The 55,316-nt window shown below is 66.7% G+C and carries 52 protein-coding genes (1 of these 52 running past the window's edge); 37 read left to right on the forward strand and 15 right to left on the reverse strand.

What is annotated here, in order from left to right; genetic code table 11:
* Positions 1-348 precede the first annotated feature (348 nt).
* Both ACFPU0_RS16660 and ACFPU0_RS16665 read left to right on the forward strand, forming a co-directional pair.
* Positions 349-1,122 (forward strand): SDR family NAD(P)-dependent oxidoreductase, encoded by a 774-nt coding sequence (locus tag ACFPU0_RS16660; RefSeq protein WP_377694331.1) that lies wholly within the window; start codon positions 349-351, stop codon positions 1,120-1,122.
* A 64-nt stretch (positions 1,123-1,186) separates the two neighbouring features.
* Positions 1,187-2,755 (forward strand): FadD3 family acyl-CoA ligase, encoded by a 1,569-nt coding sequence (locus ACFPU0_RS16665; RefSeq protein WP_377694332.1) that lies wholly within the window; start codon positions 1,187-1,189, stop codon positions 2,753-2,755.
* A 158-nt stretch (positions 2,756-2,913) separates the two neighbouring features.
* Here ACFPU0_RS16665 and ACFPU0_RS16670 read toward each other — a convergent pair whose 3' ends face one another.
* The 5 genes from ACFPU0_RS16670 to ACFPU0_RS16690 form a co-directional block, all read right to left on the reverse strand.
* Positions 2,914-4,068, reverse strand: a complete 1,155-nt coding sequence (locus ACFPU0_RS16670; protein WP_377694333.1) for a helix-turn-helix transcriptional regulator — start codon at positions 4,066-4,068, stop codon at positions 2,914-2,916.
* 199 nt (positions 4,069-4,267) lie between these two features.
* Positions 4,268-5,431, reverse strand: a complete 1,164-nt coding sequence (locus ACFPU0_RS16675) for a helix-turn-helix transcriptional regulator (RefSeq protein ID WP_377694334.1) — start codon at positions 5,429-5,431, stop codon at positions 4,268-4,270.
* A gap of 218 nt (positions 5,432-5,649) precedes the next feature.
* A complete protein-coding gene (gene cysN / locus ACFPU0_RS16680) occupies positions 5,650-7,527 on the reverse strand; it encodes a sulfate adenylyltransferase subunit CysN (RefSeq protein ID WP_377694336.1) in 1,878 nt (625 codons plus the stop codon).
* Entirely contained in the window at positions 7,527-8,480 is a 954-nt protein-coding gene (cysD, locus tag ACFPU0_RS16685; protein WP_377694337.1) for a sulfate adenylyltransferase subunit CysD, read from the reverse strand. The genes cysN and cysD overlap by 1 nt, the downstream gene beginning before the upstream one ends.
* A gap of 47 nt (positions 8,481-8,527) precedes the next feature.
* The gene (locus ACFPU0_RS16690) at positions 8,528-8,998 is read right to left on the reverse strand and encodes an SRPBCC domain-containing protein (protein WP_377694339.1); all 471 of its coding nucleotides are present in this window, start codon (positions 8,996-8,998) and stop codon (positions 8,528-8,530) included.
* A 260-nt stretch (positions 8,999-9,258) separates the two neighbouring features.
* Here ACFPU0_RS16690 and ACFPU0_RS16695 point away from each other — a divergent pair, with 260 nt between their 5' ends.
* From ACFPU0_RS16695 to ACFPU0_RS16745, 11 genes are all read left to right on the forward strand, one after another.
* Complete coding sequence (locus tag ACFPU0_RS16695) at positions 9,259-10,371, forward strand: DUF1214 domain-containing protein (RefSeq protein ID WP_377694340.1); 1,113 nt, start codon at positions 9,259-9,261, stop codon at positions 10,369-10,371.
* Entirely contained in the window at positions 10,368-11,549 is a 1,182-nt protein-coding gene (locus ACFPU0_RS16700; RefSeq protein ID WP_377694341.1) for a sulfotransferase family protein, read from the forward strand. The genes ACFPU0_RS16695 and ACFPU0_RS16700 overlap by 4 nt, the downstream gene beginning before the upstream one ends.
* Positions 11,550-11,649: 100 nt before the next feature.
* Positions 11,650-12,438 carry an SDR family oxidoreductase gene (locus ACFPU0_RS16705; RefSeq protein ID WP_377694342.1) on the forward strand — a complete coding sequence of 263 codons (789 nt, stop codon included), beginning with the start codon at positions 11,650-11,652 and terminating at the stop codon, positions 12,436-12,438.
* A gap of 16 nt (positions 12,439-12,454) precedes the next feature.
* Entirely contained in the window at positions 12,455-13,429 is a 975-nt protein-coding gene (locus ACFPU0_RS16710; RefSeq protein ID WP_377694343.1) for an acetyltransferase, read from the forward strand.
* Positions 13,430-13,785: 356 nt separating this feature from the next.
* On the forward strand, positions 13,786-14,862 hold the full coding sequence (locus tag ACFPU0_RS16715; RefSeq protein WP_377694345.1) for a Rieske 2Fe-2S domain-containing protein: 1,077 nt from the start codon (positions 13,786-13,788) through the stop codon (positions 14,860-14,862).
* A gap of 38 nt (positions 14,863-14,900) precedes the next feature.
* Positions 14,901-15,728, forward strand: a complete 828-nt coding sequence (locus ACFPU0_RS16720) for an SDR family NAD(P)-dependent oxidoreductase (protein ID WP_377694346.1) — start codon at positions 14,901-14,903, stop codon at positions 15,726-15,728.
* A 13-nt stretch (positions 15,729-15,741) separates the two neighbouring features.
* The gene (locus ACFPU0_RS16725; protein WP_377694347.1) at positions 15,742-16,563 is read left to right on the forward strand and encodes an SDR family NAD(P)-dependent oxidoreductase; all 822 of its coding nucleotides are present in this window, start codon (positions 15,742-15,744) and stop codon (positions 16,561-16,563) included.
* Between the two features lie 4 nt (positions 16,564-16,567).
* Positions 16,568-16,798 (forward strand): SDR family oxidoreductase, encoded by a 231-nt coding sequence (locus ACFPU0_RS16730; RefSeq protein ID WP_377694348.1) that lies wholly within the window; start codon positions 16,568-16,570, stop codon positions 16,796-16,798.
* 14 nt (positions 16,799-16,812) lie between these two features.
* Entirely contained in the window at positions 16,813-17,439 is a 627-nt protein-coding gene (locus ACFPU0_RS16735) for a nuclear transport factor 2 family protein (RefSeq protein WP_377694349.1), read from the forward strand.
* Positions 17,439-18,557: an alkene reductase gene (locus ACFPU0_RS16740; protein WP_377694351.1), complete on the forward strand. Its 1,119-nt coding sequence runs from the start codon at positions 17,439-17,441 to the stop codon at positions 18,555-18,557. Before ACFPU0_RS16735 ends, ACFPU0_RS16740 begins: the two co-directional genes overlap by 1 nt.
* Positions 18,554-20,146 carry a FadD3 family acyl-CoA ligase gene (locus tag ACFPU0_RS16745; RefSeq protein WP_377694352.1) on the forward strand — a complete coding sequence of 531 codons (1,593 nt, stop codon included), beginning with the start codon at positions 18,554-18,556 and terminating at the stop codon, positions 20,144-20,146. Before ACFPU0_RS16740 ends, ACFPU0_RS16745 begins: the two co-directional genes overlap by 4 nt.
* A gap of 98 nt (positions 20,147-20,244) precedes the next feature.
* Here ACFPU0_RS16745 and ACFPU0_RS16750 read toward each other — a convergent pair whose 3' ends face one another.
* Positions 20,245-20,586 (reverse strand): hypothetical protein, encoded by a 342-nt coding sequence (locus ACFPU0_RS16750; protein WP_377694353.1) that lies wholly within the window; start codon positions 20,584-20,586, stop codon positions 20,245-20,247.
* Positions 20,587-21,093: 507 nt separating this feature from the next.
* Between ACFPU0_RS16750 and ACFPU0_RS16755 the strand changes: the two genes are divergently transcribed.
* The 10 genes from ACFPU0_RS16755 to ACFPU0_RS16800 all read left to right on the forward strand — a co-directional run bounded on the left by ACFPU0_RS16755 (position 21,094) and on the right by ACFPU0_RS16800 (position 31,107).
* Positions 21,094-21,987: a VOC family protein gene (locus ACFPU0_RS16755; protein ID WP_377694354.1), complete on the forward strand. Its 894-nt coding sequence runs from the start codon at positions 21,094-21,096 to the stop codon at positions 21,985-21,987.
* 13 nt (positions 21,988-22,000) lie between these two features.
* Positions 22,001-22,882, forward strand: a complete 882-nt coding sequence (locus ACFPU0_RS16760) for a CoA transferase subunit A (RefSeq protein WP_377694355.1) — start codon at positions 22,001-22,003, stop codon at positions 22,880-22,882.
* Positions 22,883-22,902: 20 nt separating this feature from the next.
* Positions 22,903-23,706: a CoA-transferase subunit beta gene (locus tag ACFPU0_RS16765; protein WP_377694356.1), complete on the forward strand. Its 804-nt coding sequence runs from the start codon at positions 22,903-22,905 to the stop codon at positions 23,704-23,706.
* 45 nt (positions 23,707-23,751) lie between these two features.
* Positions 23,752-24,621 carry an enoyl-CoA hydratase gene (locus ACFPU0_RS16770; RefSeq protein WP_377694357.1) on the forward strand — a complete coding sequence of 290 codons (870 nt, stop codon included), beginning with the start codon at positions 23,752-23,754 and terminating at the stop codon, positions 24,619-24,621.
* Positions 24,621-25,694 (forward strand): NAD(P)H-dependent flavin oxidoreductase, encoded by a 1,074-nt coding sequence (locus ACFPU0_RS16775; RefSeq protein ID WP_377694359.1) that lies wholly within the window; start codon positions 24,621-24,623, stop codon positions 25,692-25,694. The genes ACFPU0_RS16770 and ACFPU0_RS16775 overlap by 1 nt, the downstream gene beginning before the upstream one ends.
* 53 nt (positions 25,695-25,747) lie before the next feature.
* Complete coding sequence (locus ACFPU0_RS16780; protein ID WP_377694361.1) at positions 25,748-26,506, forward strand: enoyl-CoA hydratase family protein; 759 nt, start codon at positions 25,748-25,750, stop codon at positions 26,504-26,506.
* Positions 26,507-26,512: 6 nt separating this feature from the next.
* Positions 26,513-27,679 (forward strand): acyl-CoA dehydrogenase, encoded by a 1,167-nt coding sequence (locus ACFPU0_RS16785; protein WP_377694362.1) that lies wholly within the window; start codon positions 26,513-26,515, stop codon positions 27,677-27,679.
* A 10-nt stretch (positions 27,680-27,689) separates the two neighbouring features.
* Positions 27,690-28,745: an acyl-CoA dehydrogenase family protein gene (locus ACFPU0_RS16790; RefSeq protein ID WP_377694364.1), complete on the forward strand. Its 1,056-nt coding sequence runs from the start codon at positions 27,690-27,692 to the stop codon at positions 28,743-28,745.
* Positions 28,746-28,907: 162 nt separating this feature from the next.
* Positions 28,908-30,056 carry an acetyl-CoA C-acetyltransferase gene (locus tag ACFPU0_RS16795; RefSeq protein WP_377694365.1) on the forward strand — a complete coding sequence of 383 codons (1,149 nt, stop codon included), beginning with the start codon at positions 28,908-28,910 and terminating at the stop codon, positions 30,054-30,056.
* A 175-nt stretch (positions 30,057-30,231) separates the two neighbouring features.
* A complete protein-coding gene (locus ACFPU0_RS16800; protein WP_377694367.1) occupies positions 30,232-31,107 on the forward strand; it encodes an SDR family oxidoreductase in 876 nt (291 codons plus the stop codon).
* Positions 31,108-31,357: 250 nt separating this feature from the next.
* On the opposite strand, the gene ACFPU0_RS16805 is transcribed toward ACFPU0_RS16800, so the two are convergent.
* The 5 genes from ACFPU0_RS16805 to ACFPU0_RS16825 all read right to left on the reverse strand — a co-directional run bounded on the left by ACFPU0_RS16805 (position 31,358) and on the right by ACFPU0_RS16825 (position 35,694).
* Positions 31,358-31,666 (reverse strand): hypothetical protein, encoded by a 309-nt coding sequence (locus ACFPU0_RS16805; RefSeq protein ID WP_377694369.1) that lies wholly within the window; start codon positions 31,664-31,666, stop codon positions 31,358-31,360.
* 649 nt (positions 31,667-32,315) lie between these two features.
* Positions 32,316-32,567 (reverse strand): hypothetical protein, encoded by a 252-nt coding sequence (locus tag ACFPU0_RS16810; protein WP_377694370.1) that lies wholly within the window; start codon positions 32,565-32,567, stop codon positions 32,316-32,318.
* Entirely contained in the window at positions 32,564-33,031 is a 468-nt protein-coding gene (locus ACFPU0_RS16815) for a Bro-N domain-containing protein (RefSeq protein ID WP_377694371.1), read from the reverse strand. Before ACFPU0_RS16815 ends, ACFPU0_RS16810 begins: the two co-directional genes overlap by 4 nt.
* Positions 33,032-33,739: 708 nt before the next feature.
* Complete coding sequence (locus ACFPU0_RS16820) at positions 33,740-34,774, reverse strand: aldo/keto reductase (protein WP_377694373.1); 1,035 nt, start codon at positions 34,772-34,774, stop codon at positions 33,740-33,742.
* Between the two features lie 47 nt (positions 34,775-34,821).
* Positions 34,822-35,694: an alpha/beta fold hydrolase gene (locus ACFPU0_RS16825; RefSeq protein WP_377694374.1), complete on the reverse strand. Its 873-nt coding sequence runs from the start codon at positions 35,692-35,694 to the stop codon at positions 34,822-34,824.
* Between the two features lie 206 nt (positions 35,695-35,900).
* Between ACFPU0_RS16825 and ACFPU0_RS16830 the strand changes: the two genes are divergently transcribed.
* Positions 35,901-36,779 (forward strand): LysR family transcriptional regulator, encoded by an 879-nt coding sequence (locus ACFPU0_RS16830; RefSeq protein ID WP_377694376.1) that lies wholly within the window; start codon positions 35,901-35,903, stop codon positions 36,777-36,779.
* Between the two features lie 645 nt (positions 36,780-37,424).
* Here the strand turns inward: ACFPU0_RS16830 and ACFPU0_RS16835 are convergent.
* On the reverse strand, positions 37,425-38,651 hold the full coding sequence (locus tag ACFPU0_RS16835; RefSeq protein WP_377694377.1) for a type II toxin-antitoxin system HipA family toxin: 1,227 nt from the start codon (positions 38,649-38,651) through the stop codon (positions 37,425-37,427).
* Positions 38,651-38,974, reverse strand: coding sequence for a helix-turn-helix domain-containing protein (locus ACFPU0_RS16840; RefSeq protein ID WP_377694378.1), 324 nt, complete (start codon positions 38,972-38,974; stop codon positions 38,651-38,653). Before ACFPU0_RS16840 ends, ACFPU0_RS16835 begins: the two co-directional genes overlap by 1 nt.
* Before the next feature lie 397 nt (positions 38,975-39,371).
* Between ACFPU0_RS16840 and ACFPU0_RS16845 the strand changes: the two genes are divergently transcribed.
* The 7 genes from ACFPU0_RS16845 to ACFPU0_RS16875 all read left to right on the forward strand — a co-directional run bounded on the left by ACFPU0_RS16845 (position 39,372) and on the right by ACFPU0_RS16875 (position 45,189).
* Positions 39,372-40,529 (forward strand): acyl-CoA dehydrogenase family protein, encoded by a 1,158-nt coding sequence (locus ACFPU0_RS16845; protein WP_377694380.1) that lies wholly within the window; start codon positions 39,372-39,374, stop codon positions 40,527-40,529.
* Complete coding sequence (locus ACFPU0_RS16850; RefSeq protein WP_377694382.1) at positions 40,526-41,713, forward strand: acyl-CoA dehydrogenase family protein; 1,188 nt, start codon at positions 40,526-40,528, stop codon at positions 41,711-41,713. The genes ACFPU0_RS16845 and ACFPU0_RS16850 overlap by 4 nt, the downstream gene beginning before the upstream one ends.
* A gap of 14 nt (positions 41,714-41,727) precedes the next feature.
* Positions 41,728-42,510: an SDR family oxidoreductase gene (locus ACFPU0_RS16855; protein ID WP_377694383.1), complete on the forward strand. Its 783-nt coding sequence runs from the start codon at positions 41,728-41,730 to the stop codon at positions 42,508-42,510.
* A gap of 2 nt (positions 42,511-42,512) precedes the next feature.
* Positions 42,513-42,971 (forward strand): MaoC family dehydratase, encoded by a 459-nt coding sequence (locus ACFPU0_RS16860; protein ID WP_377694384.1) that lies wholly within the window; start codon positions 42,513-42,515, stop codon positions 42,969-42,971.
* Positions 42,972-43,133: 162 nt separating this feature from the next.
* A complete protein-coding gene (locus ACFPU0_RS16865; protein ID WP_377694385.1) occupies positions 43,134-44,336 on the forward strand; it encodes an acetyl-CoA C-acyltransferase in 1,203 nt (400 codons plus the stop codon).
* Between the two features lie 11 nt (positions 44,337-44,347).
* Positions 44,348-44,734 carry a nuclear transport factor 2 family protein gene (locus ACFPU0_RS16870; RefSeq protein ID WP_377694387.1) on the forward strand — a complete coding sequence of 129 codons (387 nt, stop codon included), beginning with the start codon at positions 44,348-44,350 and terminating at the stop codon, positions 44,732-44,734.
* Positions 44,731-45,189, forward strand: a complete 459-nt coding sequence (locus tag ACFPU0_RS16875) for a nuclear transport factor 2 family protein (protein ID WP_377694388.1) — start codon at positions 44,731-44,733, stop codon at positions 45,187-45,189. The genes ACFPU0_RS16870 and ACFPU0_RS16875 overlap by 4 nt, the downstream gene beginning before the upstream one ends.
* Positions 45,190-45,333: 144 nt before the next feature.
* On the opposite strand, the gene ACFPU0_RS16880 is transcribed toward ACFPU0_RS16875, so the two are convergent.
* Positions 45,334-46,107, reverse strand: a complete 774-nt coding sequence (locus tag ACFPU0_RS16880) for an SDR family oxidoreductase (protein ID WP_377694389.1) — start codon at positions 46,105-46,107, stop codon at positions 45,334-45,336.
* A gap of 313 nt (positions 46,108-46,420) precedes the next feature.
* On the opposite strand from ACFPU0_RS16880, the gene ACFPU0_RS16885 reads away from it, so the two are divergent.
* The 4 genes from ACFPU0_RS16885 to dmpG are packed head-to-tail and all read left to right on the forward strand — an operon-like array spanning position 46,421 to position 50,009.
* Positions 46,421-47,248 carry an alpha/beta fold hydrolase gene (locus tag ACFPU0_RS16885; RefSeq protein WP_377694391.1) on the forward strand — a complete coding sequence of 276 codons (828 nt, stop codon included), beginning with the start codon at positions 46,421-46,423 and terminating at the stop codon, positions 47,246-47,248.
* Positions 47,245-48,036: a fumarylacetoacetate hydrolase family protein gene (locus ACFPU0_RS16890; protein WP_377694392.1), complete on the forward strand. Its 792-nt coding sequence runs from the start codon at positions 47,245-47,247 to the stop codon at positions 48,034-48,036. Before ACFPU0_RS16885 ends, ACFPU0_RS16890 begins: the two co-directional genes overlap by 4 nt.
* A gap of 16 nt (positions 48,037-48,052) precedes the next feature.
* Positions 48,053-48,961, forward strand: a complete 909-nt coding sequence (locus tag ACFPU0_RS16895) for an acetaldehyde dehydrogenase (acetylating) (protein WP_377694393.1) — start codon at positions 48,053-48,055, stop codon at positions 48,959-48,961.
* A gap of 13 nt (positions 48,962-48,974) precedes the next feature.
* On the forward strand, positions 48,975-50,009 hold the full coding sequence (gene dmpG, locus ACFPU0_RS16900) for a 4-hydroxy-2-oxovalerate aldolase (protein ID WP_377694394.1): 1,035 nt from the start codon (positions 48,975-48,977) through the stop codon (positions 50,007-50,009).
* Positions 50,010-50,235: 226 nt separating this feature from the next.
* Here the strand turns inward: dmpG and ACFPU0_RS16905 are convergent, their stop codons facing one another.
* On the reverse strand, positions 50,236-53,715 hold the full coding sequence (locus tag ACFPU0_RS16905) for a NahK/ErcS family hybrid sensor histidine kinase/response regulator (protein WP_377694395.1): 3,480 nt from the start codon (positions 53,713-53,715) through the stop codon (positions 50,236-50,238).
* Positions 53,716-53,962: 247 nt separating this feature from the next.
* Between ACFPU0_RS16905 and ACFPU0_RS16910 the strand changes: the two genes are divergently transcribed.
* Together ACFPU0_RS16910 and ACFPU0_RS16915 are read left to right on the forward strand one after the other, a co-directional pair.
* Positions 53,963-54,532, forward strand: coding sequence for a GNAT family N-acetyltransferase (locus ACFPU0_RS16910; RefSeq protein WP_377694396.1), 570 nt, complete (start codon positions 53,963-53,965; stop codon positions 54,530-54,532).
* 3 nt (positions 54,533-54,535) lie between these two features.
* A protein-coding gene (locus ACFPU0_RS16915; RefSeq protein ID WP_377694397.1) for an AraC family transcriptional regulator crosses the window boundary here: on the forward strand, positions 54,536-55,316 show its 5' portion. The gene runs 62 nt beyond the window's last position; the window shows 781 of its 843 coding nt (coding positions 1-781); it begins with the start codon at positions 54,536-54,538; its stop codon lies off the right edge, out of view.

Below are 55,316 nucleotides of genomic sequence, written 5' to 3' on the forward strand. Positions count from 1 at the left end.
ATACGATCAATCGGCTTAGCCGTATGACCTGAACCGCCGTATACGGAACCGTACGTACGGTGGTGTGAGAGGACGGTGGGGGCGACCCCACCTCCTACTCGATCACCCGGTGGCGCAGTGTGTAGGGTGGAAGTCGCTTTTCACTTCCACCGGGGGTGTTTCCGGTGGGCGTCGGTGGTGGATCGGTAAAGCGTGATCCACCCTACGGCCGCTATGCGGCTTTCGCGATTGAAATCGCTCCCACAATGCGCCAGGGCGTAGTCCCAACGGACGATCAACAGGCTGACCCACCGGGGTTAGACTGCGACGCAGGCTCCACTCCCATTAGAACAAGAGCGAGGAATCACCATGGCACGTCTTGCGAACAAGGTCGCCGTCATCACCGGCGGTGCATCGGGTATCGGTCTGGCTTGTGTACGCCGTTTCGCCGAGGAAGGCGCGCAGGTGGTCGGGCTGGATCTCGGCGAGCCGCGTGCCGATGCGGTCGCCAGCCTGGAAGGCCTGCAGCCCGCGCCGCTGTTCATGACCCTGGACGTGCGCGACGAGGCCAGGGTCCAGGAGGTGATGCAGGACGTGATCGCCCGCTTCGGCCGCATCGACGCCCTGGTCAACGCCGCCGGCATCGCCAGCCGTGGCAGCATCACCGAGACCAGCACCGAGGAGTGGCGCCGGGTGCTGGATAGCCACCTCACCGGCAGCATGCTGACCAGCAAGCATGTGGTGCCGCAGATGATCGCCCAGCGCAGCGGCTCGATCATCAACTTCGGCTCGATCTTCGGCCTCCAGGGTTGCGACGGCAACGCCGCCTACAACACTGCCAAGGGCGGTATCAGCCAGCTCACCCGCTCCATGGCCATCGACTACGGCTACGCCAACATCCGCGTCAACGGCCTGTGCCCGGGCCTGATCGATACCCCCATGACGCAGATGGTCAAGGAGCAGAAGGAGTTCCACGCCTATTTCGCTTCGCAGCACATGCTGTGCCGGGCCGGGCAGCCGGAGGAGGTGGCCGGCGTGGCGCTGTTCCTCGCCTCCGACGATTCCTCCTTCGTCAGCGGCCAGATGATCGCCGTGGACGGCGGCTTCTCCGCCGGCCGCCGCTTCGCGCCGCCGCAAGCCTGATTTCAGATTCCCACCACGGCCGGGTCTTCCCGGCCGTTGTCCCGTTGCGCCCCGAGAAAAGCCCATGACCGACCTGGAAAGCGCCCTGACCATTCCTGAACTGCTGGCCGCCGCCGCGACCCGTTACGGCGAGTCGATGGCCATCGAGGACGACAGCACCCGCATCAGCTACCAGCGCCTCGACCAGCTGCGCCGCCAGGCCGCCCGTGCCTTGCTGGCGCTGGAGCTGCAGGTCGGCGAGCGGGTCGCCATCTGGGCACCGAACATCCACGAGTGGATAGTCGCCGCTGTCGCCCTGCAAAGCGTCGGCGCCGTGCTGGTGCCGTTGAACACCCGGATGAAGGGTGCCGAGGCCGGCTTCATCCTGCGCGAGAGCGGTGCCCGGCTGCTGTTCGTCATCGGCGAATTCCTCGGCACCGACTACCCGGCGCTGTTGGCCGGCGAGGCGCTGCCGGACCTCCGCCATCGCGTCTGCCTGCGCGGCGAGGCCATCGGCTGTCTGGGCTGGGACGCCTTCCTGGCCCTCGGCGCCGAGGTCTCTCCTGCGGAACTCGCGGTGCGCGAGAGCGAGGTGCACGAGAACAGCCTGTCGGACCTGCTGTTCACCTCCGGCACCACCGGCAAGCCAAAGGGCGTGATGACCGCCCATGGCCAGAACCTGCGCATCGTCCGCGACTGGAGCGCCATGGTCGGCCTGCGCGCCGGGGACCGTTACCTGATCGTCAACCCCTTCTTCCACAGCTTCGGCTACAAGGCCGGCTGGCTGGCGGCGCTGATGCGCGGCTGCTGCATCCTGCCGCAGCAGGTGTTCGATGTGCCGGTGATGCTGGAGCGCGTCGCCCGCGAGCGCGTCACCGTGCTGCCCGGCCCGCCGACCCTGTACCAGTCGATCCTCAGCCACCCCGGTCGCCGGGACTACGACCTGTCCAGCCTGCGCGTGGCGGTGACGGGCGCCGCCTCGGTGCCGGTGGAAATGGTCCGGCGCATGGGCAGCGAGCTGGGCTTCGAGACCATAGTCACCGCCTACGGCCTCACCGAGGCCTGCGGCTTCGTCACCATCTGCCGACCGGGGGATGCCGCCGAGCGGGTGGCCACCACCTCGGGCCGTGCTTTCCCCGATGTGGAGGTCCGTTGCGTGGATGGTGCCGGCAACCCGGTGCCGCCCGGCGAGCCAGGGGAGTTGCTGGTACGCGGCTACAACCTGATGAAGGGCTACTTCAACAACCCCGAGGCCACGGCCGAGGCCATCGATGCCGAGGGCTGGCTGCACACCGGCGATGTCGGCGTGCTCGACGAGGATGGTTACCTGCGCATCACCGACCGGCTCAAGGACATGTTCATCACCGGCGGCTTCAACGTCTATCCGGCGGAGATCGAGCAGGTCATCCTGCGCTATCCGGGGGTGGCCCAGGCCGCGGTCATCGGCATTCCCGACGAGCGCCTGGGCGAAGTGGCCATGGCCTTCCTGCTACCCGCCGCGGGACAGTCGGTGGACACCCGGGCCTTCCTGGCCTGGTGCCGCGAACAGATGGCCAACTACAAGGTGCCCCGTCGCGCGCTGCTGGTCGACGCCATGCCGCTCAATGCGGCCGGCAAGGTGACCAAGGACGCCCTGCGCAACCTGGCGGGGTAGGGCGGTAGGCACGGCGTCAGGCTAGGCATCGAACGGTTTTTCTGTGGGGGCGAATTCATTCGCCAAGGGCTGCGCAGCAGCCCCAATCTGACGCTCAGGCCGAACCTGCGGTCCGGTTCGCGAATGAATTCGCCCCCACAACCGATCTACAGACCCCTCTAGCTTCCAGCGTCCGCCGCACTGCCGCCCAGCACCGCCACACTGTTGTGCAGGACGTAGGCCAGCTCGCTCTGGCGGGTGACGCCGGCCTTGGAAAAGATCGCCCGCAGGTGGGCCTTCACCGTGTTGCGCCGGATGTTCAGGCGGGCACCGGCTTCATCCAGTGTGTCGCCATGGGCCAGCTGGATGGCCAGGGCGGCCTCGGCGGGGGTGAAACCGAACAGTTGGCGCAGCGGCTGCTGTTGCACGGGGGCCCTGCGCTCCGGATCACGCAGGAACACCGCCACCGCCGGGTGCCTGCCTTCCAGGCTTTCCTCCCGCGGCAGGCTTTGCACCACCACGCCCAGGCTGCTGCGGCCGGAGGGCCGCTGCAGGGTGATGGCCTCGGCGATCTGCGGGCCTGCCTTCTGGCGCTCTTCCAGGGCCAGCCTGACCAGGCGCTGCAAGGCCTGGTTGTCGCGCCGGTAGGTCGCACCGAGGCGTCCGCTGGACAGGCTCAGGCCATCGTTCTCACCCAGCAGTTCGCAGGCGGCCTGGTTGGTCTCCAGCACCTGGAGATTGTTGTCGAGGATGATGGTACCGATCTGCATGCGCTCGACGGCCGAGGCGTAGAGCTGGCGTTGGACTTCGCTGCGCTTGAGCTGGCCGTGCAGGTTGACGGCCCGCTGCAGGTGCGACAGCAGGCGTGCACAGAAGGCCTTGTCCTGGGCATTGAACGGGCGCCCCTGGTGGGGCCGGCAGATACGCAGACGGCATTCGATGCCATCCGGCATGTGCAGGTCGGCGCCCATGATATGGAACACATCCAGTGGCGCATTGAAGTTCAGATAGAAGGCCGATTGGCGCCAGCGCTCCTCGCCGAGGAGTTCAGCCACGGTATGGACTTCGCCTTCCGGCAGGCCGACGAAGGGGTCCAGGGCATAGTAGGTGTCGCTGTAGGCGGATATCGCCCAGGTCTCGACAGGGCCCGCGTTGACCATGAAGCCCGGGTCTCCCGGTGCGCTGGGGCGCAGGATCAGGGTGACGTAGTTGGCCCGCAGTACCGTTCGCAGCGTCTCGAGACTGCGCTGCCAGGGCAGTTCTTCACGGGCCCCTTGGTAGATCTCCTCGATGAGCTGGCTGAGATCATCGAGGGAAAAGTCGGATGCATTCATAGTTGTTATTCACCCTTCACGCGTCGCATGAGTCGTGCGCCGTTGCGAGACATCGGCTGGTCCGGGCATACAGCCTTGCCCGGATGGTCGACCCGCTCATCGTTCGAACGGGCTAGGCGTTTTATCACGAGCCAGTCGGTGATCCAGAAAAAGCCGGATCAGTTGCTCCATTTGCATCGATTACCGCACGGAGACTCGTTCAGGCCAGCGAGGCGACGCTGTTGAGCAGGGTCTTCACCAGTTGCGCCTGGCGGGTCGCGCCGGTCTTGGCGAACACGCCGCGCAGGTGCGCGCGTACGGTATTGCGTGACACGCCGAGGCGTTCGGCGCTTTCGTCGAGGGTCAGGCCGTCCATCATCAGCATCGCCACTTCGGTTTCCGTGCGGGTCAGCTGGAACAGGCTGCGCAACAGGCGTCGCGAGGCCTGCGGCGAATCGCTCGGGTCGCGGATGAATACCGCCACCGCTGGCCTCCTGTCGGTGCCCTGGCCTTCGTAGTTCAGGGCGATGGGGCGCAGCAGCACATTGAGCGGCACTTCTCCCGTGGGGCGCGCCAGGGTCAGCACCTCGACGCAGTCGTCCTTGCCGTGCTGGTGGTGCTGCAGCACGGCGAGGATGGCCCGTTGCAGGTTGCGATTGTCCTGGCCGGCGAAGGCATGGAGCTTCTCCTGCCGGCATTCGACGCCATCACGGGCGGCGAACAGGCGTTGCGCCGCCTGGTTGCTGCGCATCACCTTGCCGGCTTCGTCGAGGATCACGGTGCCCACCAGCAGCCTGTCGATGGTGGCGGCATAGAGCAGGCGCTCCGAATCCAGTTCGTCCACCGTCGAATGCAGGTCCACTGCCTGTTGCAGGTGGGGTTGCAGCAGGCGGATCAGCGCCATCTCGCCGGCGTCGAAGTCCTGGCCGTTGTGTCCACGGCAGGCGAACAGCGCGCAGTGCATGCCGGCGGCGGTGCGCATGTTGGCCACCAGCACGTAGCGCAGGTCGAGGGGCTGCAGGTAGTTGCGGTAGAAGTCGTGGGCCTGCCAGGCGTCGCTGCCCATGACTTCGTCGGCGCTGGCCACTTGGTCGGCGGGCCAGTCGAGGAAGGGGCAGATCGAGTAGTAGTGCTCGCTGTAGGAGGGCTCGCCCGGCAGGTGCGGCCCATGGATCGAGGCGTTGACGATCAGCCCCGGCCGCTCGTGGGCGGGGTTGCGCAGCACCAGGGTGAGAAAACTCGCGTCCAGGCGCTGGCGCAGCGCTTCCAGCAGGCTCGCCCAGGGAGTGGGCTCCAATGGGCCGCGATAGGTCAGGGCCAGCAGTTCGCTGAGTTCGCGGGCGCCGATCCCCGCCAGTTCGTGGGCGTGTTCGAGGTTGTGCATCCGCGCCTCGCTTGTTGTGGTTGTCGGGCTGGATGGGCCGAGTATTGGCCGTCGGGGCTGTGGATAAATCGTCCGTTCGGCCTAGGTGCGAGCCTGCTTGCTCTCGGTTTCCCGGCGCTGAAACCTTGTGGGAGCGAGCTTTGCTCGCGAATGCTCGAGCGCGGAGCCTTCGCGAGCAGAGCTCGCTCCTACGGAGTGCCTCACCGTCGGTGATGTCGTCAGAGCCCCAGCAGGTACTCGACGATGCGCTCGGCGGCCGCTTGCGCCGACTCGCGGCTGGTGTCGATGTGGATATCCGGCGCCAGCGGCGGCTCGTAGGGCGAGTCGATGCCGGTGAAGTTCTTCAGTTCACCGCGGCGGGCCTTCTGGTACAGGCCCTTGGGGTCGCGCCGCTCGGCCAGTTCCAGCGGTGTGTCGATGAAGATCTCCAGGAAGGCGCCTTCGCCGGCCCGGCTGCGGGCCAGTTCCCGCTCGGCACGGAACGGCGAGATGAAGGACACCAGGGTGATCAGCCCGGCATCCAGCATCAGCCGCGCCACTTCGGCCACCCGGCGGATGTTCTCCACGCGGTCGGCCTCGCTGAAGCCCAGGTCGCGGTTCAGGCCGTGGCGCACGTTGTCGCCGTCGAGCAGGTAGGTGTGCCTGCCCAGGGCGTGCAGCTTGCGCTCCACCAGGTTGGCGATGGTCGACTTGCCCGCCCCGGAGAGTCCGGTGAACCAGAGCACGCGGGCGGTCTGCCCCTTCAGCGCGGCCCGGGCCTGGCCGTCGACGTCGATGGCCTGCCAGTGCACGTTCTGCGCCCGGCGCAGGGCGAAGTGCAGCATGCCGGCGCCCACGGTCTGGTTGGTCAGCCGGTCGATGACGATGAAGCCGCCGGTATCGCGGTTGTCCCCGTAGGGATCGAAGGCGATGGGCTGGTCCAGGCCGAGGTTGCACACGCCGATCTCGTTCAGCTCCAGGGTCCTGGCCGCCAGCTGCTCCAGGCTGTTGACCTCGACCTTGTGCTTGAGGGTGGCGCAGCTCATGCCCAGGGTCCGGCTGCCGATCTTCATCAGGTAGGGGCGGCCGGGCAGCATGGGCTCCTCGCCCATCCATACCAGGGTCGCCTCGAACTGGTCGGCCACCGCCGGCGGCGCATCGGCCAGGGCGATCAGGTCGCCGCGGCTGATGTCGATCTCGTCTTCCAGGGTCAGGGTCACCGCCTGGCCACAGAGCGCTTCCTGCTGTTCGCCGGCCAGGCCGAGGATGCCGCTCACGCGGCTCTGCTTGCCCGAAGGCAGCACGCGGATGGGGTCGCCAACGCGGATGCTGCCGGCGGCCACGTTGCCCGAGTAACCGCGAAAGTCGAGGTTGGGCCGGTTGACCCACTGCACCGGCAGGCGGAAGGGCGCGCGGCTCGCCCGGCTGTCGTCCAGGGGCACGCTTTCCAGGTGCTGCAGCAGGCTGGGGCCCTGGTACCAGGGCATCTCGGCGCTGCGCTCCAGCAGATTGTCGCCCTTGAGCGCGGAAAGGGGGATGCACTGAATGTCGGTCAGGCCGAGCCTGGCGGCGAAATCGCGGTACTCGGCCTCGATATCGCGGAACACCGTTTCCGAATAGTCCATCAGGTCCATCTTGTTCACCGCCACCAGCACCTGGCGGATGCCCAGCAGGGACACCAGGTAGCTGTGCCGGCGGGTCTGCGGCAGCAGGCCCTGGCGAGCGTCGATGAGGATCACCGCGAGGTCGGCGGTGGAGGCGCCGGTGACCATGTTGCGGGTGTACTGCTCGTGGCCGGGGGTGTCGGCGACGATGAACTTGCGCTTGTCGGTGGCGAAGAAGCGGTAGGCGACATCGATGGTGATGCCCTGTTCGCGCTCGGCGGCCAGGCCATCCACCAGCAGGGCGAAGTCCAACTCGCCGCCCTGGGTGCCGAGCTTCTTCGAGTCCGCTTCCAGCTGGCCGAGCTGGTCTTCGAAGAGCACCTTGGTTTCGTAGAGCAGGCGCCCGATCAGGGTGCTCTTGCCGTCGTCGACGCTGCCGCAGGTGATGAAGCGCAGCAGGTCCTTGCGCTGTTGCTGCTGCAGGTACTGGTCCAGGTTGGATATCGCGTTCATCAGAAGTACCCCTCTTGCTTCTTCTTCTCCATGGAGCCGGCCGAATCGCTGTCGATCAGGCGGCCCTGGCGTTCCGAGGTCCGGCTCACCAGCATTTCCTGGATGATCGCCGGCAGGCTGTCGGCCTCGCTGTCGATGGCGCCGGTGAGCGGGTAGCAGCCCAGGGTGCGGAAGCGCACCTTGCGCAGTTCCGGCGTCTCGCCGGGCAGCAGCGGCAGGCGTTCGTCGTCCACCATGATCAGGGTGCCGTCACGGCGCACCACCGGGCGTTCGCTGGCGAAATACAGCGGCACTATGGGGATCTGCTCCAGGTAGATGTATTGCCAGATGTCCAGCTCGGTCCAGTTCGACAGCGGGAACACCCGCAGGCTCTCGCCCTTGCGCTTGCGCGTGTTGTACAGGCGCCACAACTCCGGGCGCTGCTGCTTCGGGTCCCAGCGGTGCTGCTCGGAGCGGATCGAGAACACCCGTTCCTTGGCCCGCGATTTTTCCTCGTCGCGCCGCGCCCCGCCGAAGGCCGCATCGAAGCCGTGCAGGTCCAGGGCCTGCTTCAGGCCCTGGGTCTTCCAGATGTCGGTGTGCAGCGCCGAGCCATGGGTGAAGGGGTTGATCTCGCGCTCGACGCCCTCCGGGTTGACGTGCACCAGCAGCTCCAGGCCGAGGCGCTGGGCGGTCCGGTCGCGGAAGTCGATCATCTCGCGGAACTTCCAGGTGGTGTCCACGTGCAGCAGGGGGAAGGGCGGCTTGCCCGGTGCGAAAGCCTTCATCGCCAGGTGCAGCATCACCGCGCTGTCCTTGCCGATGGAGTAGAGCATCACCGGGTTTTCACACTCGGCGACCACTTCGCGGATGATCTGGACGCTTTCCGCTTCCAGCCGTTCTAGGTGTGTGAGCATCGCTTGCCTCCGTTGGTTGGGGCCGGCGCCGCATGGAGCGGGCCGGCTTTTTTCCACGGTAGGGAATGCGTTGCTCCGGGTTCTTCGTCCGACCGGACAAGGTTTCAGCGGCTGGCGGCGAACAGGGATTCGGCCCGCGCCTTCACCGCCAGGGCCACCGCATCGAAGCCCTGCTTGACCCAGGGGCCGTGCAGTTCCATCACCTGGTCGGCAGTCGGGCCGAGGAACTGGTCGGTGGTGTAGTAGCGGCAGCTCGCCGCGCCGGTGGCTTCGATCACCTGGTCGCGACGCGCGGCGTCGGGGTTGCTGGCGCTGGCGAACATTTCCCAGGACAGCAGGCGCGCCGGCTCGAAGGCCACCAGTTGCTCGACCACGTGCACCAGCTCGCCGGGGCTGGCGGGATTGGGCAGGTACAGGTTCACCGGCTCGCCCAGGCGCAAGCTCGACTCCACCTTGACGGTGAAGGGGTTCCATTCGGGATAGCGCGTGAGGTCGACCAGCACCGACCAGACCAGCTCGGCGGGGGCGGCGATGTCCACGGTCAGCGAGCGGACCAGGTTCTTTTCGTCATGCATCGGGGATTCCTCGGAAACGGGCGCCGCACCGCGCGGCGCCGATCCGGCCGATGCTCCGCGCACGCCGCGCCGGCTTCCTCGTCCGGGTGGACTAGAACCCCCGCGCGTCGCTTATCCGTAGGATGGGTATCGCGTTGCTCCACCCATCCTACGAAGTCGCCCATCCCCTGTTTAGTCCGCTCAGACGAAGAATCCGGGCCCTCCGCCTCCCTAAGGTGCCTCAAGCGGCGGGGCGTTCCGCCGGACCAGAGGAGACCGAAATGTCGACAGATGGAATCGAACAGCAGGTAGTGACCGGGCAGGTCTGGAGCGATTTCTGCGACCAGCTCAAGCGCTGCGGCGAGCAGATCCTGCGGGCGGAAGCACCCGCCGATGCGCAGACCCGGGCGGAGGGTTTCCGCTACCTCACCCGCTTGCTGCGCATCGCCCTGGAAATGCACCTGGAGTTCGCCGACCCGGACTTTCCCGGCTTCTTCTCGCCGTCCCACGAGACGGCCAAGATCGGCGCCGACAACCCGGACAACCTGTACCAGTACGCACGCCTCAACGGCCAGCATCAGTACCGTGTCAGCGGCCGTCGCGGCAGCGTGTCCTACCTCAGCTTCGGCACCCAGAAGGGCGGCTACGAAAGCGACGGCAAGATGATCCAGACCGGCTTTCTCGACGCCAGCCAGCTGCAGCTGGAGGCCGATGGCAGCTTCGAGATCATCCTCGGCCAGGAGCGCCCCGCCAGCGGCAACTGGGTGCGCCTGGAGCCCGAGAGCAATGCGCTGATCGTGCGCCAGACCTTCCTCGACCGCGCCAGCGAGCAGCCCGCGCAACTGCGCATCGAGCGCCTGGACAGCCAGCAGCAACCGGACCCCCTGAGCGCCGAGCGCTTGCACCAGAGCCTCGGGCGGGTCGCCAGCTTCGTCGAGAACACCGCCCGGCTGTTCGCCGATTGGGCCCAGGGCTACCAGGCCCATACCAATCAGCTGCCACCGGCGGACCAGGCCCTGTGCCAGGCCGTGGGCGGCGACCCGAACATCTTCTACTACCACGGTTACTGGTCCCTGGCGGACGACGAGGCGCTGTTGATCGAAGTCGACCAGGTGCCCGACTGCGACTTCTGGAACCTGCAGATCAACAACTACTGGATGGAATCCCTGGACTACCGCCATCACCGCATCTGCCTGAACAAGCACTCGGCGCGCCTGGACGACCGGGGTGGCGTGCGCCTGGTGCTGAGCCGCCGCGACCCGGGCCTGCCGAACTGGCTGGAGACCGCCGGCCATGCCGACGGTACCTACTGCCTGCGCTGGGTCGGTGCCGAGCGTCCGGTCCATCCCACCACCCGCGTGGTCAAGCTCGACCACCTGAAGGAGCTGCAATGAACCATCCCAACACCTCGGGCGGCGATTTCGCCCTCGACAGCCTGCTGGCCGAGGCCAGCGCCCGCGCCGGCGGCCTCGATGATTTCGGCCCAGGTGACTTCCGCGAGGCATTGCGGGTGCTGGAGCGGGCCCTGCACGAAGAAGCCCGGCTCTCCGAGCAGGGCCGCACCCTGCTGCGGGAAAAGCTGGTGGCGCAGCTGGCCAACCGCCTGGTGATCGAAGACCACTGCAAGCGTCATCCCGAGATCCTCCAGCAGCGCGTGGACGACCCGCTGGTGATAGTCGGCCTGCCGCGCACCGGCACCACCTTGCTGCAGCGCCTGCTGGCGGTGGACCCGCAGTTCAGCAAGGCGCAGTGGTGGGAAACCCGCTATCCGGCGCCGTTGCCCGGGGAACCACTGGAACAGCCAGGGGAGCGGATCGGCAGGGCGCGGGCCGAGGTCGCGGCGATGATCGAGTTCGTCCCGCAGATCCTCGCCATCCACCCGCTGGACGCCGAGCAGCCGGACGAGGAGTTCATGCTCATGGAACACTCCTTCCTCTGCGCCATGGACTCCTACGTCAACGTGCCGGCCTACACCGCCTGGCTGGATCGCCAGGACCAGACCCAGGTCTATGCCTACCTGAAGAAGATGCTGCAGTTCCTGCAATGGCAGCAGGCACGCCGCGGCATCGCCCCCGGACGCCGCTGGCTGCTGAAGAGCCCGCAGCACCTGCACACCCTGGAATTGCTTCTCAAGGTGTTCCCGCGCGCCCAGGTGATCCTCACCCACCGCGACCCGGGCAAGACCATTCCGTCGCTGGCCAGCTTCATCCATACCCTCTGGCAGATCTACAGCGACCAGGCTGACCCGGCCCAGGTCGGCGAACAGTGGAACAGCCGCATGGCCCGCGCCCTGCGCCACAGCATGGCGGTGCGCGATGACGCGCCCGGCGAGGCCTTCCTCGATGTGCATTTCGAAGACACGGTCAGCGATGCCCTCGGCGTGGTCCAGCGCATCTACCGCTTCGCCGGGCTCGAACTGACGCCCGCCGTGCGCGCCGCCATGGAGGCCTGGCTGAAGGAAAACGGCCGCGACAAGCGCGCCGCCCACCAGTACGACGCGGCCGCCTTCGGCCTCGACGAAGACCGCCTGCAACGCGATTACGGCGAATACCGCGCCCGCCACCTGGCATGAATAGTTGTGTAGGAGCGAGCTTGCTCGCGAAGGGGCCCCGTATTCGCGATCAGGCTCGCTCCTGTGAACAGCAGATCGATAACAACAAGAGGACAGGAACATGTTGCTGAAAGACAAGGTGGTGATGATCTCCGGCATCGGCCCGGGCATGGGCATCAAGCTGGCCCTGGAGGCGGCGCGCGAGGGCGCCCGCGCGGTGGCCATCTGCGCCCGCAACGAGGCGCGCCTGCGCGAGGCCGAACAGAAGATCCAGGCCCTGGGCAGCGACTGCCAGGTGCTGTGGAAATCCACCGACGTGAGTGACCCGGCGGCCTGTCGCGCCTTCGCCGAGGCCACGGTGGCGCGCTTCGGGCGCATCGATGCGCTGGTCAACAGCGCCTACGCCCACGGTGGATTCGACCCGCTGGAAGGCAGCACCGATGAGCTGATGCAGGAGGCGCTGGACGTCAACCTGTTCGGCTCGCTGCACCTGACCCGCGCCGTGCTGCCGCAGATGAAAGCCCAGCGTGCCGGCGCCATTGTCATGATCAGCACCCTCGGCGTGCACCAGCCCTACGCCGGCGGCGGCGCCTACGCGATCTCCAAGGGTGCCCTGACGGTGGCGGTGCGCTACCTGGCCAACGAGCTGGCCGAGCATGGCCTGCGGGTGAACGGCCTGGCCTGTGGCTGGATGTGGGGCGAGCCGGTGCAGGCCCATGTGCGCCAGGCAGCCGCCGCGCGAGGTGTCAGCGAGGAGCAGGTGCGCGCCGAGTTCAGCGCGGGGATTCCCGGCGGGCGCATGCCGGGCGACGAGGAATGCGCCCGCGCGGCGTTGTTCCTGGCGTCCGACTACGCCAGCGCGATCAACGGTGCGCAACTGGACGCCAATGGCGGCGAACTGATGCGCTGAGCGCGGGGAGGGAGAAATGCTCGATCACTGCGCCTTCAATGGCGATGCCGACGGCCTCTGCGCCCTGCAGCAGTTGCGCCTGGCCGGGGAACTGGACGGGGCGGTGCGCCTGGTCAGCGGGGTGAAGCGCGATGTCGCTCTGCTGCAGCGGGTGCAGGCCGGCCCCGGCGAACGGGTCACCGTGCTGGACGTCGCCCATGAGCAGAACCGCGCGGATGTCGCGCGGCTGCTCGGGGCGGGGGCCCGGGTGCGCTACTTCGACCATCACTTCACCGGCGACCTGCCGGAACATCCGGCTTTCGAGTCCTTCATCGACACGGCCGCGGACGTCTGCACCAGCCTGTTGGTGGATCGCTACCTGGGTGGGCGATTCCACCGCTGGGCCGTAGCCGCGGCCTTCGGCGATGGCATGGCGGGGCCGGCGCGGGCCCTGGCCGCGAGGCACGGGATAGGGGAGGAGGACGTCCGCGCACTCGAGGAGCTGGGCCTGCTGCTGAACTACAACGCCTACGGCGACAGCCTCGACGACCTGCACTTCGATCCGGTGATGCTGGCGGCGGAGTTGCTGCCTTATGAGAACCCGCTGGACTTCATCCGGCTCAGCCCCAGCTTCGCCCGCCTGCGCGCCGGCCACGCCGCCGACATGGCGGCTGCGGCCGGCCTGCAGCCCTGGTTCGCCGGGAATGGCGCGACGCTCTACCGCCTGCCGACCGAGGCCTGGGCGCGGCGGGTCAGCGGCGTGCTGGCCAACCAGCTCGCCGCGCGCGATCCAGGGCGCGCCCTCGGCCTGCTCAGCGCAAGGACCGATGGCGACTGGATGTTCAGCCTGCGCGTGCCGGCCAATGCCAGCCTGGAAGCGGATGCCTTCTGTCGGGGCTTCGAAACGGGAGGAGGGCGCAAGCGCGCCGCCGGCATCAATCGGCTGCCGTCCGCTGCGCTGGAGCGCTTCGCCGGCCAATTCCTCGACAGCTATCCGGAGGCCACTCCGTAGGGTGCGCCGCGCGCACCAGACAAGGGTGTCGGCAGACTCGGCGTCACGCCCGCGCATCGAATTCGGTGCGCATGGCGCACCCTACGGTCCTGGTTCTGCGCGGGTTTGGAGGGGGCGGTAGCCGGATGCAACCCGGGGACAACTCCCCCCGGCCCCGGATTTCATCCAGGCTACGGGGCCCGCTTTTCGTAGGGTGGACCACGCTTCACCGGTCCACCAGCGGAGCCGGGCCTGGCGAAGGGGCGGCGCTTTCCACCCCAGGCCTCACCCGTGTGGGCTAGTCCCTGGCAGGGATGTTGCGGATGCGGCGTTGGCCGATAGTTCGAGTCGACATCCATACCCTTCAGGAGAGCAGCATGGAACGGTCGACTCCCGCCCAAGGAACCGCAAGGCGCTTCGCCCGGGGCTGGCATTGCCTCGGCCTGGCCGCCGATTACGCCGATGGCAAACCCCACCCGCTGAACATTTTCGGCACCCGCCTCGTGGCCTTTCGCGGCGAGGACGGGGCGTTGCGCATCCTCGACGGCTACTGCCCGCACATGGGCGCCGACCTGGCCGGCGGGCACGTCGAGGGCGACGCCGTGGTCTGCCCCTTCCACCATTGGAAGTGGGGCAGCGACGGCAAGTGCGTATCCATCCCCTACTGCAAGCGCGTGCCGGCGCGGGCGCGGGTCAAGGCCTGGCCGACCCTGGAGAAGAACCGCCTGCTCTACGTCTGGCACGACGCCGAAGGCGGCGCCCCGGACCCGGCAGTGGAAGTTCCGCGCATCGAAGCCTGCTACTCGGAGGACTGGACCGAGTGGATGATGCGCAAGATGGTGATCCAGACCAACTGCCGCGAACTGGTGGACAACCTCGCCGACTTCGCGAATTTCGGCCCGGTGCACGGTTCCCCGGCCAGCTATTTCTGCAACACCTTCGACGGCCACCTCGGCTACCAGATGTTCCAGGGCGAGGACAGCGAGCTGCTCGGCAAGGGCTTGCGCGCCGACAGCGCCTATTTCGGGCCGGCCTACCACATCACCCGGATGACTGCCGAGGCCGGTGGCCAGACGGTCGACACCCTGCTGCTCAACTGCCACGTGCCGATCGACCACAACAGCTTCGAGCTGCGCTACGCCATCAAGGTGCGCAAGCAGCCGGGGCTGTCCGAGGCGCAGAACCAGGCCATCGCCGAGGGCTACGCCGAGCAGGCGCACAAGTCGTTCTTCCAGGACGTGGCCATCTGGCACAGCAAGACCCGCATCGACAAACCCGTGCTGTGCGACGGCGATGGCCCGGTTTACCAGCTGCGCGAGTGGTACGAGCAGTTCTACACCGATGTCGCCGAGCTGCCTGCGCCGACCCGGAAGGTATTCGAGTGCAAGGGCGGTGTCTGGCGCCAGCTCGACGAGGTGCCCGAGCAGGCCCGCAGCCAGCTGCACCTGATCTGAACACGGCATTGCACAACGACAAGAGAGAGGGGAGCGATATGAGGCTCAAGGGCAAGGTCGCGCTGGTCACCGGCGCGGGATCGGGAATGGGGCGCGCCACCGCGGCGCTGTTCGCCGCCGAAGGGGCGAGCGTGGTGGTGGTGGATATAGATGAAGCGGCGGCGCAGCGCACCCTGGCGGAACTTTCGACGCGCGAGCACGGCCTGGCCAGTGCCTGCGACATCGCCGACAGCGCGGCGGTGGCGCGGCTGTTCGCCGAGGTGGAACAGCGCTACGGCCGTCTCGACGTGCTGGTCAACAACGCCGGCCTCGGCCAGGTCCCGGGGGATGGCTTCGACCGGTACCAGCAGCGCCTGGCGAAACGCAATGAACAGCTGGCGGCAGGGGCGGAGCCCGACGTGTTCACCGACATGATCGTCGACCTCACCGACGCCGGCTGGCAGCGCATCGTCGATATCAACCTGGGCGGCACCTTCTACTGCAGCCGCGCGGCGGTGCGGCTGATGATCGCCAGCGGCAGCCGCGGCTCGATCATCAACATCGCCAGCCTGTCCGCCTTCAGCGGCGAAGGGCCGCTCGCCTACTGCGCGTCCAAGGCTGCCGTGGTCGGCCTGGGCAAATGCCTGGCCCGCGACCTCGGCCCGCGCGGCATCCGGGTCAACACCATCTGCCCGGGACCGACCCGCACGCCGCTGATGCAGTCGATCTCCCGCGAATGGCAGCAGGCCCTGGAGCGCGCCATCCCCCTGGGACGCCTGCTGGAGCCGGAGGAGATCGCCCGCACCTGCCTGTTCCTGGCCTGCGACGAATCCAGCGCCTTTACCGGACAAACCCTGGCCGCCAGCGGCGGCATGTCGATGCATTGAGAGGCAAATCCAGATGAGTGGACGACTGCAAGGCAAGGTGGCGCTGATCAGCGGTGCTGGTACGGGAATCGGCGCCGCGGCGGCGCGGATGTTCGCCGCCCAGGGGGCGAGCGTGATGCTCTGCGGCCGCCGCCAGGCGCCGCTGGAAGCGGTGGTGGCAGAGATCCGCGCAGCGGGTGGGGACGCCGACTGGGTGCAGACCGACGTCACCGACGAACAGGCCGTGGATCGCGCCGTGAGCAGGACCCTGGAGCGCTTCGGCCGCTTCGACATCATGGTCAACAACGCCGTGAACTACACCTGGGGCCCGTTGGTTGGGCTCTCCACCGCGGAGTGGCACAAGAGCCTGCGCGGCAGCCTGGACGTCGCCTTCTTCGGCACCCGCGCGGCCATGCGCGTGATGCAGGGCAAGGGCGGCTCCATCATCAACATGGGCTCGGTGGTGGGCCTGCTCGGCAGCCCCGGCCTCAGCGCCTACGGCGCGGCCAAGGCTGGCGTGGTCAACTTCAGCCGCGCGGCGGCCCTGGAGGGAGCGCCCGAGAATATCCGCGTCAATGTGGTGATTCCCGGGGTGGTCTGGAGCGAAGGCACCCGCGAGGCGATGCGCAGCGAGCAGATCATCGCCGGCACCGCGCGGGCCGTGCCGCTCAAGCGCATCGGCGAGCCCGAGGAAGTGGCCAACGCCATCCTCTTCCTGGCCTCGGACGAGGCGTCCTACATCACCGGCCAGACCCTGGTGGTCGACGGCGGCAAGACCTGCGAACTCAACGTCGGCGCCAGCGACTACACCTCGGCGACCTCCACCGAAATCCGCGCGACCCCGAGCGAGGCCTGACCCCATGGACATCAAGCTGAATTCTCCCGCCAGCCCGGGGCAGATCCTCACGCCGATGCTGGCGCCGATCGTGGCCGCGCGGCCGGGGCATTTCGAGCGGCGCATCCTCCTCGGCCGCCTGGGCCGCGCGCAGGAGATCGGCCGCGTGGTGCGCTTCCTGCTGTCCGAGGAGGCCAGCTACATCAACGCCGCGGAAATCGTCGTCGACGGCGGCAACATTTCCTCGCAGCGCTGAGAGGGGCGATCACCATGAATGAACAGACATTGCAGGCCCGGCTGGACCGCCTGGAGTCCCTGGAGGAAATCCGCATGCTGCCGGCCAAGTACGCCCTGGCCCTGGACATGCGCGACCTGGACGCCTGGGTCGGGCTGTTCCCCGAGGACATCAAGGTGGGCCAGGACAAGGTCGGCCGCGCTCACCTCAAGGCCTGGATCGACGACACCCTGCGCCTGCAGTTCAGCACCACCTCGCACCATATCGGCGGCCACATCATCGAGTTCAAGGACCCGGACAACGCCTGCGGCGTGGTCTATTCGAAGAACGAGCACGAGGCCGGACCCGAGTGGGTGATCATGCAGATGCTCTACTGGGACGACTACCAGCGCATCGACGGCCGCTGGTACTTCCGCCGCCGCCTGCCGTGCTACCTCTACGCCAGCGACCTGAACAAGCCGCCGATCGGCGAGAAGAAGATGCGCTGGCCGGGCCGCGAGCCCTATGACGGCTCCTGGCACGAGCTGTGGCCGAGCTGGAAGGCCTTCTGGAGCGACAAGCCCGGTGATGCCCTGCTGGAAGTGGCCGAGCCGGCGCCGCTGGAGGCTTTCCTCGAACGCATGCGGCGCGGATCGAGCGCGCCCCGGGTGAGGGTGCGCTGATGTCGAGCCTCGCCCCAGCCAGCCACGCCAGACTGTTCGAACCGGTGCAGCTGGGCGAGCTGCGCCTGGCCAACCGCATCGTCATGGCGCCCATGACCCGCAGCCGCGCCGACGCCCTCGACGCCCCGGACGCGTTGCACGAGCTCTACTACGGCCAGCGTGCCGATGCCGGCCTGATCATCGCCGAAGGCACCTATCCCGGCCCGGACGGCAAGGGTTACTGCCGCACGCCGGGGATCGCCACGCCGCAGCAGGTCGAGGCCTGGCGCCGGGTGACCGCCCGGGTGCGCCAGCAGGGCGTGGCGAGCACGGTGCTGCAACTGATGCACGTGGGCCGCGTGGCCAGCCGCCACAACAAGGCGGCGAATGCCGAGACCCTGGCGCCCTCGGCCATCGCCGCGCGGGGCAGCCTGTATAGCGACAGCCACGGCATGGTGCCGATGGAGCTGCCGCGAGCCCTGGAAACCGCGGAAGTCGTCAAGGTGGTAGAGGAATACCGGCAGGCGGCGCTGAATGCCCGCGAGGCGGGATTCGACGGCGTGGAACTGCATTGCAGCAGCGGTTACCTGCCGATGCAGTTCCTCCTGGCCTGCAGCAACCAGCGCCAGGACGGCTACGGCGGCTCGCTGCACAAGCGCATCCGCTTCGTGGTGGAAACCCTCGAGGCCATGGCCGAGGCCATAGGGGCAGCCCGCATCGGCCTGCGCATCTGCCCCGGCACCCCCTACAACGACATGCGGGACGACGACCCCGCCGCCACCTATGGCGCGCTGCTCGATGCCCTGGACCCGTTGGGCCTGGCCTATGTCCAGGTCAGCCGTTCGCCGCAGGCCGGGCTCGATGCCTTCGCCCTGGTGCGCCGGCATTTCCGCGGCCCGCTGATCCTCAATGATGGCTTCGACGGCGCCAGCGCCGCGCAGGCCATCGAGGCCGGCCTGGGAGAGGCGGTGTCCTTCGCCCGGCACTTCATCGGCAACCCCGACCTGGTGCAGCGCCTGCGGCAGCAGCGCGCGCTCGCCGGCTTCGACCGCGCCACCCTCTATACGCCCGGCGCCCGTGGTTACACCGACTACCCGGCCCTGGATGACAGCACCAACCCGCAGGACCGCCAGCCATGAGTCTGCCCGCCAAGCCACAGAGCATTCCCGCCGCCCTGGCGGCGTCCGCCCGCCGTCATGGGCAGCACCTCGCCATCGACGACGGTGCGGTCAGGATCAGCTACGCGGAGCTGGAACAGCTCGGCCGCGTCGCCGGGCGGGCCTTGCTGGCCCTCGGGCTCGATCCGGGGGAGCGCGTCGCCATCTGGGCGCCGAACGGCCATCAGTGGCTGGTCGCTGCGCTGGGCAGCCTGATGGCCGGCGCCGTGCTGGTGCCCCTGAGTACCCGTATGAAGGGCGCCGAAGCCGCGGATATCCTCAGGCGCAGCGGGGCGAGCGTGCTGTTCAGCATCGGCGAGTTCCTCGGCAGCTACTATCCCGACCTGCTGGCGCAGCAGCCGCTGGACGGCCTGAGACAGACCATAGTGGTGGAGTCCGCACGGGACGGCGACTGCACCTGGCAGGGCTTCCTCGCCCTGGCCGAACAGGTGCCGGACGCGTTGCTCGAGGCGCGGATCGCCGCCCTCGACGGCGACAGCCCGTCCGACTTGATGTTCACCTCCGGCACCACCGGCTTTCCCAAGGGGGTGCTTTGCGCCCATGACCAGAACCTGCGGCTGTTCGAGAGCTGGAGCGAGATCGTCGGCCTGGTGGCGGGCGACCGCTACCTGATCGTCAATCCGTTCTTCCACAGCTTCGGCTTCAAGGCCGGCTGGCTCGCCGCGCTGATCCGCGGCGCCACCATCCTGCCGGAGCGCACCTTCGACGCCGAAGCCGTGCTGCGCCGGGTGGAGCAGGACCGCGTGACGTTCCTGCCGGGGCCGCCGGCGCTCTATTCGGCCATGCTGGAGCATCCGCGCCGGCGGGACTTCGACCTGTCGTCCCTGCGTGTCGCGGTCACCGGGGCCGCCTCGGTACCGCCGGTGCTGGTCGAGCACATGGGCACGGAGCTGGGCTTTTCCAGCGTCGTCACCGCCTATGGCCTCACCGAGTGCTGCGGCCTGGCGACCGTCTGCCGGCCGGGCGACGACGCCGTCACCGTGGCCACCACCTGCGGCCGGCCGCTGGCAGGCATCGAGGTGCGCTGCGTGGATGCCGCGGGCAACCCGGTGGCGACCGGCCAGGCGGGGGAGGTGCTGATCCGTGGCTACAACCTGATGCAGGGCTACTTCGACGACCCGCAGGCCACCCGCGCGGCGGTGGATGCCGAGGGCTGGCTGCACACCGGTGACGTGGGCGTGCTCGACGAGCGCGGTTACCTGCGGATCACCGACCGGCTCAAGGACATGTTCATCGTCGGCGGCTTCAACTGCTATCCGGCGGAGATCGAAAGGCTGCTGATGGAGCACCCGGCGGTGGCCCAGGCCGCGGTGATCGGGGTGGCCGATGAACGCCTCGGGGAAGTGGGCAGGGCCTTTGTGGTGCTGCGCCCCGGGGCCGGCCTGGCGGTCGAGGAACTGATCGCCTGGAGCCGCGAGCGGATGGCCAACTACAAGGTGCCGCGCAGTGTCGAGTTCGTTGCGAGCCTGCCGCTCAATGCCTCCGGCAAGGTGCTCAAGGGCCAATTGCGTGATCGCGAGCTGGCGCGCGTTCCGGGCGAGGGGAGGTGAAGCCGCTGGTTGGGCGATAGCCCCGGCGCTGGGCCGGGGCTTTGCGGTGTCCCTCCGCAGCGCGGTGGTGCGCGTCCGGAGGGTTCACCTGTTGCAGATCAATACTGGTAATCCGTGCCTTGATCCTGAGTGTGTGATTCATCTCCGGCTGCGGGGTTGGCGACGGCGCCTGCCTCTTCCCCGGCGGTCCCGGAACCGGCTGCCGTCGGTTTCTCCTCGACCAGCGTGGCGAAGCGTTGGCTTTCGTCATCGGCCGTCTGCATGCGTTGCGCCTGCAGCTCCCGATAGTGGACAAGGCGATCACTGCCTCCTTCCGCCAGCATCAGAAGCGGCTGCTGGTCCGCCGGTTGAAGAGATGCACTGAATGCCTGTAACGAAGTGAGCGCGACAACAGAAAACAGCAGGCTGGAAAAGGCAGTGGTGGTTATTGCGGATTTCATTTTGTCTTCCTCTTAAAACCCCCTGATATCCCCCCGAGTGCGGATATTAAGGATGTTGAGGAAGTTCGCCAGTACTATCTAAAGTCGCCGGATAAATGGTTGACTTCAGGATGACTGGTAGTTTGTAAGGCTATGATTGGCATGCGTTATTCCTGTGTTCATGCCCATTTGAAGTGCATGTAACGAACTGTATTGGAGTTTGTAAGTGTGTGTGAGTCGGATGTTTCTGCCTGGTTTCAGGGAAACACTCAAGAAACAAATTAGAATAATCGTTAGTGCGCTCTGGTCCGACTATTGAATATTTCCGTACATGCGGATTGCCGCTTATCGCGAAATGCCCCGCCAGCATCCTCCAATCCCCCTCCTGCAAGCGCTAGAGCCCCCGTCCCAGGCGCCTTTCGCGCTAGTCCCATCGGACGATGCCACCCCGGGGGCCTGCCGATTTAATCCCTCCTCATAGAGCCCCGCGCCCGGCGTGCGGGGCGATGACGCGAATGAGGAGAACGCATGGATATCCGTGGCCTGGGCTACGTCACCGTAGCCTCGACTGACCTGGACCGCTGGCGCCAGTACGCCAGCGGGGTGCTCGGCATGATGGTCGATGCCGCTTCGGACGAGGCGCTCTACCTGAAGATGGACGAGCGCCATTACCGCATCCTGGTGGAGAAGGCCGAGCGCGACGGCTACGGCGCCTGCGGCTGGGAGGTGGCGGGCAAGGCCGCTTTCGAGCAGGCCATCGCCGAGCTGCAGCAGGCCGATGTCGAGGTCCAGCGCGGCACCGCTGCCGATGCCGGGCTGCGCAAGGTGCAGGAACTGGCGCGCTTCTGCGACCCGGACGGCAACCGCCACGAGCTGTTCTGGGGGCCGCGCCAGGACTTCGCACCCTTCGTTTCCCCGGTCGGCGTCAGCGGCTTCGTCACCAGCGACCTGGGCATGGGCCACGCGGTCATCCCGGCACCCAGCTTCGACCGCTGCCTGGAGTTCTACGAGAAGGTCATGGGCTTCGGCCTTTCCGACCTGATGAAGGTGCGCTTCACCCCCGACCCGGCCGAGCCGGAAAAGCGCATCCATTTCCTCCACTGCAACAACGGCCGTCATCACTCCCTGGCGCTGTTCGAGTGCCCGATTCCGTCCGGCTGCGTGCACCTGATGGTGGAAGTGGAGGAGCTGGACGACGTCGGCCGCGCCCTGGACCGCATGCACGCCAGCGGCGTGAAGCTCTCCGCCACCCTCGGCCGCCACACCAACGACGAGATGACCTCCTTCTACATGCAGACCCCGGGCGGCTTCGACATGGAATACGGCTGTGGCGGCAAGGTGATGGACTGGGACCGCCACACCCCCTTCGAAAGCACCGTGGTCAGCCACTGGGGCCACGATTTCAGCGTCGGCCGCCGTTAACGGAGATCGGAAGATGGACAAACGCATGACAGCGGCCGACGTGGTCGGCCAGCTCCACGATGGCATGACCATCGGTATCGGCGGCTGGGGCCCGCGCCGCAAACCCATGGCCCTGGTGCGGGAGATCCTGCGCTCGGACCTCAAGGACCTCACGCTGGTCGCCTACGGCGGCGCCGATGTCGGCATGCTCTGCGCCGCCGGCAAGGTGCGCAAGCTGGTCTACGCCTTCGTCTCGCTGGATTTCATCCCACTCGAGCCGTACTTCCGCAAGGCCCGCCAGGAGGGCGCGGTGGAGGTGATGGAAATCGACGAGGGCATGCTGCTGCTCGGCCTGCGCGCCGCCGCCATGGGCGCGCCCTTCATCCCCACCGCCGTGGGGCTGGGCACCGACGTGCTGCGTCTGAACCCCGGGCTGAAACTGGTGGCGTCCCCCTACGACGACCGCCGCGACTGGATCGCGATGCCGGCCCTGAAGCTGGACGCCGCGCTGGTCCACGTCGATCGCGCCGATGCCCGTGGCGTCTGCCAGATCGCCGGCCCCGACCACTACATGGACGATCTCTTCGTGCGCGCCGCCGACAAGGCCTATGTGAGCTGCGACGAACTGGTGGACAGCGCCTGGTTCCACGAGGACCAGGCCCGCGCCCGCCAGGTGTTCTGGGAGCGCAACCGCACCACCGCCGTGGTGCACCTGCCGGGCGGTGCCCATCCCTCGTCCTGCGCGCCGCTCTACGGCTTCGATGTCGCCCACTTCAAGGCCTACAACGCCTCGGCCGCCGAGCCGGACGGCTGGCAGGCCTATGTCGAGCGCTACGTGAACTGCGGCGAGGACGAATACCTCGCCCGGGTCGGCGGGCTCAAGGCCATCCGCCAACTGTCGCTGCCGGTTTTCTGAATAGAAGTGAGGAGTCCGAGATGACTGCCACCAAACAACCCTACAGCCTCGCGGAACTGATGATCTGCGCCGCTTCCGAGGCCTTCACCGGGGATGGCGAGGTGCTCGCCACCGGCATCGGCGTGCTGCAGCGCCTGGCCGCGTCCCTGGCCATGCTCAACAGCAATGCCGAACTGATGATGACCGACTCCGAGGCCTTCCTGGTCGCCGAGCCGGTACCGGTGGGACCGCGCGGCGGCTACCAGCCCAGGTTCGACAGCTGGATGGGCTTTTCGCGCATCTTCGACAACGTCTGGAGCGGACGCCGCCACGCCCTGGTCGGCCCGGTGCAGGTCGACCGTTACGGCCAGGCGAACATCTCCTGCATCGGCGACCACGCCAAACCGAAATCCCAGATGCTCGGGGTGCGCGGCTTCCCCGGCAACTCCATCAGCCACGCCAACTCCTTCATGGTGCCCGGCCACAACAAGCGGGTGTTCGTCGAGGGCGAAGTGGATGTGGTGTCCTCGGTCGGCTACAACCCCGAGCGCCTGGCCCGTGGCTGGTCCATGGACGAAATCGACATCCGCCTGATCGTCACCGACCTCTGCGTGCTGGACTTCCAGGGCCCGCAACGGCAGATGCGCATCCGCTCCCTGCATCCCGGGGTGACGGTCGAGGAAGTCCAGGCCGCCACCGGCTTCCCGCTGCACATCCCCGCGGACATCCCGACCACGCCGGCGCCGACCCTGGAGCAACTGATCCTCATCCAGCAGCTGGACCCGCACAACCTGCGCGCCGCCCAGCTCAAGGACAACCCGCCGGGCGTGCGCGCCCCGCAGTGAAACCCCGTACGAACACCTGAAGTCCCGCGAGGCGGAGCAGCGCAGATGAACGAACCTATCGATAACGCCGAACAGGTGGTGCTCTACGAGGTCCAGGGCCCGGTGGCCCTGGTCACCATGCACCGGCCCGAGTACCACAATGCGCAGAACTCGCGAATGACCTACGCGCTGGACGCCGCCTTCAAGCGCGCCTGCGACGATGACGCGGTCAAGGTCATCGTCCTGCGCGGGGCCGGCAAGCACTTCTCCGCCGGCCACGACATCGGCACCCCGGGCCGCGACGTCAACCAGAGCTTCGACCGCGCCAGCCTCTGGTACGACCATGTCGGCAAGCCGGGCGGCGAGTTCCTCTACGCCCGCGAGCAGGAGGTCTACCTCGGCATGTGCCGGCGCTGGCGCGACATGCCCAAGCCGACCATCGCCATGGTGCAGGGCGCCTGCATCGCCGGCGGGCTGATGCTGGCCTGGGTCTGCGACCTGATCATCGCCTCGGAGGATGCCTACTTCTCCGACCCGGTGGTGCGCATGGGGATTCCCGGAGTCGAGTACTTCGCCCACGTCCACGAGCTCAACCCGCGCATCGCCAAGGAGTTCCTCTTCCTCGGCGAGCGCATGGGCGCCGAGCGCGCCTGGCAGATGGGCATGGTCAACAAGGTGGTGCCCCGCGACGTGCTGGAGGACGTGACCCTGGACGTGGCCCGGCGCATCGCGCAGATGCCGCGCCTGGGCCTGCAACTGACCAAGCAGGCGGTGAACAACGCCGAGGACCTGATGGGCAAGCGCGCCACCATGGACATGGTGTTCGGCCTGCACCACTTCGCCCACGTGCACAACGAACTGGTCAGCGGCGACAAGCTGGGCGGCTACGACGCCCGCGCCATGGCCCAGTCACAGCGCAACCCGGCGGAGGCGTGATGGCGATTTCCCTCGACACCCGCCTGACCCGCCTGCTGGGCTGCCGCTACCCGATCATCCAGACCGCCATGGGCTGGGTGGCCGACCCCAGGCTGGTGGCGGCCACCGGCAATGCCGGCGGCTTCGGCTTCCTCGCCGGCGCCACCATCGAGCCGGAGCGCATGGAGCAGGCGATCGTCCAGACCCGGGCGCTCACCGACCGGCCCTTCGGCGTCAACTTCCACATGTACCAGGCCAACGCCGCCGAGATCGTCGAGCTGGTGGTCAGGCACAAGGTGCGCGCGGTCAGCTACAGCCGCTCGCCCGGCAAGGCGATGATCGCCAGGCTCAAGGATGCCGGCGTGGTCTGCATCCCCACGGTGGGTGCCCTCAAGCACGCGGTGAAGGCCGTGGAAATGGGCGCCGACGCGGTGACCGTGCAGGGCGGGGAGGGCGGTGGCCACACCGGTTCCGTGCCCACCTCCATCCTGCTCGGCCAGGTGGTGGACGCGCTGGAAGTGCCGGTGGTCGCCGCCGGCGGCTTCAAGGACGGCCGCGGCCTGGTCTCGGCCCTGGCCCTGGGCGCCGAGGGCATCGCCATGGGCACGCGTTTCCTGATGAGCGCCGACAGCCCGGTGCCGCCGGCCACCCTGGAGCGCTACCTGAAGGTGCGCGACCCGGCCGCGATCATCGTCAGCCGCGCCATCGACGGCCTGCCGCAACGGATGATCCGCAACGAGCTGCTCGACCGCCTGGAACGCTCGGGCGGCCTCAAGCGCCTGCTGCTGGCCCTGCGCAGCGCCCTGGCCTACCGCCGCCACAGCGGCGCCAGCATCGCCCAGCTGCTCGGCAGCGCGCTGAAGATGCGCGGTGGCGACGGCCTCACCGCGGCCCAGACGCTGATGGCGGCCAACGCGCCCATGGTGATCCAGAAGGCCATGGTCGACGGCCAGCCGGCCGAAGGCGTGCTGCCCGCGGGGCAGATCGCCGCCGCCATCGACGCCCTGCCGGGCTGCGCCGAACTCATCGAATCCATCGTGCAGCAGGCCGAGCAACGGCTCGCCGAGCTGTGCCGCCGCGCGGAGGCTCCGTAGGGTGCGCCATGCGCACCCTACGGCAGAAGAATCAAGCAACTGGGGGTAGTCGGATGAGCAATCCATTTCAAGTGAGCATCGACAACGGCATCGCCGAGATGGTCTTCGACCATCCGCCGGTCAATGCCTTCGACAGCAAGGGCTGGGCGGCCATCGCCGCCGAGCTGGAAAGCCTGGGGGCGTCGCCCGAGGTCCGCGTCATTGTCATCCGCGCCGAGGGCCGCGGCTTCTGCGCCGGGGTGGACATCAAGGAACTGGCGGCCAACGGTGACCTGATCGTCGCCGTCAACAAGGGCAACTACGACAGCTTCAAGGCTGTCCACCGCAATCCCAAGCCGGTGATCATCGCGGTGCACGGCTTCGTCCTCGGTGGCGGCATCGGCCTGTGCGGCGCGGCGGATATCCTGGTCGCCTCCGAATGCGCGCGTTTCGGCGTGCCCGAGGTGGACCGTGGCGCCATGGGCGGCGGCGCCCACCTGCAGCGCCTGTTCCCGGTGCAGAAGGTGCGCCACATGTACTTCACCGGCGAGATGATCGATGCCGCCGAAGCCTACCGCCTGGGCGCGGTGGAGCGTGTGGTCAAGCGCGAGGAACTGCGCGAGGCTGCCCTCTCGATCGCCCGCAGCATCGCCGCCAAGAGCCCGGCCATGATCGCCCTGGCCAAGGAGGCGCTCACCGGCATCGAGGACGGCAACCTCGAAGACAAATACCGCTGGGAGCAGGGCTTCACCCTGCAGGCCTACCGCTCGCTGGATTCCCAGGAAGCCCGCGATGCCTTCGTCGACAAGCGCGACGCCAACTTCAAGGACTGACCCGCCATGCATCTGACCTATACACCGCAGCAGCAGGCGTTCCGCGAAGAGGTACGCGCCTGGATGGCCGCCAACGTGCCCACCGAGGCGCTGAAATCCTTCGACTGCGAGGAAGGCTTCGCCCAGCACCGCGCCTGGGAGGCCAGGCTCAATGAAGGCCGCTGGGGCATGGTCACCTGGCCCAGGGAGCTCGGCGGTCGCGGCTGCGACCTGATCGAGTGGCTGATCTTCGAAGAGGAGTACTACCGCGCCGGCGCCCCGGCCCGGGTGAACCAGAACGGCATCTTCCTGCTCGGCCCGACCCTGATGGAGTTCGGTACCCCCGAGCAGCAGGCGCGCTTCCTGCCGAAGATGGCCACGGGCGAGGAAATCTGGGCCCAGGGCTGGTCCGAGCCGAACGCCGGTTCCGACATGGCGGCCATCCGCTGCCGCGCCGAGCGCCAGGGCGACCATTTCGTGATCAATGGCCAGAAGACCTGGTCCACCCGCGCCGTCTGGGCCGACTGGCTGTTCGGCCTGTTCCGCAGCGACCCGGCGTCGAGCCGCCACCACGGCCTGACCTTCATCCTGCTGCCGCTGGACAGCCCCGGCATCACCGTGCGGCCGATCCCGCAGCTCAATGGCTTGCCGGGCTTCGCCGAAATCTTCTTCGACGACGTCAAGGTGCCGGTGGAGAACGTACTGGGCGGTGAGGGCATGGGCTGGCACGTGGCGATGTCCACCGCCGGCTTCGAACGCGGCCTGATGCTGCGCTCGCCGGCGCGCTTCCAGGAGACTGCACGCCGCCTGGTGGCGCTCTACCAGGCCAACCGCGAGCAGGCCGACCAGGACCCGGCCATAGGCGAAGCGGTGATGCGCGCCTGGCTGGATGCCGAGGCCTACACCCTGAACACCTACATGACCGCCTCGCGGCTGGTGAAGGGCGGCAAGATCGGGCCGGAGTCGTCCACCAACAAGATCTTCTGGTCCGAACTGGACCAGCGCATGCACGAAACGGCGCTGTCGATCCTCGGCCTGCGCGGCGAACTGCTGCCGGAGGCGCCGGATGCCGGCGACGTCGGCCACTGGCTGGACGGCTTCCTGTTCGCCCAGGCCGGCCCCATCTACGCCGGCACCAACGAGATCCAACGCAACATCATCGCCGAGCGCATGCTTGGCATGCCGCGCGCATAACGGGGGCGCCATGGACTTTACCTTCAGCGACGACCAACTGCTGTTCGAAGAAAACGTGCGCGGATTCTTCACCAACGAAGTGACCCCGGAGCGCATTCGCGAGCTCTGGCAGAGCGAGAGCGGGCGCAGCGACGAACTCTGGGCGCAGCTCACCGAACTGGGCCTGCCGGCGGTCACCGTGCCGGAAGGCTTCGGCGGCCTGGACATGAACGAACTGGACTTCATCCTGCTGGCCCAGGAATGCGGCTATGCCGGCCTGGCCGAGCCCCTGGTGGACACCGCCTTCGTCGGCGTACCGCTGCTCTGCGCCCTGGGTGCCGAGCAGCTGGACCTGCAGAGCGAGTGGCTGACCCGCATCGCCGAGGGCAAGGCGCGCCTGGCGGTGGGCCAGCCCGGCAACCCGCTGGTGGCCGACGCCCACGTGGCCGACCTGCTGCTGCTGCCCCATGGCGACGAGGTACATGCCGTGCCCCGCGCCCAGGTGAGCCTGACCCGCAATGAATCCGTCGACCCCAGCCGCCAGCTGTTCCGCGTCGACTGGACCCCCGGCGACGCCACCCGCGTGGCCGCTGCCGAGCAGGGCCGGGCGCTCTGGGCCGCCGCGCAGAACCGCGGCGCCCTGGGCACCGCCGCCCAGTTGCTGGGCCTGGCCAAGCGCATGGTGGACCTGGCGGTGGACTACAGCTTCGAGCGCAAGCAGTTCGGCAAGCCGGTGGGTTCCTTCCAGGCGGTCAAGCACCTGATGGCCAACGTCGCGGTGCAGATCGAATTCGCCAAGGGCCCGCTCTACCGTGCTGCCTACGCCGTGGCCCACCAGCTGCCGGACCAGGACACCCAGGTCTCCCACGCCCGCCTGGCCTGCACCGAGGCGGCGCTGCTGGCGGCGAAGAACGCCATCCAGACCCACGGCGCCATGGGGTACACCTGGGAGGTGGACCTGCAGTTGTTCATGAAACGCGCCTGGGCCCTGGACAAGGTCTGGGGCGACCGCGGCTGGCACAAGGCGCGGATCCGCCAGGCGCTGTTTTCTGGCGCCGTGAAGCCCGGGGCGGGCAATACGTTCTGACCTCCAGCACCCTCACCCCCGGCCCCTCTCCCTGAAGGGAGAGGGGAGCAAAGCCGCCCGTGCCGTCCTTGACCTTTGCCCTCTCCCCAACCCTCTCCCGCTTGCGGGAGAGGGTTGGGGAGAGGGCAAACGAACTCACACCATTACACCGAGATTGACCCCATGCCCGAAGCCTACATAGTCGACGCCCTGCGCACCCCCACCGGCCGGCGCAAGGGCGGCCTGAGCCAGATCCACGCCGCCGACCTCGGCGCCCATGTGCTGCGCGAACTGGTGGCGCGCAACGGTATTCCCGACGCCGACTACGACGACGTGATCTTCGGCTGCGTCGACACCATCGGCCCGCTGGCCGGCGATATCGCCCGCACCTGCTGGCTGGCCGCCGGCCTCGACCAGGCCGTGCCCGGCACCACCATCGACCGCCAGTGCGGCTCGTCCCAGCAGGCCGTGCACTTCGCCGCCCAGGCGGTGATGAGCGGCACCCAGGACGTGGTGGTCGCCGGCGGCGTGCAGACCATGACGCAGATCCCCATCTCCTCGGCCATGACCGCCGCCGAGCCCCTGGGCTTCACCGATCCCTTCTCCGGCTCCGAAGGCTGGGTGAAGCGTTACGGCAAGGTACCGCCGACCCAGTTCCGCTCGGCGCAGATGATCGCCGAGAAGTGGGGACTGACCCGCGAGGCGCTGGAAGCCTACGCCCTGGAGTCCCACCGCCGCGCCCTGCTCGCCATCTCGGAAGGACGTTTTACCCGCGAGATCGTCCCCCTGGCCGGCGTCCAGCACGACGAGACCCCGCGCCAGACCAGCCTGGACAAGATGGCCGAACTGGAAACCCTGTTCGGCTGCGACCGCGTCACCGCCGGCGTGTCCAGCCAGACCTGCGACGCTGCCAGCGCGATGCTGGTGGTCTCCGAGGCGGCGCTGAAGCGCTACAACCTGACGCCGCGCGCGCGCATCCACCACATCAGCGTGCGCGCCGAAGACCCGATCTGGATGCTCACCGCGCCCATCCCGGCCACCGAATACGCCTTGAAGCGCGCCGGCATGAAGCTGCAAGACATCGACCGGGTGGAGATCAACGAAGCCTTCGCCTCGGTGGCCATGGCCTGGCTGAAGGAAACCGGCTACCCCCACGACCGCACCAACGTCAACGGCGGCGCCATCGCCCTCGGCCATCCCCTGGGTGCCACCGGCACCCGGCTGATGTGCACCCTGCTCCACGAACTGGAGCGCAGCGGCGGGCGCTATGGCCTGCAGACCATGTGCGAAGGCGGCGGGCAGGCCAACGTGACCATTATCGAAAGGCTCTGACGCCGCTGGCCCTCACCCCAACCCTCCCCTTGCAGGTCGCCCCTGAAGGGAGAGGGGGCTGTCTGTGCAGCGGATGAACCATGCACGGACTGCTTTGCTCCCCTCTCCTCTTCAGGGAGAGGGGCCGGGGGTGAGGGTAGCCACCTATCACTCGGACTATCCGGAGATTCCAAGAATGCCAATCTGCCAAAACCGCTCCGTCATCATCACCGGCGCCGGCGGTGGGCTGGGCCGGGCCTATGCCCTGGCCTTCGCCGCCGAAGGCGCCAAGGTCGTCGTCAACGACATCAACCTGCCCGCCGCCGAAGCGGTGGTGGCCGAAATCCGCGCCCAGGGCGGCGAGGCCGTCGCCAACAACGGCGACATCACCAACTACGCCGCCGCCGGCGAGATCGTCCGTGCGACCATCGAAGCCTTCGGCGACCTGCACGTGCTGGTGAACAACGCCGGCATCTGCCGCGACCGCATGTTCGCCAGCCTCACCGAGGCCGACTGGGACGCGGTGATGGCCGTGCACCTCAAGGGCCACTTCTGCTTGGCCAGCCATGCGGTGAAGCACTGGCGCGAGCAGGCCAAGGGCGGCATCGCGGTCAAGGCGCGGATCATCAACACCAGTTCCGGCGCCGGCCTGCAGGGCTCCATCGGCCAGTCCAACTACGCCGCCGCCAAGGGCGGCATCGCCTCGCTGACCCTGGTGCAGGCCGCCGAACTGGCGCGCTACGGCATCACCGCCAACGCCCTGGCCCCGGCCGCGCGCACCGGCATGACCGAGGAGGTGTTCGCCGAGGTGATGAAAAAGCCGGAGGATGGCTTCGACCACTTCGCCCCCGAGAACGTCGCGCCGCTGGTGGTGTGGCTGGGCTCGGAAGCGTCCCAGTCCGTCACCGGCCGCATGTTCGAGGTGGAAGGCGGCAAGCTTTCCATCGCCGATGGTTGGCGCAAGGGCCCCGAGCACGACAAGGGCGCGCGCTACCAGCCGGAGGAAGTCGGCGACGTGGTCGAACGCCTGCTGACCGAAGCCGTACCCGCGCAGAAGGTGTACGGCAGCTAGTTGAGCCTTGTGGGGGCGAATTCATTCGCCAAGGACAGCGCAGCTGTCCCGTAGGGTGGATAGCGCTCTTCTATCCACCAGCCCTGAGCCACCTTGGGGGCAACAAGGCGAACCTGCGGTCCGCTTAGCCATTGAAATCGCTCCCACAGATTTTGCATTTCCCAAACAGAAAGAAGGCGCCACATGTGGCGCCTTCTGCCTTTCGAGGTGCATACGTCATGAATTGCCTGCCTCTGAACTGCTCCGGGAGTTAGCTGATGCGGTTGGCACCAGTGCGGTCGGCACCACCTTCGGCAACCTGGAAGCCCTTGGTACGGTCGGAGCCACCTTCAGCGACGCGCAGGGACTGGGAACGCTCGGAGCCGTTCTCGGCCACGTCGAAGGCCTTGGTGCGGTCGGAACCACCTTCGGCGACGCGCAGGGACTGGGAGCGCTCGGAGCCATTCTCGGCAACGCGGTGGGCGGAAGTGCGGTCGGCACCACCCTCGGCAACCGACAGTGCAAAAGCGGAGGCGGACAGGCTGGCGATGAACAGGCTGGCGAAGATTTGCTTTTTCATTTTGGTCACCTTGGTTAGAGGGGGGTGGAATTCGTCTACGGGGCCCATGTTACTGATGTGATTTCGATGAAGAAGTGATGCTGCGTGATGGTTGCCATCGACGTGAGTGATAGTTGTGTAAATGCAATTAAAAACAATTAGTTAAAGAGATTTTTGTGGCGAAGTTGCGCTGATTGGAAAGGCTTTTTCCGTCAATTGGAATAATCAGGTTGTTAGATGTATATGGGCTGGATTTGCTCGTTTTCTGAGCACTTCGTGAATCCGAACTGCAGCAGGGGCGGCGGAAGGATCGACCAGCCGACCCGGCGACGATGCTGATTGCCGGGTTCTGCAATGCCATCTTCATGGGGATGTCTCCGTTGCAAGCGATTGGCGGGGGGCGGGTCGCTCCCCTTCATGTCTCGCTAGCAGTTGAACACCGCGACGTATCAGGCCTGTGTCGTTTTCCGGGGCGGTGCAATGCCCATGTATCCCGACGCCGTGCAGACACACTGTGATGCAATGCGATGCCGCCCTTCGCCATCCCCGCCCCGCACCGTCTCCCGGCCCAACCTGTAGGGGCGAATTCATTCGCCAAGGGCAACCCCGTTGCCCCAAAAAACAAAGGCCCCTCTCCCAACCCGGAAGAGGGGCCAACCCACACCTCAAATCACCCGCTCCCCAACGGCAACTTCTCCAGCTTCACCAACTGCCAGAAATCCTCCAGGTTGCTGCGGGACAGATGAATCACTGCATCCATCAGCGCGCTTTCCCTGATGTTGTCCAGATAGGGCCCGGGAATCCCCTCCCTCAACGCCGCATTGTCCAGGATGACCTCGGCAAGCAACTGCACCGTCTGCAGCCGCGAATCCAGACGGTCCAACAGCTCCCGCAGCCGACGCTGCTCCAAATCTATGCTCATGCCGACACCTCCTTGCCCGAAGTCATCAAGGCCGGCAGATCGCGCCAGGCCACCCAGACCTCGCCCTGCCAGCGCACCACTCCCAGCTGCCGACCCTCGAAGCTCAAAGAAGAACGGCGCGGTGCTGCATCCGGCACCCGGTGATAGTCATGCAGCGTCGGCACCAGCACTTCGCTGAGCCAGCGGCCGATATCGCCATGCTCCGGTTTGCCGAAATGGAACAGCGCCTTGTAGGCACCGATATCGCTGATGGTCGTTACCTCTTCGTGGAAGTCGCGGGTGTATTCGAGGCAGAGGGGTTGTTGCTCGTGAGGCTCCAGGGCCGCAAGCAAGGATTGGGCATCGGGAACGCCGATCAACCGGGCGAAGTCATGAGCGACGAACCAGGGCTGGTTATCGACCATCAGGGTGCGCAGGCGAAGGGAATGGTGGAAGAAAACGAGAGGGGAATATGCGTCGTGCATGATGAAGCTCCTCTTGCGTTAGGAAGACTCCACCACCCGCGCTGTCAATCGAGGGTGGCAGATCGCGCGGGGTTGACAGACCGAGGCAAGAGAACCCGGCAGACCACGAGGGTCTCCCCGCGCGATCCGCCATAGAGCAATGCAGTTGAAAACCGCATTCGAGCAAGGGCCTGCAGAAGCAATCCGCCGCTTCCGCATGCGCCGCTAAGGCGCAATCGCGCCTCTTGCTGTCGGGCTGTCAAACCCGGCCACGGGATTGACCGTGACGGGGGAACACTAGCTATGGCGCGCGTAGGGCCTCAAGGCTAACGGTCTGTAAGAAAGTTCTCTGTAAGTCGGAGAAAAGAGAGTCAGAAAAATCTGTAGGAAGTGGCCGTGTGGGTGACGCTGTTGCGTTGGGCAAGCCAACTGTTTCCGTGCCTCGGCCATACGAGGGGGCTGGTGGTTAGAGAATGGATGCTTCCGGCCTCTAACAGCCGCTCAAGCTCGGTTGCTGTCGGCCAGAGGCGGCCTCGGATCATGCCCTTGTAGGATGGGTGGAGCCTGCGATACCCATCGTTTGGCGGCATGGGTATCGCTCCGCCCCACCCATCCTACGAACAAGCACGTGCCATTGAAGCGGACGGCGCAAAACGGCCAGAAGGGGGCATTCGCTTTTTGGCCAAAGGCGTGATTGTCCGTCACGCCTTTGGCCTCTACCGCTCCAAATCAACGAATAGCGCGGGTTGGCGCATCGATGAGTTCTGGCTGCCCACCAGCGAGCGCTGGTGCCGTCGCGGCGACCACGTCGTGCGGGAACCCGAGGGTGATGGCGCTGGCGGCGTCCAGTCGTTCGAGCTGTGCCGACGTCAGCCGAACCTCTAGCGACGCAAGGTTGTCGGCGAGCTGTTCGGCGGTGCGTGGGCCGATGATCGGTAGTGTTCCCTTGGCGAGCACCCACGCAATGGCGACTTGTCCCGGTGAATGCCCCGTCTCTTCGGCGATTGCCAGCACGGCATCGAGGGTCGAGGTCTTGCGCTGGTCGCTCTCGCTGTGGATGACCACTCCCAGCCCCTGCGCCCGCCCCGTTTCGCCATTGCGGTATTTGCCGGTGAGCAAACCGCCTCCCAGCGGTGACCAGCCGACCGCTCCCAGATTGAACCCGGCGGCCATCGGTAGAAGCTCACGCTCCGCCGACCTTTCCACCAGGCTGTACTCCAGCTGCACGGCCGAGATGGGCGACCAGCCCCGCAACTCGGCCAGTGTGGCAGCGGTGGCCACACGCCAGGCCGGGAAATCCGATAGGCCGGCGTAGAGAATCTTGCCGGAGCGGATCAGGTCGTCGAGGCCTCGGGCGATTTCGTCGATGGGCGTTACCCCATCGGGCATGTGCACCCACAGCAGGTCGATGTGATCCGTCTTCAAGCGTTTCAGGCTGGCTTCGACCGAGCGAAACATGGCCTTGCGGCTGTTGCCGGAACGCTGGAGGCCAGCATCAGGTGAGTCGCCGAGGGAGAATTTGGTCGCCAGCACGATGTCGTCGCGGTCGGCGGCGATGAAGTCGCCAAGCATCGCTTCCGACTGGCCAAATTGGTACTGATCGGCCGTATCGATGAAGTTGCCACCGGCCTCGCGGTAGCGGGTGTAGATCTTGCGAGCCTCTTCCTGATCGGCACCGTAACCCCAGCCCTTGCCGAAGTTGCCAGTGCCCAGGGCGAGTGACGATACCCGAAGGCCGGTATTGCCGAAGATGCGGTAACGCATGGCGTATTCCTCCGAAGGGAGTGCTCAGCTGCCTGCACAGGATGTGGTTACTTGGACGTGTGCGCGATGAAATCGGCGATGTACTCCGCTGACAGCTCCGGATACTGGTGCTGCGGGCCATGCCCCGCTTCGGGATAGAAGACAAATTGCGCGTTGCGCAGTTGGCCGATGAGCGGGAACCAGTTCTGGCCGGCGGTGCTGGTGTCGTTATCGCCACTGATGACCAGCATCGGCGTACGCGTCTGGGTCAGTCCAGCGCGGCGTCCCAGCGTGTCTTCGCCGAAGGCTTCGGCGGCCTTCAGGTACACCAGGAACTGCTCCATCTGCGAAGGAATCTTCGACACCACATCGGGGCGGGCGTAGATGCGGTCATGAGAGGCCTTGGCCGCCGCGCGGCTGAACTCGGATTGTGGTTCGAAGAACAGCACTTCTTCGTCGTCCAGGTCGTTCACTGGCTTCATGGCGCGCTCGATGAACACCTGCTGGATCGGCAGTTGGCCCGGCCCCGGCGGATTGGTGCCCACCAGGATCGCATGGGTCACGCGCTCCGGTTGGTCGAGCAGCAGGGTTTGTGTGGTGAAACCGCCCCACGACCAGCCCAGCATGGCGAACTTGTCCAGCTTGATGGCCGTGGTGAAGTCGTTGACGAAGCTGGCAACCTGGCCCAGGTCGTCGGGCAGAGTGCCGCTCGAGTATCCAACGCCCGGATAGTCGAAGGTAATGACGGTGTGTCGTTCGGCCAGCTTGTCCAGGAACAGCGGATCCCAGGTGTCGAGCGTCCCGCGCATGCGGTTGGCCAGGACGATGGGGCTGCCTGAGCCGATGGAGCGGTAGGCGATAGTGTTGCCATTGACCCCCACGTATTGATTTTCAGCAGTAGCGGCAGTCTGTTCGAAGGGTGTGGCATGCAGGGTGCTCATGATCATTTTTCCTGTAGCGAGATAGCGGTCGAAGTAGTGGGGCGGGCCGTCCTGCCTGGAGTCTGTTGCCGCTGATGCTGGCGCAGTAGTCATCCGATGGGGACTTTTTACGCCTCGCGTGGCGTTGCTTAAATAGCTACGATTGCAATCACAAGTTGCAAAAAAGCAATGCGATTGGCGCAACGCTTGCTCTGAGTGATGGCCCCATGAACTTCGACTGGAATGACATCCCGCTGCTGCTGAAGCTCGCCGAGTCCGGCAACATGGCCCAGACAGCACGCGAGCTAGGCTTGGTTACGTCCACCGTGAGCCGACGGGTCGCGGCGGCCGAGCAGGCGCTGGGCATCCGACTCTTCATCCGTGACAACACCGGTTACCAGCCGACCGCTGGCGGAAAAATTCTCTTGTCCCATGCCGACACCATCGTTGACCGTGTCAAGACGATGCTCCTGGAAAGCCAGGAGGAAGCACAGGCCATCTCCGGTGCGGTCAATATCACCGCAATCGACGTTCTGCTCAGTCATTGGCTGGTGCGTCATGTGCCTGCACTGTTGGCCAAGCATCCACGCCTTGAGTTGAACTTCATGGGAGATTTTCGTGAACTTTCGTTCACCCGGCGCGAAGCCGACCTCGCCATTCGCCTCAACAGACCCACCGCAGACGCCGCCCTACGAATGCGCAAGATCGGGACGTTGGGTTTCGCGGTTTACGGCGCCAAGAACTTCTCCGGCGCCTCGCGCAAGGACTGGTCAGCCCTGCCTTGGCTGTCATTTCCAGATGAGATGGCCCGGTTGGCGGAGATGCAATGGTTGGCCAAGATCGGGCCGCTACAGAAAATACGACTGACCAGCATTTCAATGATTGCTAGCGCCTGCGAAGCAGGGATTGGGATCGCACTGCTTCCCTGCGTAGTGGGCGATCGCTTGGGGCTTGTCCGGTTACAACAGGAGCCAGAGTCACAGAGGGAGCTGTGGTTGCTCAGCCACAAGGATGCAGGTCAGGTAGCTCGGTTTCGCGCAGTTTCTCAATGGTTGAGCGAGCAGGCGGAGCAGGATTCGGAGCTGCTAGCCGGGAACGTTCAATAGGTTGGAAATGGCCGCTTTTGGCCCAGGACGTGTAAAAACGCAGCGGGTGATGGATGGCTGGTTTTGGATGGTGTTAGCGGTGCCCAGAGCCCCCTGGGCGCTGGTGTGTCGAGGCAAAGCAAAAACGGGGACAGATTTATTTCTTCTACTCTAATCGGTCTCTCTGGGCCGACAGCCTTGGGTTGATTTCAGCCGAGTCCAGCAGGCAGGCTTTGGCCGATAGCCGTCTGCCGATCTTCGCACGTCAATAGATCCCCGCTCAGGGGCATACCCATCGCACTGGCCAGCAGGCCTTCATTGCCTGCAAGGCCCTGCATTGGGTTTCGCTGCAGTCACGGAACGCCGCCCGACCCATCCTACTTGGGGCAGCTTTGCTGCCCTTGGCGAATGAATTCGCCCCTACAGGTACAGCTGCCTCTGTGCAATGCCGTTCCTCGTCGTTCATCCAGACGATTCCCCGCCGACTCACCAGTTACCGATATTGCCATGCGCAGGCCCGCCAAAATGGAACAGCGCCTTATGGGCATCGATATCGCCGATGACTGTCACGTCTTCATGAAAGTCGCAGGTGTGTCGAGCGTTTTGCCGCGCAAGAGCCGCCACAAGTTGCGTAGAGATGCCATTTCAGATCGCCCAGCTCACCGCTCAGGTCAGCAGTTTCTTTCCGCTGGTTGCGTCCACTGCGGCATCCAGCTCGGCTCCAGCCAAGTGCTGCGCATAGTGGTCTTTCAATTCCGGTTCCCAGGCGGCGACCTCATCCAGAATATCCGCCGCCGCCTCCTCGGACAGCGCAAAGTGCTGGTGGTGACTCAACAGATTGACTCGGCTCAACAGGGGCCCTTTCATCCCAACATCCATCGCAAGCCCCTGCGCAGGGCCTTCTCCCAACACGGGAAGTACGTCGTACATGGGCGAGAGCCGCCAAACGCCGTCCTGCCAGATCACCGCGTGGTTGCGGGGATGATCATCACTGTTCCCCACCAGGGCGTTGTACGCCATTCGCCGATAGAGCTCTTGCCGATCGGCATCTGGCGCCCCTCTGCGGTACAGCTCGTCCGCCAGCGCGGCGTAAATCCATCCCTTGTTGGTTTGCACACGCCAGTCGGCATCGAGCAGGGTCAAACCGCTCATCATTGGGATGCGGTGAAATTTCTTCTGATCTTCAGACCACTTCCGGTCAAATCGCTCGACCAGGAGCGTGTTGCCTCTCTCGCTGCGATGCAAGGCCGTACGGGCAACGCTCATCCCCTTGTTAGCCGCAAAGGTCATGCAGGCGTACTCGAAGGCCGGCAGGTCGTAGTGATCGAACTTATCGCGCGGCTTGGCCAAAACCAGCTTGTGGTCGAGACGGTAGGTGCGCTTCGGCCTGGCGCCACCGACTGCCGAGCGCTGATCCCGTATTTTCAGCGCCTCCAGCTGTTCATTGGTCAGTTGGCTGTCATAGATCGCCGCGCAGACCTCGATGAAGTGGTCGAGTCCCTTGGCGTCGAGCATTTTCATGGGCTTCTCGCCTACACCCGGTCTGGGCGTACGCTGCTCGCCGGCCATGATGTTTCCTGCACGATCCTCGTTCGGTGACAACAGCAGGAGTTGAATCGGATCGAGCGTGCCCTTGCGTGTACGCCGTAACAACCGCTCCCCCCAGCCATCAGGCATCGCATCGTCGATGAATCCGGGCACACCGCCATTCTTGGGCACGGTAATCGGGCGACTGGACAGCGGGAACCGAATCGGGTCCGGCACCCAGAACTTGCCCTCGACTGCCTCCGGTGCATAGAGGAATGTGCCGACGCCACCGTCCAAGGTGAGCCTGCCCAAGGTCACTGTCGCGCCCGTGATCGGGCACTCCATGTAGATGTAGGCACTGGGCATCAGAAGTCCTCTGCATTGCTACGCGGTAGTCGTACACGCTTGTTGGCATTGGTTTCCAAGAAATCGGCATCGAATGCGGGGTCATCCAGCAGTGCTTGGAACACCCGGTCGGAAATCCCTACGGTAAACAGCGCCAGCATGAAATCGCGCAATGAAACGCCCTCCGCTTTCCCGGCCTCGATATGCCGAATCGCACGGAGGGAGATCCCGGCTTGTTCTGCAAGGTCAGCCTGGCGTATCCCCATGCGCAGGCGCGCCTCTTTCACCAGCAGGGCTACGCGGTACAGCAGGGATGCGCTTTGTACGGGAAAGTAGTCTTTCATAAGGTTTCACCAGGAGAAATCCTATGCTTAATAAGATGTCATTTAGCGCACGTTAATGGCTGGATGAAAATAGCATTATGTTTGCCTGACGACATCTTATAACCAATAAGATGCAATGGGGTGGCGCTTTAACTTCGTGCCAATCCATTTCTCCGTACGTTTAAATGTCTTGCCCAGGCGCATGCCCGCCAGACAGGCCAGCAGGCCTTCATTGCCTGCGAGGTTCTGCGTTGGGTTTCGCTGCACTCGCGGAACGCCGCCCTTGGCGAATGAATTCGCCCCTACACATTGACCCCGACACAACGGCCGTTCCCCTCGTCGTCCATCCGGACGATTCCCCGCCTTGCGCAACTCGCCAGACTGCCCCCCAGCCCAAGAACCACAAGAAGGCAGCCTTATGGAATTCGCGTTCAGCGATGAGCAGGAGATGATCCGCGAGTCCGCCGAGAGCTTTCTCGCGGACGTATCCGACTCCGCCGCCGTGCGGGCGGCCATGGCCAGCGAGCTGGGCCATGACCCCGCGCTCTGGCAGCGCCTGTGCACCGAGATGGTCTGGCCGGCCATCCATATCCCTGAAGAGTACGGCGGCCTGGGCCTGGGCTTCGTCGAACTGGCCATCCTGCTGGAGCAGATGGGCCGGCGCCTGCTCTGTTCACCCTTTTTTGCCAGCGCCTGCCTGGCCACCCCGACATTGCTGCTGGGCGGCGACGAGGCGCAGAAGCAGCGCTGGCTGCCGCAGCTGGCGGAGGGCAGCCTGACCGCCACCCTGGCCTGGGCGAGCAATAACCGCAATGGCCTGGACGCGGTGCAGGCCAGCGTCCGTGCCGAGGGCAGCGGCTTCGTGATCGACGGCACCCTGCGCCAGGTGGTGGACGGCCATAGCGCCGGGCTGCTGATCGTGGCCGCCCGTGGTAGCGAGGGCATCGCGCTGTTCGCCGTGCCGGCCGACACCCCCGGCATCAGCCGTCGCCTCACGCCCACCCTGGACCAGACCCGCAAGCTCGCCGAGGTGAGCCTGCTGCAGGTCTATGTCGGGGCCGATGCCCGCCTGGGCGCGCCGGGGCAGGGCGGTGAGCTGCTGGAGAAGGTCCTGTTGCTGGCCTGTGCGGCCCAGGCCGCCGAGCAGACCGGCGGCGCCCAGCAGGCCCTGGACCTGACCCTGGCCTACATCGCCGAACGCCAGCAGTTCGGCCGCGCCATCGCCAGCTTCCAGGCCATCAAGCACCGCGCCGCCGACATGATGCTGGAGGTGGAGTGCGCCCGTTCCGCCGCCTACTACGCCGCCTGCGTGGCCGAGGAGGCGCTGGCGGCCAATGGCGAGGCCGCCGTCGCCGCCGAACTGCCCCTGGCCGCCGCCCTGGCCAAGGCGCGCTGCTCGGAAGCCTTCTTCCACTGCGCGGCGGAGTCCATCCAGTTGCACGGCGGCGTCGGCTTCACCTGGGAATACGACCCGCACCTCTATTTCAAGCGCGCCCGGGCCAGCGAGGCCTTCCTCGGCGCGCCGTCCTGGCACCGCGAGCGCATCGCCGCCGCCCTCCTGGGGGAAATCGCATGAAGATCAGTTTCAGTGAGGCCGATGAAGCCTTCCGCCGCGAGGTCGCCGGCTGGCTGGCGGACAACCTCTGCGGCGAGTTCGAGCCGCTGCGCTTTCGCGGCGGCCCGGGGGACGAACACAGCTTCCCCGAGGAGCGCAAGGCCTGGGAGCGCAAGCTCGCCGCAGGCGGCTGGACCTGCGTCGGCTGGGCGAAGGAGCACGGCGGGCGCGGCCTGTCCATCAGCCAGCAGGTGATCTTCCACGAGGAATACGCCCGCGCCGGCGGTCCCGGGCGCATGGGCCATATCGGCGAAGGCCTGGCCGGCCCGACCATCGCCGCCTTCGGTACCGAGGGACAGAAACGCCGCCTGCTGCCGGGAATCGTCGCCGGCACCGAGTTCTGGTGCCAGGGCTACTCCGAGCCGGGGGCCGGCTCGGACCTGGCCAACGTCAAGACCCGCGCCGTGCTGGAAAACGGCCAGTGGCGCATCAGCGGGCAGAAGGTCTGGACCTCGCTCGCCCACGAATCCGAGTGGTGCTTCGTCATCGCCCGTACCGAAGCGGGCAGCGTCGGCCACCAGGGCCTGTCCTTCCTGCTGGTGCCGATGCACCAGCCGGGCATCACCGTGCGGCCCATCGAGCAGCTCACCGGTACTTCGGAATTCAACGAGGTGTTCTTCGACGAGGCGCTGACCGATGCCGCGAACATCCTCGGCGCCCCCGGCGACGGCTGGAAGATCGCCATGGCCCTGCTGGGCTTCGAGCGCGGGGTGTCCACCCTCGGCCAGCAGATGCTGTTCCAGAACGAGCTGGAGGAGATCATCCGCATCGCCAAGGCCAACGGCGCCGCCCGCGACCCGCTGCTGCGCCAGCGCATCGCCGAGGCCTGGGGCGGGCTGCGCATCCTGCGCTACAACTCCCTGCGCATGCTCTCCGGTGCCCAGGACGGTTCGCTGCGCCGCGAGGCGATGATCTACAAGCTGTGCTGGGCCAACTGGCATGTGGCCCTGGGCAAGCTGGCCATGGACGTGCTCGGCGCGGATGCCGAACTGCTCGAAGGTGCGCCGTACCAGCTGGGCCGCCTGCAGTCGATGTTCCTCTTCAGCCGCTCCGACACCATCTACGGCGGCACCAACGAAATCCAACGCAACATCATCGCCGAACGCGCGCTGGGCATGCCCCGCGAGCCGCGCGTGCGCGCCTGATTCGAGGACCTTGCATGAGCATTCCCAACTACGTTCCCGGCCATGGCCTGCTGCGCGGCAAGTCGGTGCTGATCACCGCCGCCGCCGGCGCCGGCATCGGCTATTCCGCCGCCCTGCGTGCCGCCGAGGAAGGCTGCCGGGCGCTGATGATCAGCGACATCCACGAAGGCCGGCTGCAGGAAGCGGCGCTGAAGATCCGCGAAGCCACCGGGCTGGACCGGGTCTACACCCGCGAATGCAACGTCACCTCCGAGGAGCAGGTGCAGGCCCTGGTGGCCGCCGCCGAACGCGACCTGGATGGCGTCGACGTGCTGATCAACAACGCCGGCCTCGGCGGTTCGCGCCTGCTGGTGGAGATGAGCGACGAAGAATGGAACCGTGTGCTGGACGTGACTCTCACCGGCACCATGCGCATGACCCGCGCCATGCTGCCGAAGATGATGGAGCGCCGCGCCGGGGTGATCGTCAACAACGCCTCGGTGCTCGGCTGGCGCGCGCAGAAGGAGCAGAGCCACTACGCCGCCGCCAAGGCCGGGGTGATGGCGCTGACCCGCTGCGCGGCGGTGGAGGCCGCCGAGCATGGCATCCGCATCAACGCGGTGAGCCCGAGCATCGCCCTGCACGACTTCCTGAAGAAGTCCGCGCCCAAGGAACTGCTGGACCAGCTCGCTTCCCGCGAGGCCTTCGGCCGCGCCGCCGAAGTCTGGGAAGTGGCCAACGTGATGATGTTCCTGGCCAGCGACTACAGCTCCTACATGACCGGCGAAGTGCTGTCGGTCTCCAGCCAGAGGGCCTGAACATGGCGATGATCTTCGAGACGCCCGCCGCCCTGCTGGAGCGCGTGGGTGAACAGCTCGGCCACAGCGACTGGATCAGCGTCGAGCAATCGCGCATCGACCAGTTCGCCGAGGCCACTGGCGATCACCAGTGGATCCATGTGGACCCCGTGCGCGCCGCCAGCGGCCCCTTCGGCGCCTGCATCGCCCACGGCTACCTGACCCTGGCCCTGGTCAACCTCTTCCTGCCGCAGATAGTCGAAGTGCGCGGCATTTCCATGGGGGTGAACTACGGCTGCGACAAGGTGCGCTTCCCCAACGTGGTCCGCGCCGGCAGCCGGGTGCGCGGCAGCGCCCAACTGGTGGCCGCCGAGGAAGTGAAGGGCGGCGTGCAGGCCACCATCCGCGTCAGCGTGGAGATCGAGGGCGAAGAGCGCCCGGGCTGCGTGGTGGACACCATCAGTCGGTATTACCCCGAGTAGGGGCGAATCCATCCCGCTTTCCTGTAGGGGCGAATTCATTCGCCAAGGGCAGCGCAGCTGCCCCATCGGGCCTTGCAGGGCAGACCTGCGGCCTGCTTGGCGAATGAATTCGCCCCTACAGGGTTCTGCCCGCCAGGGCGATCGAGAATCTGGAGTAATCCAATGAAAGAAGCCGTAATCGTCTCCACCGCGCGTACCCCCATCGGCAAGGCCTTCCGTGGGGCCTTCAACGACACCGAGGCGCCGCTGATGGGCGGCCATGTGGTGCGCGAGGCGGTGCGCCGCGCGGGCATCGAGCCGGGCGAGGTGGATGATGTGATCATCGGTGCCGCCGCCCAGCAGGGCACCCAGGCCTACAACCTCGGCCGCCTCTGCGCGGTGGCCGGCGGGCTGCCGAACAGCGTCGCCGGCATGGCGGTGGAGCGCCAATGCTCCTCGGGCCTGATGAGCATCGCCCTGGCCGCCAAGAGCATCATGTGCGACGAGATCGACATCGCCGTCGCCGGCGGCCTGGAGTCCATCTCCCTGGTACAGAACAAGCACAAGAACAGCTACCGCAACCAGTCCGAGGCGGTGCTGATGCGCGATCCGCGCGCCTATATCCCGATGATCGAGACCGCGGAAATCGTCGCCGAGCGCTACGGCATCTCCCGCGAGGCCCAGGACGAGTACAGCTACCACAGCCAGATGCGCACCGCCCTGGCCCAGAGCGCCGGGCTGTTCGACGCAGAGCTGGCGCCGCTCACCGTGCGCAAGCTGGTGACCGACAAGGCCACGGGCGAAAGCCGCCACGAAGCCGTGACCCTGACCCGTGACGAGTGCAACCGCGCCGACACCACCCGCGAAAGCCTGCGCGCCCTGGAGCCGGTCTGGCAGGGCGGCCAGTGGACCGGCGCCGGGCGCTTCATCACCGCTGGCAACGCCTCGCAGCTCTCCGACGGCGCCTCGGCCTCGGTGCTGATGAGCGCGCAGATGGCCGAGCGCCGCGGCCTGGAACCCCTGGGCATCTACCGTGGCCTGGCGGTGGCCGGCTGCGACGCCGACGAGATGGGCATCGGCCCGGTGTACGCCATTCCCAAGCTGCTCAAGCGCCATGGCCTGAAGCTGGACCACATCGGCCTCTGGGAGCTGAACGAAGCCTTCGCCTGCCAGGTGATCCACTGCCGCGACACCCTGGGGATCCCCGACGAGCGCCTGAACGTCAATGGCGGCGCCATCGCTATCGGCCATCCCTTCGGCATGTCCGGCGCGCGGATGGTCGGCCACGCGCTGATCGAGGGTAAGCGTCGTGGCCTGCGCTATGTGGTGGTGACCATGTGCATCGGCGGCGGCATGGGCGCCGCCGCCCTGTTCGAAGTGGCCTGAGGAGCATTGCGATGATCAGTGAACAGCAGGTGCGGGCGACGCTGGCCCGCTACGTCGAGCTGGTGGGGGCCGTCGATATCGATGGCATCCTCGAACTCTATGCCAAGGACGCGGTGGTCGAGGACCCGGTGGGCAAGCCGCCCTACGTGGGCATCGAGGCCATCGCGCGCTTCTACCGCGAAGGCCTGGGGCGCCTGGACGCCACCGCCCGCCTCGACGGTTCGATCCGCGCCACCCGTGGCTGCGGCGCCGTGCCCTTCTGCGTCGATCTCGACTGGGGCGGCCAGGCCCGCAGCATCGAGGTGATCGACGTGATGGAGTTCGATGCCGAAGGCCGTATCCGCTCCATGAAAGCCTACTGGGGCGAAGCCAACATGATCGCGAGGGAACAGCCATGAACCTGGAACAACGCATTGCCCGCCTCGAAGCCGTCGAGGCCATTCGCTTGCTCAAGCATCGCTACCTCAACGCCTGCGACCTGAAGCAGGTGGAGGCCATTCGCGACTGCTTCGCCCAGGGCGAGATCGCCATCGACTACGGCCCGGTGGGCAGCTTCCGCGACCGCGACAGCTTCGTCGCGCTCTACCAGTCGCTGGCCTGCAACGAGCGGGTGATCGACCTGCACCACGGCGCCAACCCGGAGATCGAGCTGCTCGCCGAGGACGAGGCCGAGGCGCGCTGGGCGCTCTACTACTTCAACCTCGACGCCGAGACCGGTGCCACCCGGCAGCTGGGCGGGGTCTACCAGGATCGCTACCGGCGCATCGACGGGCAGTGGAAGATAGTCGCGACGGCGTTCAGGGCGCATTCGATGGTGGAAGGCAAGGCCCTCTCCCCCGTCCCCTCTCCCTGAAGAGGAGAGGGGTGACTCGCGCCTGAAAATTGCCAGTACTGTCGGATGTGCCGGAGTCATCTGAACGAATGGCTTGATCACTGCACGGATAAGCTCCCCTCTCCCTTCAGGGAGAGGGGTTGGGGGAGAGGGTAGCGCCCCCGCTCAATTCACCCCCGCCGCCTTCAGGAACGCCGGCTTCTCCCCACCCCCATGCACGCAGATATCCACCCCGCTGACGTACCCCGCCATCGGTGACGCCAGGTACAGGCAGGCATCGCCTATATCGCCGGGGCTGGCCATGCGTTGCAGGGGAATGCTGGCGGCCACCCGTGCCACGCCTTCGGCGTCGCCGTAGTGCATCTCGGCCTGTTCGGTGAGGATCAACCCCGCCGTTACCGCGTTCACCCGCACCCTGGGTGCCCATTCCACCGCCAGGGAGCGGGTCAGGTTGAGCAGCCCGGCCTTGGCCGCGCCATAGGCGGCGGTGCCGGGGGAGGGGCGGACGGCGCTGACGCTGCAGATATTGATGATGACGCCGCCTTCGGCCTGCTCCTGCATCACCCGGTTGGCCAGCTGGCAGAGGTTGAGCGGGGCCAGCAGGTTGAGGCGGATGATGGATTCGGAGAAGCGCGGCGAGGCCGTGGCGGCGTCGGCATGGGGGGCGCCGCCGGCATTGTTGACCAGCACATCCAGGTGCCCGAAGCGCTCGACCACGGCATCCACCAGGCCCTGCAGCTGGTCGAAGTCGCGCACGTCGCAGGGCAGGAAGAGCGCCTCGCGGCCAGCGTGAGCCGGCAGGCTGTCCGGCGCGTTGCGACCGCAGATCACCACCGTTGCGTCGCGCTCCAGGAAGCGCTGGCTGATGCCGCGTCCCACACCCTTGCCGCCGCCCGTTACCAGCACCACCTTGCCGCTGAAATCCATCGCATCACCCATGGCTGCCTCATTCGTCGATTGTCGATGGGAAGAGGCTAGGGATTGCACGTCGACTCGCCCACGTCCGAGAGGACTAGCCAGGCGGTATCCGCAGCGGCGAATTCATTCTGTAGGGGCGAATTCATTCGCCAAGGGCGGCGCAGCTGCCCCCTGGGGACTGACAGGGCAGACCTTCGGCTTGCTTGGCGAATGAATTCGCCCCTACAAGATTGCCGCCCCTGAAGTCCCGCGACGGCTGCTAGTCTTCTCGGACGATGTTGCCCGTCCGGCCCGCCCGAATAATCCCGGCAAACAACAAGCCGAGGAGAGTCCCATGGACGCGCTACCGCAAGGGCGATTCGTCACGCTGCCGGATGGCCTGCGCCTGCACTATCTGGAAGCCGGAGAGGGCGAACCGGTGATCTTCATCCATGGCAGCGGGCCGGGGGCCAGTGGCCACAGCAACTTCAAGCAGAATTACCCGGTGTTCGCCAAGTACGGCTACCGCGCCATAGTCCCGGACCTGCCGGGCTACGGCCGTTCCGACAAGCCGGAAACCACCTACAGCCTGGACTTCTTCGTCGATGCCCTGAGTGGTCTGCTGGACGCCCTGGACATCCAGCGCTGCGTGCTGGTGGGCAACTCCCTGGGCGGCGCGATCGCCATCAAGATGGCCCTGGATGCGCCCAGTCGCGTCAGCCGCCTGGTGCTGATGGCCCCCGGCGGGCTGATGGAGAAGGAGCAGTACTACCTGCAGATGGAGGGCATCCAGAAGATGGGGGCGGCCTTCGCCAACGGCGAGCTGAACGACGCCGACGGCATGCGCCGGCTGCTGGGCCTGCAACTCTTCGACCCCAGCCTGATCAGCATTGATACCGTCAACGAGCGGGTGGCCGTGGTGCAGCAGCAGCCGCGTTGCGTGCTCAGCACCATGCAGGTGCCGAACATGGCATCGCGCCTGTCCGAGCTGTCCTGCCCGATCCTCGGCTTCTGGGGCATGAACGACAAGTTCTGCCCGTCCTCCGGCGCCCAGACCATGCTGGAGGCCTGCCGCAACATCCGCTTCGTGATGCTCAGCGAATGCGGCCACTGGGTGATGGTGGAGCACCGCGCGCTGTTCAACCGCACCTGCCTGGATTTCCTCGCGGAGGGCCGGCCATGAGCGAAGTGTTGCAACGCCAGCATGGCGAAGCGCTGTACCAGGCGCTGCTCCATGGCCGCACGCTGGAGCCGCTCACTGCGCGCTGGCCGGAAATCACCATCGAGGACGCCTACCGCATTTCCCTCTACAGCATCGAGCGCCGCGTGGCGGCGGGCGACGCCATAGTCGGCAAGAAGATCGGCGTCACCTCCGAAGCCGTGCAGCGCATGCTCAACGTGCACCAGCCGGACTTCGGCTTCATCACCCGCGACATGTGGTTCGACGACGGCGCGGAGATTTCCCTCTCCGCCAACCGCCTGATCCAGCCCCGCGCCGAGGGCGAGATCGCCTTCAAGCTCAAGCACGACCTGGTGGGCCCTGGCGTTACCGAGCAGGACGTGCTGGACGCCACCGAGTGCGTGATGCCCTGCTTCGAGATCGTCGACTCGCGCATCCATGACTGGAAGATCCGTATCCAGGACACAGTCGCCGACAACGCCTCCTGCGGGGTCTTCGTGATCGGCCGCGAGCCGCGCGACCCGCGCGAGCTGGACCTGCCCAACCTGCGCATGCAGGTGTTCAAGAACGGCGAAAAGATCAGCGAGGGGCTGGGTTCGGCGGTGCAGGGCAACCCGCTCACCGCGGTGGCCTGGCTGGCCAACACCCTGGGTGCCTTCGGCATTCCGTTCAAGGCCGGGGAAATCATCCTCTCCGGCTCGCTGGTTCCGCTGGAACCGGCCCGCGCCGGCGACGAATTCTCACTGACCATAGACGGCCTGGGCAGCGCCCGGGTGTCCTTCTGCGCCTGACTCCGGGGGAGTGGAGATGAGCAAGAAACTCAAAGCGGCCATCATCGGGCCGGGCAATATCGGCACCGACCTGCTGATCAAGATGCGGCGTTCCGAATGGATCGAACCGGTGTGGATGGTGGGCGTCGACCCGACCTCCGAGGGCCTCAAGCGCGCCGCCGAATTCGGCCTGAAGACCACGGCCGAAGGCGTGGACGGCCTGCTGCCCCACGTGCTGGACGACGACATCCGCATCGCCTTCGACGCCACTTCGGCCTATGTGCATGCGGAGAACAGCCGCAAGCTCAACGAGCTGGGCGTGATCATGATCGACCTCACCCCGGCGGCCATCGGCCCCTACTGCGTGCCGCCGGTGAACCTCAAGGAGCACGCGGCGAAGCTGGCGCTGAACGTCAACATGGTCACCTGCGGCGGCCAGGCCACCATCCCCATGGTGGCGGCGGTGTCCCGCGTGCAGCCGGTGGAATACGGCGAGATCGTCGCCACCGTGTCGTCCCGCTCGGTGGGCCCGGGCACCCGGCAGAACATCGACGAGTTCACCCGCACCACCGCCGGCGCCGTGGAGAAGATCGGCGGCGCCAAGCGCGGCAAGGCGATCATCGTGATCAACCCGGCCGAGCCGCCGCTGATGATGCGCGACACCATCCACTGCCTCACCGAAGGCGAGCCGGACCAGGCGGAAATCCGCGCTTCGGTGCTGCACATGGTCAAGGAAGTGCAGCGCTACGTGCCGGGCTACAAGCTGATCAACGGCCCGGTGTTCGACGGCCGCAAGGTGTCGATCTTCATCGAGGTCGAAGGCCTGGGCGACTTCCTGCCCAAGTCCGCCGGCAACCTGGACATCATGACCGCCGCCGGCCTGCGCACCGCCGAGATGTTCTCCGAAGAAGCCCACAAGGGCGCCCTGCAACTGCCCGCCCGTTGAGTGGAGAAACAGCATGAATCTGCAAGGTAAGAGCGTCCGCCTGCACGATATGAGCCTGCGCGACGGCATGCATGCCAAGCGTCACCAGATCAGCCTGGAGGAGATGGTGGCGGTGGCCACCGGCCTCGACGCCGCCGGCGTGCCGCTGATCGAGATCACCCACGGCGACGGCCTGGGCGGCAGCTCGTTGAACTACGGCTTCCCGGCCCACAGCGACGAGGAATACTTCGACGCGGTGATCCCCAAGCTCAAGCAGGCCAAGGTTTCCGCCCTGCTGCTGCCGGGCATCGGTACCGTCGACCACCTGAAGATGGCCCACGACTGCGGCGTGTCCACCATCCGCGTCGCCACCCATTGCACCGAGGCCGACGTGTCCGGCCAGCACATCGGCATGGCGGCGAAGATGGGCCTGGACACCGTGGGCTTCCTGATGATGGCGCACATGGTCAGCGCCGAGAAACTGCTGGAGCAGGCCAGGCTCATGCAGAGCTACGGCGCCAACTGCATCTACTGCACCGACTCGGCCGGCTACATGCTGCCCGATGAGGTGACCGAGAAGATCGGCGCGCTGCGCGCCGGGCTGGATGCCAATGTCGAGGTGGGCTTCCACGGCCACCACAACATGGGCATGGCGATTGCCAACTCCCTGGCCGCCATCGAGGCGGGTGCCGCGCGCATCGACGGCTCGGTGGCGGGCCTTGGCGCCGGCGCCGGCAACACCCCGCTGGAGGTGTTCGTCGCGGTGCTGGCGCGCATGGGCGTGGAGACCGGCATCGACCTCTACAAGATCATGGACGTGGCCGAGGACCTGGTGGTGCCGATGATGGACCAGCCGATCCGCGTCGACCGCGACGCCCTGACCCTGGGCTACGCGGGTGTCTACAGCTCCTTCCTGCTGTTCGCCAAGCGCGCCGAGCAGAAGTACGGCATCCAGGCCCGCGAACTCCTGGTGGAACTGGGCCGCCGCGGCACCGTTGGCGGTCAGGAAGACATGATCGAAGACCTGGCCCTGACCCTGTCGCGCCAGCGCGGGGTGTTGCCGACCTGAGATCGGGCCCGGCGCACCCACGTAGGGTGCGCCGCGCGCGTCCCCACCGGAGTCCGTAGCCCGGATGGAATCCGGGAGCGGCGGTGGGGTTCTCCCCCGGATTGCATCCGGGCTACCTATTGGCACGGCCGGCCTTTGTAGGATGGGTTGAGGTACGAAACCCATGCGGGCCGTGGTTGATGGGTTTCGCTTCGCTCAACCACATCCTGCGAGCTCCCTGCGAGCCTCAGCGCAGGTTCACATGCCGGCTGATCAAGGCCCGCAGGGCGGCCGGCTTGACCGGCTTGGCCAGGTAATCCAGGCCGGCGGCGTGGACTTCGGCCACCAGTTCGGCGCGGGCGTCGGCGCTGATCACCACCCCGGGCAGCGGCTGGCCCAGGCGGGTGCGTAGCCAGGCCATGAGTTCGGTACCGGTTTCCCCTTCATCCAGGTGGTAGTCCACCAGGGCCAGTTGTGGCCGCACCTCCTCGGCCAGCAGGTGTTCGCACTCCAGGCGGTTGCGCGCGGTCCACACCTGGCAGCCCCAGCGCGACAGCAGGCTGTGCATGCCGGTGAGGATGCTGTCCTCGTTGTCGATGCAGAGCACCTGGGTGCCGTTGAGCGCCTGGCCGCTGGTCTCGGCCTGCTTCTGCAGCACGGGTGAAGGTTGCTGCACGCGGGCCAGTGGCACGGTGACACTGAACACGCTGCCCTTGCCCGGCCAGGAACGCACTTCCAGCTTGTGCCCGAGCACCCGGCAGAGGCCGTCGGCGATCGCCAGGCCCAGGCCCAGGCCCTTTTCGGCACGGGTCTGGTGGCTGTCCAGGCGCTTGAATTCCTCGAAGATCACCTTGCGCTTGTCTTCCGGGATGCCCGGGCCACGGTCCCAGACTTCCAGGCGCAGGCTGTCGCCGTCGCGGCGTACCCCCAGCACCACGCGGCCCCTGGCGTAGCGGAAGGCATTGGTGAGGAAGTTCTGCAGCACCCGGCGCAGCAGCTTCATGTCGCTCTCCACCCGCAGCTTGCTGCCGTGCAGGCTGAAGTCCATGTCCTGTTCCTGGGCCAGCACCTTGAACTCGGCACCCAGGGTGTCGAACAGCGACGCCAGGGGAAAGGCGGTGCGGTCGGGGGTGACGCGGCCGCTTTCCAGGCGCGAGATATCCAGCAGGTCGGTGATCAGGTCCTCGGCCGAACGCAGCGAGCTGTCCAGGTGGTTGACCAGTTCGCGGGCCTCGCGGGGCAGGGCGTCCTGCTGATGGCCGAGGGCGGCGGAGAACAGCCGCGCGGCATTCAAGGGCTGCATCAGGTCGTGGCTGACGGCGGCCAGGAAGCGGGTCTTGGACTGGTTCGCCGACTCCGCGGTGCCCTTGGCCTCGATCAGTGCCTGGTTGAGCTGGGACAGTTCCTGGGTGCGCTCGACGACCCGTTGTTCCAGGCCTTCGTTGGCGTCCTTGAGGTCCCGCTCGGCCTGGCGGTACGCGGTGATGTCGGTGAAGCTCATGACGAAGCCGCCGCCGGGCATGGGGTTGCCGATCAGCTCGATGACCCGGCCGTTGGGAAACAGCCGTTCGGAGGTATGCGGCCTGCCCTGGCGCATCCAGAACAGCCGGCGGGCGACATGGGACTCCACTTCGCCCGGGCCGCAGAGTCCCCGCTCGGCGTTGTAGCGGATGATGTCGGCGATGGGGCGGCCGACGCTGATCAGCCCATCGGGATAGTCGAACAGCTCCAGGTAGCGACGGTTCCAGGCCACCAGGCGCAGGGACTGGTCCACGACGCTGATGCCCTGGGTGATGTTCTCGATGGCGCCCTGCAGCAGGGCGCGGTTGAACTGCAGCACCTCGGACGCCTCGTCGGCGATGCGCACCACGTCCTCGACCTGCATCTCGCGGCCTTCGATGGCCGCCTTCACCACCGCCCGCGCCGAGGAGGCGCCGAGCACGCCGGCCAGCAGGCGTTCGGTATGGGTGATCCAGTCCTGGTTGGCGTTCTGCGTCGGGTTGAAGCCGATGCCCAGTCGCTGGGCGAAGCGGATGAAGCTTTGCCGCGCGCGTTCCTCGCCGACGAAGCGCGAAGCCAGCATCAGCAGGTCATCCACCTGCACCGCCAGCAGCGAGCGCGAACTGGTGCGCGCGGAAACCTGCTGGCCGATGAAGCGGCTGGCCTGCCAGTGCTCGGAAACGCGGGTGCGGGAGAACACCGAGACCCAGGCGAAGAGGATCCAGTTGCCGGCGAGCGACAGCACCACGCCCTGGGTCAGGGGTTCGATGGGCAGGTCCAGGGGGTTGTTCACCAGCCAGGCCAGGCCGGGGAAATTATCCAGCGGCCAGCCGAGGCCCCGGGCCACCACCGGCAGCACCAGGGTGTAGGCCCAGAGGGCGGCGCCGGCGGCCAGGCCGGCGAACACGCCGCGGCGGTTGGCCTGTTTCCAGAACAGCGCGCCGATCATCGCCGGCCCCAGCTGGGCGATGGCGGCGAAGGCGATCTGGCCGATGGTCGCCAGGCTCGCGGTGGAGCCCAGCAGGCGGTAGCTGACGTAGCCGAGCAGGATGATGACGACGATGCTCACCCGGCGCACCGAGAGCATCCAGTGGCGGAATGCCTCGAAGGGCCGTTCGGCGTTCTGCCGGCGTAGCAGCCAGGGCAGCAGCATGTCGTTGGAGACCATGGTGGAAAGCGCCACGGCTTCCACGATCACCATGCCGGTGGCGGCCGAAGCGCCACCGATGAAGGCCAGCAGGGCCAGCGCCGGGTGCGCCTCGGCCAGCGGCAGGCTGATGACGAAGGAGTCGGGTATCACGCCGCTGGGCAACAGCATCTGTCCGGCCAGGGCGATGGGCACGACGAAGAGCGCGGCCAGGGCCAGGTAGATGGGGAAGACCCAGCGCGCCTGGCGCACATCCCTGGGCTCGATGTTTTCCACCACCGTGACGTGGAACTGCCTTGGCAGGCAGATGATGGCGAGCATGGCGACGCCGGTCTGGACCAGCACCGAGGACCAGTCCGGGGATTGCGACCAGTAGTGCTCCAGTTGCGGCGCGGCCAGGGCGCGGGCGAACAGGTCGTCGAAGCCGTCGAACAGGCCGTAGGTGACGTAGGCGCCCACGGCGAGGAAGGCCAGCAGCTTGACCAGGGATTCGAAGGCGATGGCCAGCACCATCCCGCGGTGGTGCTCGGTGGCATCCAGGTTGCGGGTACCGAAGAGGATGGTGAACAGGGCCAGCACCAGGGACACGATCAGGGCCGTATCCTGGGCACGGGTGCCGGAGGACTCCGCGCCCGAGCCGATCAGCAGGTTCACCCCGAGGACGATGCCCTTGAGCTGCAGGGCTATGTAAGGCAGCACGCTGACCAGGCAGATCAGCGCCACCACCACCGCCAGGGACTGGGACTTGCCGTAGCGTGCGGCGATGAAGTCGGCGATGGAGGTGATGTTTTCCTGCTTGCTGATCAGCACCATCTTCTGCACCACCCAGGGCGCCACCAGCAGCAGCAGGATCGGGCCCAGATAGATCGGCAGGAAGTTCCAGATCTGCCCGGCGGCCTGGCCGACCGCGCCGAAGAAGGTCCAGCTGGTGCAGTAGACCGCCAGGGACAGGCTGTAGACCCAGGCGCGCATGCGTGGTGACAGCGGTGTGCTGCGGCGGTCGCCATAGAAGGCTATGGCGAAGAGGATGGCCATATAAAGGAAGGCGACCGTGGCGATCAGCCCGCTGGACAACGACATTGCAACTCCGGGTAGCGTGGTGGCGGGTCAGGCCCGTCGGATTCGGCTTTCAGCAGTTTCGCACCAAAGTCGGCACTTCGTCAGGCGGCTGCGACCAAGGTCGCAGCCGCACTTGAGCCGCTGCAGCGGGGCTGTTAGCGTGCAGGAGCCCGCCTCGCTCCATTCGTCTTGCGCGGGCTCCTGCACGGCACTTCCGCTTTTCGCGACGTCCCCATCCGCAGGGTTGTTTCGCCTGAGGAGGGCGCAGATGTTCAATCCACAACCGGTCACCCTGCAGCGCGGCGCCTTGCGCCTCGAGCCGCTGGCGGAGGCCGATATCCCGGCGCTGGTGACCCTGGCCGAGGCGAATCGCAACGCCCTGGTCTACATGAACGGCCCGCTGCGCCCCGACTGGTACCGCCAGGGCCTGGCCGCCCAACGGCAAGAGCAGGCGGTGGTCTTCGCCATCCGCCTGGCCGACAGCCTGGTGGGCACCACGCGTTTCGCCGACTTCATGCCCAGCCTGCCGGCTGCCGAGATCGGCTGGACCTGGCTGGCCAGCGGCGAGCATGGCAGCGGCCTGAACGCTTCGATCAAGTACCTGATGCTGCGCCACGCCTTCGAGGAGTGGCGACTGGTGCGCGTGCAACTGAAGACCGCCGCCAGCAACCTGCGCTCCCAGCGTGCCATCGAGAAGCTCGGCGCCCAGCGCGAGGGCGTGCTGCGCAACCATCGGCGCCTGGCCGATGGCCGGCTCGACGACAGCGTGCTCTACAGCATCACCGACCGCGACTGGCCGGAAGTGAAGCAACGTCTGGAGGCGCTGTTCAGCGCATAGGCCGTGGGCGAGCTCCGGGAGAACGCGCATTTCTGGCAGGCAGGCCACCTGGGCGGCCTGGAACTGCTGGCTGCGCGCTATATCGAGCACCGCTTCGCCCCCCATGTGCATGACGGCTACGCCATCGCCGTGATCGAGGCCGGCGCCGAGCGCTACCGCTATCGCGGTGTGGATCATCTGGCACCGGCCGGCAGCCTGGCGCTGATCAACCCGGACGAAGTGCACACCGGTTCCAAGGGCGACGACCAGGGCTGGCGCTACCGGGTGTTCTACCCCGAGGCCACGCAGGTCCGCTCCGTGCTCGAGGAGTTGGAGCTGCCGGTCGCCGGCCTGCCGGCCCTGCGCGGCAGCGTGCACCGGGACGCCGACCTGGTCCAGGGCTTTCTCGGCCTGCACCGCCTGCTGGAAGGCCAGGCCAGCGCACTGGAGCAGCAGACCGCCTGGCGTGAAGCCCTGCTGGCGCTGTTTCGCCGCCATGCCCAATTGCCCGACCCCGGCACGCCCGGCCGTGAGCCCCTGGCGGTGTCGCGGGCCAAGGATGCGCTGCGCGAGCAACTGGCCGAGCCGCCGTCCCTGGAAGAACTGGCGGCGCTGGTGGGGCTCTCGCCTTTCCATTTCGCCCGTACCTTCCGTCGTGCCACCGGCATGCCGCCCCATGCCTGGCTCAAGCAGCAGCGCCTGGACCAGGCCCGGGCCCTGCTCAAGGCCGGCTGCGCACCGGCCGGCGTGGCGGCGCAGCTGGGTTTCGCCGACCAGAGCCATCTGACCCGGCAATTCAAGCAGG

It is taken from the genome of Pseudomonas sp. GCM10022186 (genome assembly GCF_042656385.1).
GTDB lineage: Bacteria > Pseudomonadota > Gammaproteobacteria > Pseudomonadales > Pseudomonadaceae > Metapseudomonas.

Excerpts from the sequence above, each read along its gene's own strand:
- ACFPU0_RS16660 (WP_377694331.1), top strand. The coding sequence starts at position 349 with ATGGCACGTCTTGCGAACAAGGTCGCCGTCATCACCGGCGGTGCATCG.
- ACFPU0_RS16665 (WP_377694332.1), top strand. The coding sequence starts at position 1,187 with ATGACCGACCTGGAAAGCGCCCTGACCATTCCTGAACTGCTGGCCGCC.
- ACFPU0_RS16670 (WP_377694333.1), bottom strand. The coding sequence starts at position 4,068 with ATGAATGCATCCGACTTTTCCCTCGATGATCTCAGCCAGCTCATCGAG.
- ACFPU0_RS16675 (WP_377694334.1), bottom strand. The coding sequence starts at position 5,431 with ATGCACAACCTCGAACACGCCCACGAACTGGCGGGGATCGGCGCCCGC.
- cysN (WP_377694336.1), bottom strand. The coding sequence starts at position 7,527 with ATGAACGCGATATCCAACCTGGACCAGTACCTGCAGCAGCAACAGCGC.
- ACFPU0_RS16690 (WP_377694339.1), bottom strand. The coding sequence starts at position 8,998 with ATGCATGACGAAAAGAACCTGGTCCGCTCGCTGACCGTGGACATCGCC.
- ACFPU0_RS16695 (WP_377694340.1), top strand. The coding sequence starts at position 9,259 with ATGTCGACAGATGGAATCGAACAGCAGGTAGTGACCGGGCAGGTCTGG.
- ACFPU0_RS16700 (WP_377694341.1), top strand. The coding sequence starts at position 10,368 with ATGAACCATCCCAACACCTCGGGCGGCGATTTCGCCCTCGACAGCCTG.
- ACFPU0_RS16705 (WP_377694342.1), top strand. The coding sequence starts at position 11,650 with ATGTTGCTGAAAGACAAGGTGGTGATGATCTCCGGCATCGGCCCGGGC.
- ACFPU0_RS16710 (WP_377694343.1), top strand. The coding sequence starts at position 12,455 with ATGCTCGATCACTGCGCCTTCAATGGCGATGCCGACGGCCTCTGCGCC.
- ACFPU0_RS16715 (WP_377694345.1), top strand. The coding sequence starts at position 13,786 with ATGGAACGGTCGACTCCCGCCCAAGGAACCGCAAGGCGCTTCGCCCGG.
- ACFPU0_RS16720 (WP_377694346.1), top strand. The coding sequence starts at position 14,901 with ATGAGGCTCAAGGGCAAGGTCGCGCTGGTCACCGGCGCGGGATCGGGA.
- ACFPU0_RS16725 (WP_377694347.1), top strand. The coding sequence starts at position 15,742 with ATGAGTGGACGACTGCAAGGCAAGGTGGCGCTGATCAGCGGTGCTGGT.
- ACFPU0_RS16730 (WP_377694348.1), top strand. The coding sequence starts at position 16,568 with ATGGACATCAAGCTGAATTCTCCCGCCAGCCCGGGGCAGATCCTCACG.
- ACFPU0_RS16735 (WP_377694349.1), top strand. The coding sequence starts at position 16,813 with ATGAATGAACAGACATTGCAGGCCCGGCTGGACCGCCTGGAGTCCCTG.
- ACFPU0_RS16740 (WP_377694351.1), top strand. The coding sequence starts at position 17,439 with ATGTCGAGCCTCGCCCCAGCCAGCCACGCCAGACTGTTCGAACCGGTG.
- ACFPU0_RS16745 (WP_377694352.1), top strand. The coding sequence starts at position 18,554 with ATGAGTCTGCCCGCCAAGCCACAGAGCATTCCCGCCGCCCTGGCGGCG.
- ACFPU0_RS16750 (WP_377694353.1), bottom strand. The coding sequence starts at position 20,586 with ATGAAATCCGCAATAACCACCACTGCCTTTTCCAGCCTGCTGTTTTCT.
- ACFPU0_RS16755 (WP_377694354.1), top strand. The coding sequence starts at position 21,094 with ATGGATATCCGTGGCCTGGGCTACGTCACCGTAGCCTCGACTGACCTG.
- ACFPU0_RS16760 (WP_377694355.1), top strand. The coding sequence starts at position 22,001 with ATGGACAAACGCATGACAGCGGCCGACGTGGTCGGCCAGCTCCACGAT.
- ACFPU0_RS16765 (WP_377694356.1), top strand. The coding sequence starts at position 22,903 with ATGACTGCCACCAAACAACCCTACAGCCTCGCGGAACTGATGATCTGC.
- ACFPU0_RS16770 (WP_377694357.1), top strand. The coding sequence starts at position 23,752 with ATGAACGAACCTATCGATAACGCCGAACAGGTGGTGCTCTACGAGGTC.
- ACFPU0_RS16775 (WP_377694359.1), top strand. The coding sequence starts at position 24,621 with ATGGCGATTTCCCTCGACACCCGCCTGACCCGCCTGCTGGGCTGCCGC.
- ACFPU0_RS16780 (WP_377694361.1), top strand. The coding sequence starts at position 25,748 with ATGAGCAATCCATTTCAAGTGAGCATCGACAACGGCATCGCCGAGATG.
- ACFPU0_RS16785 (WP_377694362.1), top strand. The coding sequence starts at position 26,513 with ATGCATCTGACCTATACACCGCAGCAGCAGGCGTTCCGCGAAGAGGTA.
- ACFPU0_RS16790 (WP_377694364.1), top strand. The coding sequence starts at position 27,690 with ATGGACTTTACCTTCAGCGACGACCAACTGCTGTTCGAAGAAAACGTG.
- ACFPU0_RS16795 (WP_377694365.1), top strand. The coding sequence starts at position 28,908 with ATGCCCGAAGCCTACATAGTCGACGCCCTGCGCACCCCCACCGGCCGG.
- ACFPU0_RS16800 (WP_377694367.1), top strand. The coding sequence starts at position 30,232 with ATGCCAATCTGCCAAAACCGCTCCGTCATCATCACCGGCGCCGGCGGT.
- ACFPU0_RS16805 (WP_377694369.1), bottom strand. The coding sequence starts at position 31,666 with ATGAAAAAGCAAATCTTCGCCAGCCTGTTCATCGCCAGCCTGTCCGCC.
- ACFPU0_RS16810 (WP_377694370.1), bottom strand. The coding sequence starts at position 32,567 with ATGAGCATAGATTTGGAGCAGCGTCGGCTGCGGGAGCTGTTGGACCGT.
- ACFPU0_RS16815 (WP_377694371.1), bottom strand. The coding sequence starts at position 33,031 with ATGCACGACGCATATTCCCCTCTCGTTTTCTTCCACCATTCCCTTCGC.
- ACFPU0_RS16820 (WP_377694373.1), bottom strand. The coding sequence starts at position 34,774 with ATGCGTTACCGCATCTTCGGCAATACCGGCCTTCGGGTATCGTCACTC.
- ACFPU0_RS16825 (WP_377694374.1), bottom strand. The coding sequence starts at position 35,694 with ATGAGCACCCTGCATGCCACACCCTTCGAACAGACTGCCGCTACTGCT.
- ACFPU0_RS16830 (WP_377694376.1), top strand. The coding sequence starts at position 35,901 with ATGAACTTCGACTGGAATGACATCCCGCTGCTGCTGAAGCTCGCCGAG.
- ACFPU0_RS16835 (WP_377694377.1), bottom strand. The coding sequence starts at position 38,651 with ATGCCCAGTGCCTACATCTACATGGAGTGCCCGATCACGGGCGCGACA.
- ACFPU0_RS16840 (WP_377694378.1), bottom strand. The coding sequence starts at position 38,974 with ATGAAAGACTACTTTCCCGTACAAAGCGCATCCCTGCTGTACCGCGTA.
- ACFPU0_RS16845 (WP_377694380.1), top strand. The coding sequence starts at position 39,372 with ATGGAATTCGCGTTCAGCGATGAGCAGGAGATGATCCGCGAGTCCGCC.
- ACFPU0_RS16850 (WP_377694382.1), top strand. The coding sequence starts at position 40,526 with ATGAAGATCAGTTTCAGTGAGGCCGATGAAGCCTTCCGCCGCGAGGTC.
- ACFPU0_RS16855 (WP_377694383.1), top strand. The coding sequence starts at position 41,728 with ATGAGCATTCCCAACTACGTTCCCGGCCATGGCCTGCTGCGCGGCAAG.
- ACFPU0_RS16860 (WP_377694384.1), top strand. The coding sequence starts at position 42,513 with ATGGCGATGATCTTCGAGACGCCCGCCGCCCTGCTGGAGCGCGTGGGT.
- ACFPU0_RS16865 (WP_377694385.1), top strand. The coding sequence starts at position 43,134 with ATGAAAGAAGCCGTAATCGTCTCCACCGCGCGTACCCCCATCGGCAAG.
- ACFPU0_RS16870 (WP_377694387.1), top strand. The coding sequence starts at position 44,348 with ATGATCAGTGAACAGCAGGTGCGGGCGACGCTGGCCCGCTACGTCGAG.
- ACFPU0_RS16875 (WP_377694388.1), top strand. The coding sequence starts at position 44,731 with ATGAACCTGGAACAACGCATTGCCCGCCTCGAAGCCGTCGAGGCCATT.
- ACFPU0_RS16880 (WP_377694389.1), bottom strand. The coding sequence starts at position 46,107 with ATGGGTGATGCGATGGATTTCAGCGGCAAGGTGGTGCTGGTAACGGGC.
- ACFPU0_RS16885 (WP_377694391.1), top strand. The coding sequence starts at position 46,421 with ATGGACGCGCTACCGCAAGGGCGATTCGTCACGCTGCCGGATGGCCTG.
- ACFPU0_RS16890 (WP_377694392.1), top strand. The coding sequence starts at position 47,245 with ATGAGCGAAGTGTTGCAACGCCAGCATGGCGAAGCGCTGTACCAGGCG.
- ACFPU0_RS16895 (WP_377694393.1), top strand. The coding sequence starts at position 48,053 with ATGAGCAAGAAACTCAAAGCGGCCATCATCGGGCCGGGCAATATCGGC.
- dmpG (WP_377694394.1), top strand. The coding sequence starts at position 48,975 with ATGAATCTGCAAGGTAAGAGCGTCCGCCTGCACGATATGAGCCTGCGC.
- ACFPU0_RS16905 (WP_377694395.1), bottom strand. The coding sequence starts at position 53,715 with ATGTCGTTGTCCAGCGGGCTGATCGCCACGGTCGCCTTCCTTTATATG.
- ACFPU0_RS16910 (WP_377694396.1), top strand. The coding sequence starts at position 53,963 with ATGTTCAATCCACAACCGGTCACCCTGCAGCGCGGCGCCTTGCGCCTC.